Below are 57671 nucleotides of genomic sequence, written 5' to 3' on the forward strand. Positions count from 1 at the left end.
TACTGTCAAAGTTGCTACGTTTAAAAAAGTCTACAAGGTATAAAAAGCGATCGTATTCACTTTTATGTGGACGCTGAGAAGAATCTACATGACTTGTATCACGGCGCGTATATTCCCAATCCACACACGGCACAGCATGAAGAGCGTCATCCCATGATGGGCTGTTATCCATGCCCGACTCCCACGGGTGGTAGGTCACTACTAAACCTGTTTTTTCAGGATCTCGGTCGTTGTACCACCATAAATGATAATCAACTACTTGTGAAAATAATACTTTAATCTTTTGTTCTGCAAGTGTTTTATCTTTCGCGCTGGCAAGCATTTCCTTCATTACAGTAGCAACTACTGGCGGCTGTGAAATAGAGGTACTTTTAATTTTTTTATCTGATCCCCATACGTCAGGACCAGGAAAATAAGTATCAGAATCTTTATGAAACAAGATGTGCGGCACCATGCCATCATCCCATTGGCCTGAAAATAACACATCAATTTCTTGCCATGCGCGGCTTTCGTCTGATTTCATCCAGCCTAGCGCTGTAATGGCTGAATCCCAGTTCCACTGAAACGGGTATAGGCCATGTGTTGGTACTGTATAGCCACCTAAGTCGTTTGCTATAAGTGTTTTAGTAGCAAGGTCTGCAAGCGATGAAGCCGTTGCTGAGTCAATTTTACCGCTGTTTATAGTAGTCATATTGGGTGCTCTTTGTGTGTTATTTCCGATTTGGATAATATTAAAGCACTCATTATGGGTTGTAAATGTTTTTTTTCTATGCTTAAATCCTGTTCGAAGTAACAAAAAACTAACATGTTTACTTGATTATTTCGGCTTTGCTTAGCCACACTCTAAGTAAATACACACAGACAACTAGCACAATTGGAGAATACCCGTGAATAAAACAACGATCGCCTCTATTGTATCTTTATGCCTTGCACAGGGCGCTTATGCAGCAGAAGAAGCTGCACCAGATACAGCAAAAAAAGCTAACAACGTTGAGCGTATTATCGTCTCTGGTACCAGTAAAGGGCGTGTTATTTCAGACACTCCTCAATCAGTAACATCTATTAGCGAAGACGAGCTGGTAAAGCTGTCTTCAAGTAGCCAAGCGGATGTGCTTCGCTATATTCCGGGTATTAAAGTAGAAGGCGGTGGCGGTGAAGTCGCTACTAACCTACAAGTTAGAGGACTACCTTCATCGGGTCAGTTTCAGTTTACGCCGCTGTCTTATGATGGTTCACCTAGTTTGAGTGTTTTTGGTTTGAACTCATCAGCGTTTGATGTGTATTACCGTAATGATTTGGGTATTGAGCGCGTAGAGTTTGTGCGTGGTGGGGTATCTAATTTATTTGGTCAAGGTTCTGTGGCCGGCATTATTAACTATATTTCTAAAACGGGCAGTGACGATCCGCAAAGTACCGTACAAATGGAGCTTTCTGATCAAGGACGTACTCGCTTAGATTTTGCAACGAGCGGTCCACTTAACGAAGATGGCTTATATTACGCGCTTTCTGGTTTTTACCGCTACGACGAGGGTCCTTTAGATACAGGCCTTGAGACGAAAGGTACACAGTTGCGTGGTAATATTCGTAAAGAATTTGATGATGGCTCTGGCTCATTTACTGTTTACGGACAGTACATTGACGACCAAGCGCAGTTTTACTTACCTATTCCACTTGATGGCGACAGCCGCGAGCGCTTAATTGGTAACGATGGTCGTGAAGTTGAGTCACTGCAAACGGCGCAAGTATCTAACTTAACGTACGATACAGCAAATGGTCGTTACGAATCGCCAATCAGCGATGGTGTCGTTACTAAAGGTGGCTCTATTTCAGTGGTGTTTGAAAAAGAACTCGCTAACGATTTTGCCATTAATATGCGCAGTAAATACGCTAAGTACCAACACGAATTTAATCTATTTTTAGACGGCGACGGTATTATTAATGTACCTGAAAGCCAAGACGACTTTTTAGCTAACCGGGGGCTAGGTGATGCAAGCGGTGCTGAGTTTTCTTATGTTAATTCAGGTGTCGCACTTGCAAGTGATGACTTACTATTTGCTAACCGCATTTTAGACCGCGACCGCCCAGCTGAAGACTTTTCTGCAGAATTTAATATCATCAAAAGTATTTTTGTAGGTGATTTTAGCCATGATATTACAGTCGGCACATTTTTCTCTCACAGTGAAGCCGACGACGACAACGTTATCACAACTTACTTAGGTGAGTTTAATAACAACCCTCGCTTAATCGACTTAACGTATACCGATGTTAATGGCGACGAGGTTCAGTACACTCAAAATGGTATTAGTGGCCCAGGTATTTCTTATACTAACCAAACCATTAGCGCTACCCGCCGAGCACTGTACGTAGCGGATCAAATGGAAAGTGACGATTGGATTTTTGACTTTGGTGTTCGCTACGAAGAAATTGAAGGCAAAATTAGCCGCGAAGGCAGCCAAGTTGTACAAATAAATAACTACCCATCACTTGCATCTAACTTACAAGTAAACACTACGGGCAGTGGTGTAATGACTTACGGCGAAGTCGACACGTCTGAATTTGCTGTATCGGGGGCGGCGTTATATCGCTTAACAGATAATTTAAATGTATATGCTAATGCATCGCGCGGGTTTTTCTTCCCTGAAATTAGGGGGATTCAGTTTAATGATTTAGGCGAACCAGCTAGTTACGAGGCTGAAATTGTAGAGCAGGGCGAATTAGGTGTTAAGTTTTTTGATAACGACTTTAGCGGTAGTGTTGCTTTATTTAGAACAGACTTAAAAGATAGACGCAGCGTAGACTTTGTAAACGATGGTAACGGTGGCGTACTAGAGCTGCCAGTAATGCAGTCAACTAAAGCAACGGGTGTTGAGCTTACAGGTCGTTACGATATTACCGATGAGTGGGCTGTTGATGCCAACATGACCTATACCGATCACGAATTTACAGAATTTGATTCAGACCCCTCTATTATTGGTAACGAGTTACGTCGTAAACCAAAAATACTATTCAATACATCTATAAGCTATACCACAGATGACTGGGATGCTTCTATCTATCATAACTTTACAGGTAAAAACTTTGCTAACGATGCAAACTCTGTAGAGCTCGATTCATTCCACTTATTTAGATTTGATGCAGGTTATAACTGGCAAGTTGCACCAGAGCAAACAGTACGCTTAAGCGTTGGGGTATTTAACCTGTTTGATTCTGACGGTGTTACTGAAGGTTCGCCACGTTTAGGTAATAGCCAAACGGCAGATAATCCATACTTTGTAGGTCGCCCGATTCTCCCACGACGCGTTACTTTAAGAGTTAAATACGACTTTTAAATAAATGCTTTATGCCTATTAACTCACTTTTGGGTTAATAGGCTTTTTGCATTGTGATGCATTTTTCAGCTAAGTTAGTTACAGGTTTACCTTTTTGACTAGGCTCGTTTATTAAAAAGGTAAGGGCAGGTAGCCGTTTAGTATTTTAATTTTGAAAAGGCGCAGTGTTTTCATATTGTGAATACGCGAATTAATTATGAATATATTAGATTTTTCAATAGTTGCTCTTTATCTTGGTGCCTTATTGGTAATGGGATTTATGCTACGCGAACAAACCAATAAAAATGATTACTTTTTAGGGGGTAAAAGCTTAGGTTGGAAGCCTTTAGCTTTGTCGGTAATGGCCACTCAACTTTCGGCTATTAGCTTTATTTCGGCTCCTGCATTTGTTGGTTTGCGTGAAGGTGGTGGTATGCAATGGCTCTCGTATGAGCTGGGTGTTCCGCTGGCGATGATTTTAATTTTAGCGACTATTTTACCCAAGCTTTATAAAAGCGGCATTGTCAGTATTTACGATTATTTAGAAATGCGCTTTGGGCGCTCGACCCGTGTACTTATTAGCGTGGTGTTTCAATTTAGCCGTGCGTTTGCCACCGGCATTATGATTTACGCGGTATCGCTTATTCTACAAGGCACCATGGGAATAGAAGCATGGCAGGCCATTGTACTAACGGGTGTTATAACCGTTTTATATTCACTACAAGGTGGGATGAAAGCGGTAGTGTACGGTGATGCGATTCAAATGATCATCATTGTACTAGGTACTATTGCTTGTATCGGATTTGGGCTTTATCACTTAGGTGGCGTTGATACCTTTATTGCCAATGTTGATTCGAGCCGATTAGAAGCGATTAAGTTTGATTCATTTGGTTTTAGCGGTGATGGCTTTGGCTTTTTACCGATGATTTTTGGTGGTGTGGTACTTTACGCCTCTTACTACGGGTGTGACCAAACTCAAGCGCAACGTGCGCTCAGTGCAAAGAATCCTAAAAATCTACGCTACATGATTTTAGCCAACGGCGTAGTGCGTTTTCCTATTACTATTTTATATTGCGTGTCGGGTTTAATTGTTGGCACACTGGCAATGAGTAACCCTGAATTTTTAGCAAAAATTCCAGCAGATAACCCCGATTGGATGATGCCTATATTTATTTTAGATTACTTGCCGCACGGCTTAATTGGTTTGTTAGTTGTCGCTATTTTGTCGGCAGCGATGTCATCACTTAGCTCTGCAATTAATTCACTTTCGGCCGTAAGTATTGAAGACTACAGGCGTATTTCTAATAAAGAGTTAGACCAACCAGCGTATTTAAAACTGGCTAAATACTTAGGCTTAGCATGGGGCGCAATTACCTTAGTGTTATCACTTTTTGCCGGTGACATAGCCCCAACTATTATTGAAGCTATTAACAAAGTCGGCTCGTTATTTTATGGCCCAATACTCGCCGTATTTTTAATTGCTGTGCTAAGTAAACGCAGTGCTGCACTACATGCCAATATTGGCTTAATTAGTGGTGTATTAATTAACCTGTTGGTGTCGGTATTTGCACCTGATATTTTCTGGTTCTGGTGGAACTTTATAGGCTTTGTCAGCGCCGCTGTGATTATTTATGTCACGAGTCGTTTAATCCCACGAGAAGTGAACGAAGTCACAAAAGTACAAAATGCCGAGACAATATCAAACTCAATTTTAACTGGCAAAGATATTGTTATGCTACTTAGCATGTTTATTGTGATGATATTAATTTGTTTAGCTATTCCTTCAATTTTTTCGTGAGCTGTGACTAATGGATTCTAAAAAATCGTTTTTAATTGATTTATTTACCACTGCGGTAAATGCCTGTAAACCCAGCGCTTGCATGAGTAAGTATTTAGAAAACATAGATGCAAGCAAAGGCTTGTGTGTAGTAGGGGCGGGTAAAGCCGCCGCTGAAATGGCCGCCGAAGTTAATCGCTTTTATGGTGATAAATGCTTTGGCGCAGTGGTAACGCGTTATGGCTACGAAAGTAGCGGCGATACTGGGCGAATTAAAGTGCTTAGTGCGAACCACCCAACACCAGATGATAATAGCTTGGCTGCTGGCAAAGAGTTATTGGAGCTTGTAAAAAATAATCCGGCTGATATTCCTATTTTGTTTATTATTTCGGGGGGCGGTTCGTCGTTGATGTGCCTACCTGTTGATGATGTGCCTTTTTCACAAAAGCAAAAGCTTAATCAGTTTTTACTTAGAAGTGGTGCAAGCGTTGATGAAATAAATGTAGTACGTAAGCAGTTGTCACTTGTTAAAGGCGGTAAGCTAGCGCAGGCTGCTAAGTCGGATTACGTTACGCTTATTATTTCAGATGTAGTAGGGGATAAACCAAGTGATATAGCGTCTGGTCCTACTATTAGCGATGGCAGTACTAAAGCTGATGCACTGGCTATTTTACAAAAGTACAATTGGCCGGTAATTGCAGAGGTTGAAGCACATTTATTAAAACCTGAGCAAGAACGAGCTGCCGATACCATAGGTGGGCACTTTATTGTTGCAAACGCGCAGCATGCTATTGATAGCGCTATAAGTATTGCACAGCATGAAGGCTGGGAAACCCAGGTACTAGGGTATGATATTCAAGGCGAGGCTAAAGAAGTTGCAAAGCAACATGCGGCTATCGCTCTTGAGCAAAAAGCCCAAGGCAAGCGCATTATGTTGTTCTCAGGCGGCGAGCTTACAGTAACCGTTGCTGATGTTTATGGCGATGGCGGGCCCAATCAAGAATACTTAATGGCGTTGGCTGAGGCGCTTAATGGCGAAGCGGGTATTTACGCACTTGCTTGTGATACCGATGGTGTAGATGGTAGTAAAGATGTAGCGGGTGCTTACATAAATAGCACAACGGTTACACGGGCACAAAGCGCAGGAGAGAGCCTTCAAGCGCAATTAGAAGGACATAATAGCCATCAGTTTTTTAAAGCAATTGATGATTTAATTATTACTGGGCCAACTAACACAAATGTGAATGATTTTAGAGTGATAGTGATTGAGTAGGCGCAGTTTGCCCACTTGTTCTTTATAATGGTTTCACGTAATCTTGTGCTCCAATTTTGTTAGGGTTAATACCTATGTTTTCGTTAAACAACAGTAACTTATTACGCTCTGGTTTTGAGCTTGGAAAAGGCGAAAAGCTTTTTCAAGATATTGAGCGCGATATTATAAAAGTGGTGTTTTGGGAAAAGTGCGTAACTCAAAGTCATATTGTGAGCGCAACTCGTATTCCACAGCAAACTGTGTCGCGTTTACTTAAGTCGTTAACCCAGCACGGTGTAATTGTACAAAGCGATACGCTTATTCCTAATAAAAAAGGTAAGCCGGGGTTTGGCATTGCCCTTAACCCCGATTACGGATTTACCTTTGGCTTAGCTATTTTGCTTGATGCCATTTCGATTGCTGTAATGGATTTTACGGGAAAGGTTGTGTACACCCATATGCAGCTAATGTCGGATATGAGCATTAATAATGTGCTTAAGTGTGCACAAAAGCTGGTGGAAGAAATAAGCGCTGAGCGTGACATTCCAAGTGAAAAAGTACTAGGAATGGGCGTGGGTATCTCTGGCTTTTTTAGCTCAATGGATGGGAAAATGAATACCCACCATATGCTAGAAGAGTGGTCGCAGGTTGATATTATCGATATTGTGTCGCAGCATTTTCAGCTCCCTACTTGGGTTGTTAACGATGCTACAGGCGCAGCTGCAGGCGAGGGTGTTGCAGGTATTGGTCGTGAGTACAAAAACTTTGTTTATATGTTTGTATCGGCCGCATTTGGTGGCGGTATTGTAAATAATGGCGACGTACTGCGCGGTACATACGGAAACGCAGGTGAGCTTGGCGACATGCTACCGCCTAAATTATATGCGCACCCTAATCTTGAATTACTAAAACGTATTTTGAAAAAAAATGGCGTAGCGGTTACTTCTATTTACGACCTGCATGACAACTTTGACCCCGATTGGCCTGGCGTTGAAGAGTGGCTGTTTAAAGTTCAAGACTCATTTGATTTAGTGGCAACCTGTTGCTCTGCATTATTAGATGCTGAAGCGATTATTATTGGTGGCCATATTCCAAAAGAGTTGGCTGAAAAAGTTATTGCACGAACTGAGGTTTATGCACAATTTAGACGTGGCGCTAAACGCCCTATGCCAAAGCTGGTGGTTTCTAATATTGATAATTTTCCGGTATCAATTGGCGCAGCCACATTGCCATTTAGAGAATTGTGTTTGTAGCTTAATACCAATCCGCAATAATACTTAATCATTTTGCGGGGCTAAACGTGTCGTTACCTGCGTTAAAAAAATCTCATTTAGAACAACTGAATAGCGAGTTTTTTGCCTAGCTATCAACACGTTTTTCCAGCCTCAAAATAGCTCACTTAATTAAACGAATTGGTATAAGTAATAGAAACTTTAAAATAAAAAAGCCGATATTGTTTATGCTATATCGGCTTTTTTAGTGTTGTTTATACCAATTACATTAGTATCATTCCTTTAGAAATGCCTCGCCTTGTGTCATCCACTTTGCAGCTGGTTTGCCTTTTAAGTAATGATCAAAGTACTGCATCATACGCACTGAAAAATCGACCTGATTAGGAAACTTTTTCAAGTGGTGTGGTTCACCTTCGTATTGTAAAAATGTAGCGTCTTTTCCTGCACGGCGTAGTGCTAAATAATACTGCACGCTTTCATGCCAAGGCACTGCATCATCTTTGTCGCCAGACATTATTAAGATAGGCGTATTAACTTTGTCTGCAAAAAATACTGGTGAGTTTTCTATGTACAGCTCTGGTGCTTCAAATAAGTTTTTGCCAATACGGCTTTGCCCTGTTTCGTATTGAAACTGACGAGCAAGGCCCGATTTTAAACGTATGCCACTGTAAGCACTTGTCATGTTTGATACTGGCGCGCCAGATACAACCGCTTTAAACATATCTGTTTGGGTTATCATAAACGCACTTTGATAACCTGCCCAAGAGTGACCTTGTAAACCTATTTTATCTGGGTCGGCTATGCCTAAATCTATTAATTTTTGGGTGGCGTTTATCATGGTTTGCGTTGACGATTTACCAGGGTGACCTATTTCAAAGCGAATATCAGGTAAAAATACCGCATAGCCGTTTGAGGTAAACATAGGAAAGTTAGGGCGATGGTTTAATTCCATTTTTGGAAAATCAAACATACGCTGGCTCATGTAACGATAAAAATACACAACCACAGGTACTTTATCGCCTTTTTTATAGCCCGCTGGTTTTATTAGTACGCCTTGTAAATCTTCGCCATCAAAGCCTTTATAGCTTATTAGTTCTGGCTTTTCTCCCCAGGAAAAATTACTAATTTGTGGGTTTAGGGTGGTCACTTGTTTTGGTGCGCTAAAGCTAAAATCAGTTTGGTAGTAATCAGGAAATTGGCTATAAGTTTGCGAGGTGAACAAGTACTTGTCAGCCTTTTTGGCTTTTTTAACTACATCAAAGCGTTTATTACCGCTAAGCACGTTAGTTATTGTGTTTGTAGCTAAGTCGAGCTTTGCAACTTCGCTTTGTTTAGTTTGCAAGTTAATAGCAGAGACAAGTAATGTATCGCCTTTTTTAAACCCCACTTGGGTTTTATTAAGCTTAATAACACGGTACTGCGTATTGCTTTGCTTACCATTAGTTAGGCGTTTAGCTTGCTGCGTTTTTACGTCAAATGCCCAAATATCGTATTTACTATAAGCAAGCACTTGGCTGCTGTCGGTCATCCAACCAGCAAAACCATAACCAGGTTGAGTAGATGGGTAGTCGTGTTTATCATCAGCAAAGGTTGCCTGAATCGCTTTTGTAAGCGGTGTTACTTTATTGTTTTTTAAATCTTTTAGCTGTATTTGGCTGTCGCTAAAATAAGCCGCAAACTCACCACTAGGGGCAAGGCTCGGTCTAAACGGATAGTTACTAATAATTGGAGTTTGTTTACCGGTGTTTATATTTACTGCAAAGTAATCAGCAAAAAAACCGCCGTACATTATTTTTTCTAGGTAGGGGATGTTAGATGAACCAAGTAAAGATACATCTCGCTGAGGGTTTAGTGCAACCTCAGGCATATTAGTGGTACTTAGCTGTACCACTTTTTGCGAGTTAACGTGATACACCGCACTGTAATGGCGATTTTTATTAACTTCGTTCCATTGCTGCTCTTCACGCGGTTTTATTTGCGCATCGTTGTTGTGCCATACATCTAAACCTTTATGTTCACGTATGGTATCAAAGTCGTACAATGAGGCTTCATCAGTATATTCTTTAGCCTTAACTTTAGCAGCAAGCTTTGGATGGTTTTCAAAATATAAACGCTCGCCATTTTCTGACCATTCAAGGGTGGCTGTTTTCCCTAACGTCCATGCTTTATTCGGTGAATCTATAGTTGCAAGCTTCTCGTTTTTATATAGCTGTAAAGTGTAGCTACGACGGCGCGTGTCATCATTTACATAGTTACCCAATGTAAACGCTGCAATATTGTCAGTTGGGTGCCACGCTATTTTATTTGCGATTACGCCTGGTTCATCAATTAATACACTGTTATTAAAGTCACTTAGCTCAATTAACGCTATTTGGTTGTTATTGCCATCGCTGTAACTTTGGCTCACTAATAGTTGGCTGCTAGCTGAGTTAATAGCGTAGCTAAATACGTTTTCTATTGTATGGGTGCGTTTATCAGATAAATTTACGATAACAAGCGCATAGCTCTTATCTTTTTTATCGGGCGTGATAGCGTTATCTTCTTCGTTTTTAGTGCTATCGGTTTTATCTTCTACTTTTACGTCATCGTCTTTTTTATTTAAACGATAAGCAAGCCACATACCGTCATCAGATAATCTGTATTCTTTTACATCAGCAAAGCTTTGTTGGGCACCTGATTGTGTGTTTACGAGTATCAAGTTATTTTTAAGGGTGTCTTTTTTCTTAGTTGTTTCTTTTTCAAGTAAGGTAGGTACTTGTGTAAAAGCGACCCAGTTAGCGGTTTTGTTAATATGAGGCTTAATGCCGCGCTCTACTTCTGCGATGAGTGTATTGCTTTGTAGTGAGTAAACTTGGCCCGTTGCATTTCCACGATACGGCGTTGCACTAAAAGAGAGTACTTGACCATTGTCAGATAGTTGCGTGCTTTTAGCTGATTTAAAACTAAATATGTCTTTAAATTGTAGTGATTCTTTGGCGTGTATGCCGGTGCTAGTTAAGCTGGCAACGAGTGCCGTGCTTAATAAGGTGAGTTTTGTTTTCATTATTGATTCTCGTATTATGACATTGTTTCATTGTAGCGAGTTTGGTTCATAATTCGAGCGGATCAGATAAATGGCAGCTACATACGACAAAACGACCCGTAGGTCGTTTTTTAGTATTCAATTTATTAATTTAGCAAAAAATTACAGCCAAATTTTTTGTAGCTCAAACCACTGTTTTTCAAATTGAACACTTGGTTTTGCTTTAAAGTCGCTACGTACAAACTGATTCATTTTGCCTTCAACGTAGGCGAGTAAAAAGTTTGCAAGTGTAAGCTCATCACTTTGAAAGTTTTTACCTTCACGTAATTTACGCTCACGAAGTACTTGTTTAAACTGAGTTTCTAGTTTTTCAAACAAGGTTTGTACACGTTCTCGCAAACGTTCTTGCTCACCTTGCAGAGCATCACCCGTTAAAATACGAGTAATACCTGGGTTTTTTTCAGCAAAGGTTAGAAGTAATAATAGAATGTTATAAATGCGCGTTTGGCTTTCTTTTTCGTTTTCAATAATAATATTTATACGAGATAAAAGGGTATCTTCAATAAACTCAATTAAGCCCTCAAACATACGCGCTTTGCTCGGAAAGTGACGGTATAGCGCGGCTTCAGACACACCCACCTCAGCAGCTAGTTTTGCTGTAGTGATGCGTTGGCCTAAATTAGTTTCTAACATTTGTGCGAGTGCTTGCAGTATTTGCTCTTTGCGATTACTTCTTTTTGTCGCAGGCATGAACATTCCTTTTTATTAGTTATTCTTAGTGGCGCAGTTAAGAACCCTAGTCATTTTTTGTTCAAATGAATGGCGTATGTTAATGTTTTATTCAGTTTGTTTCCAGCCTTTTATAGATGTTTGGCCAGCTGTTCGATCACCTTGCGAGCTATTTCTATTTTACTTGTTGTTGGTAATTCAAGTTGTTCGTTATGCCAGTATAGTGTTAAAGCATTATGATCGGAATTAAACCCTAAGCCACTTTTTGATACGTCATTAGCGCAAATCATATCTAGATTTTTATTTTTTAGTTTACCTTTCGCATAGCTTTCTACATTTTGAGTTTCGGCGGCAAACCCCACAGTATAAGGACGGTTTTGTTTAAGGTTGGCAATAGCTGCAATTACGTCAGGGTTTTTAGTTAAAGTAAGAGTGAGTTCGTCGCCTTGCTTTTTCATTTTTTGAGTCGCAATTTCTGCCGCTCGATAATCTGCTACAGCGGCGCAGCCAATAAATGCATCTGACTGTGGTGCATAAATTAATGATTCATTTAGTAACTGCTCAGCGCTTTCAATATTTATTAAATTTACGCCAAGAGGCGCTTTAATCGTAACAGGACCCGAAATTAAATTAACCGTAGCACCGAGTTGCAAAGCGGCCTCTGCCAGTGCATAACCCATTTTTCCTGAACTGTGATTTGATATAAAACGTACCGGATCGAGAGGCTCACGCGTTGGGCCTGCTGTTATTGTAATTGTTTTTCCTGCAAGTAATTGCGGTTGCTCTTTTGCTGTACATAGCGCAACTAGCTCATGTGGCTCTAACATGCGCCCAGCGCCTACATCGCCACATGCTTGCTCACCTTTACCAGGGCCCCAAATAAGTACGTTGCGAGCTTTTAATGTGGTCAAATTGGCTTGTGTCGCTGAGTGTGCATACATTTGCTGGTTCATGGCAGGTGCAACTGCGACTTTTGCAGGTGTTGCTAGTAGTAACGTTGTTAGTAAGTCGTCAGCAATGCCGGCTGCCATTTTAGCAATAATATTACACGTTGCTGGGGCGACTAAAATTAAGTCAGCCCATTTTGCAAATTCAATATGTCCCATTGAAGCTTCAGCAGAAGGGTCAAGTAACGAGTCTGAGACAGTTTCGCCACTAACGGCTTGCATAGTTAAAGGGGTAATAAAGTGCTTAGCTGATTCAGTCATAACTACTTTTACTTCACAACCAGCGTCTTTTAATCGCCTAACGAGCTCTGCACATTTATAAGCTGCAATGCCGCCGGTAATACCTAGTACAATTTTTTTGTTTGTTAAGTTAGTCATGGTTATTCATCAGTCTTATTAAATATTGCGCTTAAAATAACAAATCTTTACCCGTACAGCGAAGTTTTTTAATTCGAAATAACAGGCTAAATTTTAAATTTGCATTACATTTATAAGACACTTTCGCCTCTCAAGGATGAACAATGCAACTTACTTCACTACCAAACTCACTTCGACCTCGTGAAAAGCTCATCGCGAAAGGGGCTAAAGCGCTCAGTGACGCAGAGCTTCTTGCTATATTTTTACGAACAGGGTTGCCAGGAATGAATGTAATTGAGTTGGCTCAGCATTTATTAAACGAAAATAAAACACTGCATAATTTGTTTAATGCCAGTATAGAAGAGTTTTGCTCTCAAAAGGGGTTAGGAACTGCTAAATATGTACAGTTACAAGCGGTGTTAGAGCTAAGCCAACGTTATATGCAGGAGCGTTGCCAACGAGATGCGGTGTTTAATTCGCCAAACTCAGTTTACGATTACCTGACCATTCAAATGCGAGGCTTGCAGCAAGAAGTATTTATGGTGTTATACCTAGATAGTCAAAATAGATTAGTAAAAGACGAAATACTTTTTTATGGCACAATTAATTCTGCCAGTGTTTATCCGCGTGAAGTGGTAAAGGCTGCCCTTAAAAATAATGCAGCAGCTGTTATTTTTGCGCATAATCACCCAAGTGGTATTGCAGAACCGAGCCAAGCAGACAAACTTATTACTAATAAATTGCAGCAAGCACTGCAATTGGTCGACATAAGTGTGCTCGATCACATCATTGTTGGTGGAGAAACGTGTGTTTCGTTTGCTGAGCGAGGCCTGATTTAGCTTTGTTAGATACAGAAGTGTGTTAAAAATGAGCTGTTTAACGTGTTTTGGCAAATTAGTTTAATTTAAATGCAGTTTTTACTTTCCCTAAGGGCATTCGATCTTTATAATTAGCCGCTATCAAATTTACATATATGAGCTGATTGGATAGATCAGTGTTTGATCTTTGCCTGTAAAAGCTGTATAAAGAGCGCCCTTCGATTTATCTCTAGGGCGGAAATACACGGCCTTAGATTAAATTAAGCTCGAGCGAAGTTATTGGAGATATATAGACATGTCTAAAGTATGTCAAGTTACAGGTAAGCGTCCTGCGGTTGGTAATCACCGTTCACACGCGAGAAACGCGACTAGACGTCGTTTCCTACCTAACCTACAAACACACCGTTTTTGGGTTGAAAGTGAAAAACGTTTTGTAACATTACGCACTACTACTAAAGGTATGCGTATTATCGATAAAAAAGGCATCGACACGGTTCTTACAGAAATCCGTGCTCGCGGCGTTAAAGTTTAAGGATCTGAATCATGCGCGATAAAATCCGTTTAGTTTCAACTGCCGGTACTGGTTTTTTCTACACTACTGACAAAAACAAACGTAACATGCCTGAGAAGATGGAAATCAAAAAGTTTGATCCAAAGATTCGTAAACATGTTCTTTTTAAAGAAGCTAAAATTAAGTAATTTTAGTTCTTTTAGAATTTAAAAACCCAGCTTAGGCTGGGTTTTTTGTTTTTTAAAATATGATTAGTGAATTGATATAAAAAAACCTCGTTGGCATAACCAACAAGGCTTTTAAATCAATAAATGAAAGCACTATTAGATTTTTGTGAATGCATCTTGTAGTGGTGGTACTACTTGCTTTTTACGGCTCAGTACACCATCTAACCATACTTTATCATTTTCTGGTTTTACACCGTAAGCCTGCTCAACTAAGTTTGCATCGTCAGATACAATTAGCATTTCTGAGCCTTCTTTCATTATATCGGTAAGCAGTAAAAATACAGAGTGGCGGTTGCCCTCAACTTTTAGCTTAGCAATATCGGCTGCAAGGTCTGCTTTAATATCGTCAAAAACAGCAAGGTCGATTACTTCTAGTTGGCCAATGCCTACTAGGTTACCGTTCATGTTGAAATCTTTAAAGTCACGCATTACTAGATCACGTGCAGGTGTGTCTTCAACCGCAGATTTAACGCGGAACATATCCATACCTAGTTCTTTAAAGTCATCGATACCTGCAATTTCAGCTAGCGCTTCAACACATTTAATATCGGCAGTGGTACATGTTGGTGATTTAAATATGACTGTGTCGCTTAAAATTGCACACATCATAATACCCGCGATATCCTTAGGGATTTCTACGCTGTAGAAGTCGTACATCATTTTAATAATGGTGTTTGAACAACCAACAGGACGAATCCAACATTCAAGCGGAGTAGATGATGTTAAGTCACCTAATTTATGGTGATCTACCACGCCAACAACGCGAGCTTGGTCGATATCATCAGGTGCTTGTGTTTTTTCTGTGTGATCTACAATATACACATCTTCACCCGCGTAGCTTAATTTAAGCTCTGGTGCTTCGAAGCCAAATTTATCAAGGATAAATTGAGTTTCAGGTGAAATTTCACCAAGACGAGTTGGAATTGCAGGCTCATCAATTTGGTTTTTTAAATAAGCCAGTGCAATTGCACCACAAATAGAATCTGAATCTGGGATTTTATGGCCCACTACATACATAGACATTGACGGAACTCCTTTAAATTTGCCGATATTCTAACAAAGTCTGCGGCCTTTAACATATAGACAGCGCAATTAAGTTTTAGTTACACTTTAAAATCTTGAATTTACTAGGTGTATTTATATGCGACTGGGCCGTAAAGGTTGGAACAACGTTATAATATTTTCGATGTTGATTATGATCTTCTTTTTGAATGGCTGGCATAAGCAATTTTTGGGAGGTGATGATAAGCCAGCGTTACAAGCTGTACTCCCCGAACAAAGTTTTGTACTCACACTGCAATTTGTTGATCAAAAAATTGAGCGAATAGGAACAAGCTGGCGTACAACCCCACTACAAAAAGACATACCGCTTGTGTGGCAAGCATCTGAGCAGCAGCTTAGTGATTTAATTAATCAGTGGCAAAGCGCGCAGTTAATGGGTGTTAACGAATCGGTTGTTTTTAATCCTAATGCACCTTTATATGTTGCTACATTTGAGCTGGCTGGCGAGAGTTTACCTTGGGTTTATTTGCTTTATAAAGGCGATGGGCAATATTACTTACTCGAAAAGAGTAGCCAACGAATACTCGCACTCGATTTAAAAACTGCACAGCAGTTATTTCCTAGTTTTAATTTTTCACAAAGTGAGTCTAATTAATGCCTGAATTACCAGAGGTAGAAGTGAGCCGAATGGGCATCACTCCCCACGTACAAAACCAAGTTGTTACAAAGGTAAATATTTACAATGCCAGTATGCGCTGGCCAGTGCCAGATGACGTGTATCAACTTGAAGGGCTAATTGTTACTAGTATTGAACGACGAGCTAAATACTTACTTTTACACTGTGAGCTTGGAAGCACTATTTTACATTTGGGTATGTCAGGTAATTTACGTGTTGTAGATAAAAGTGAGCCGCTTAAAAAGCATGACCATGTAGAGTTTATTTTTGGCAACGGTAAAGCACTGCGCTTAAACGATCCTCGTCGCTTTGGTTGCTGCTTATGGCAAGAGCCTGGTGAAGTGCATAAGCTACTCTCTAAGCTTGGTCCTGAGCCGCTTACTGATGACTTTTTTGCTAAACGCGTGTACGAACAATCGCGCAATAAAAAAGTACCCGTAAAGCAATTTATTATGGATAACGCAGTGGTGGTTGGTGTTGGTAATATTTACGCGAATGAATCGTTATTTAAAGCGGGTATACATCCCAAGCGAGAAGCGGGAAAAGTATCGCTCAAACGTTATCAAGCACTTATCCCTATTATAAAAGACACGCTTGCTGCGGCCATTATGCAAGGTGGTACAACGCTTAAAGACTTTGCACAAAGCGATGGTAAGCCAGGGTATTTTGCTCAAGAGTTATTAGTATATGGGCGCAAAGGCAAGCCATGTATGACGTGTGAAAACGAATTGGAAGAAATTAGATTAGGGCAACGCAGTACTATTTTTTGCTCAAATTGCCAAAAGTAGTTATCTAGTTATCTAGTTATTTGAGTATTCAGTTATTTGAATTTTATCGATTCTAAATTTAATGAGATTTAAGGGCCAGCTTTAAAAGCAGGCCCTTTATTTTAAAGCTCAAACGGTGCTACACCGACCGCTTTCATTTTATATCCTACCTGCGCGATTTCGCCCGACCATGTTTCTGTACTTATTATTCCGGTTACAACGATTGCGTCGTACAAGCTATCTATAGGCACGCCACCTTTAATCGTTACATGGACTATTTGATTTGGCGGTGGTGGTGGTACGTGTATACAGGCACCAAAGTAAGGCACGAGTAAAAACTCAGTAATGACTTCGCTATCGCCTTCTAATGGCACAACAAAACCTGGCAAACTCACCGATTGGCCATCAAGTGCCTTTACCACAGGAGCATCTAAATCGGGTTGCACCCAATTTTGATCGCTACCTTCGTGATTAGCTTGTGCTTGAGTGTCTATTTGCACGTGGTTTTTAGGGATTAAGTCTTCCCAAAAAATTTCTTTTGGTGGATTGGCATAGCTCGCTACGCTTATAAATAATAAGTTAATAGCAGCAATGTACTGAAAAACTGTTTTAAAAAATGTCATAAAATACCTAAAAATTATGCTTTTATACTCATACCATCGCTGAGTGAATAAAAATAAGCGCGAGTAGCGGGTATTAAGCCAATAATAAAACCTGCGGCCATAATAACCCCGATTAAGCCCAGTTCATAGTAAGAGAGCATTGTGATATTTACGCTTATACCTGCATGACTTTGTAAGTAACCGCCGGCTGAAAAAATAGCTAAATAGTAAAGCGCACTACCTACTAGGCAACCAAGTAAAGTTGTCAGTAATGACTCAATACTTATAAGTGTAAATAAATGCCAAGGGCGAGCACCTACCGAACGTAATATAGCAAGTTCTCGACGTCGCTGACTCAGGTTTGCAAGCAATGTCGTTAGCATGCCAAGTAGGCTAATTAACACGACAACAGCTGAAAATAGCAAAAGTATTTTTTCTACTATGGCGAGCATTTCCCATAACTCTTTAAGTGTTACGGTTGGCATAATCCCAAGCAAGGCTTCTGGCTTATATTGATTTATATTGCGCCTAATTTGTAGTGTGTACAAAGGCGAATTAAATCCCATTAAAAATGCTGTAATTTGCTTTGGATGCCCAACTAGGTTGTTATGTTCGTCATGCTCATGCTCATGCACAAGGCTAGCTTTACCGCCGTGAATTAAATCGATTGCAGCCAAAGGAATATGCAACGTTTTATCAACAGGCGTGCCTGTAGGGTTTAAAACACCGACGACTTTAAATGGGTTATCGTCATGATGATGAAAGCTTGTGTTCCCCATGCCGTGCGATATAACAATAGAGTCGTTAAGTTTATAACCTAATTTATTTGCGACTTCACTACCTAGCACCACTTCGTTAATTGCGGCAAAAGGACGGCCTTTGTTAAAGGTTAAATTTTGTTTTTTCGCAAAGCGATAATGGCTAAAGTAATCAAGTGTTGTGCCTAGTACCGCTTGGCCTTTATGGCTGTCGCCTAGGCTTATAGGTATACTCCATTTTACGCCTCGCTGACTTGTTATGTATTCGTAACTTTTCCAACTTACGCCGTTATTAGTATGGCCAATTCTAAATACTGACGAAAGCAGCAACTGTATATCGCCGGTACGCGCACCAACAATTAAATCAGTGCCCGAAATAGTATTACTAAAACTACTTTTAGCATCAATTCGTACACGCTCAATACTTAAAAGTAGCATTACACTAATTGCGATAGTGAATAATGTAAGCAGTACACTTGCGCGGCGATTTAATAAGCTTTTGTAAGCAAGTTTAGCGATGATCATACCTGCTCCTGCAAATTTATAAGGTCAATGGAGCGGTCAAATAAAGGCTTAAGTGTTTCATCGTGGCTCACAAACACCAATGTACTATTAGATAACTTTGCTTGCTCAAACAGTAACTTTATAAAGCTCTCACGATTGTTAGTGTCCAGTGCGGATGTGGGTTCATCAGCAATTATTAGTTCAGGGCTGCCTATGAATGCGCGAGCGGCTGCAACTCGCTGTTGTTGTCCAATACTAAGCTCTGCTACGTTTTTATTGTGGTACTGCGCAGTAAGCCCTAAAGCATTTAATAACCGTATCGCTTCATTTTGTAAGGCAGCGCTTTTATTTGATGATTGCTTTAATATTTTTTGTTTTCGGATTTTTGAAAACTCACACCCAAGCGTTATATTTTCAATAGGTGATAAATAAGGGAGCAAGTTAAAATTTTGAAAAATATAGCCAATGTGATCCGCTCTAAACGCATCACGGGTAGTATTGCTTAGCGTACTGAGGTTTTTATTTAAAATTAACACTTCACCGCTAGTGACAGTGTTAATACCAGCAAGAATCGCTAATAGTGTAGATTTACCAGAGCCACTAGGGCCATACAAAAAAATACGCTCGCCTTTTTCAATAACTAGCTCTTTTATGTTGAGCGTGGGAGAGCTATCGCTTTTATGCCACTTAAAAGTAACATTTTTTAGGTTTATCATTATTTGGTTACCAACCCCAATAGTTTAGATCTTTACGCATTTTTAGTTGTCTTATTATATTTAGTGGTTTGGATTTTAGTTTATCGCTACTTTGTAAAAATTCATTAGCTGCATTTAATACGCGCTGGCTAGATTGACCATCGGTATATGGATGAAGTTCCTGGCAATAGCTTTCAATACTTTGCATTAAATCACTAGGTTTAGTAAGCGCATGTTCAATAGCTGCTTCTACTTCATCAGCATCGGTAATATCAAGTAAATGAGGAAGTGGTTTTTGATTGCAAAATGTTACTACCGGTTTACGTAGTAGTAAAAACATTAAAAGAACTGACGAAGTATCGCACAGCATAACATCGGCAGCTTGCAGTAACGGCAAGACGTTATCGGTTTCAATAAATGTTAGGTTTTCGCTACTCAACGCTTTGTATTTATTAACCCATTCGGTAGGCATTTTAGGATGAAATTGCATCAAAATACGCCACTTACCTTGTTTACTAAAATGTTTTATTTGCTCATATAATTTAGGAGCAAGTGACAGCTTTCGTGAGAAAGTAGAGCATATAAGTAAAGTAGGGCGAGAGTCGTCACTTACATAAGGATTATTTGAAGTATTGCTAAAAAGTGGATCGAGCGTTGGCCAGCCAGTTTCAGTTACTTTAAAGAAACCATGCTGCTTAGCTAGCTCTTTAAATCGGGTTGTTGTATTTGGACCTTGCGTACAATATAAATCGTAACAACCACGAATAGTAAAATGCCCACGATTACCTTCAGAGCTGCGCTTTTCAGAGTTAAAACCATGAAATACAGCTACTTTTTTACCCGGAATAAAGCTCGGTACTATATTGCCCGGTATAAATGTAATGTTTGGAGACCAGCTCTTAACATCTTTTATGGTATGTAAACGCTGCTCGTTTGTGGTTAAAAAATCGGGGTTTACTTCGCTACCAGCTAAAAACCAGCGTACTTCACCACCATATGCCAATATTTGCGCCTGCAAAGGTCTCAAGATAGCGTATGAATAATTTTGAGAGATATACATCAAGTATTTTTTATTTTTAGTGGCAGTTAAGTAGTTCAAGCTATCTCCTCAGGCTGGTTAGCACATTAAGTTTACCCCATTGCGACTTGCTTATAAATATATGCCTTTATTTGTTTTAAGCATCCGATTGAGCTTTGAGGTTGGCTAGATTATTATACAGCCCATATAACCCCATATCATAAGCATCCCTAACCCCGGAGATAGCATGACTAGCTATAAAGTTTTAGACGTAAACGATGATTTACCCATTCGTACCAAAGGTGAAGTACACAGCGGTAAAGTTCGTTCAGTTTATTGGTTAACTGATGAAGACAGCGCACGATTAATTAAAGACAAAGGCTACCAAGTACCGACAGGTACTGAGCTTGCGATTATGGTTATTTCAGACCGAATTTCTGCATTTGATTGCATTTGGCAAGGCGAAAATGGTTTAAATGGCGTACCAGGTAAAGGTATAGCGTTAAACTCAGTGGCAGCCCATTGGTTTAAGTTATTTGATAAAGCAGGCCTTGCGGGTAATCATATTGTTGATATTCCACATCCGTATGTGTGGATTGTACGCAAAGCTAGTACAGTAAAAGTAGAGGCAATTGCTCGCCAATATATTACGGGTAGCATGTGGCGTGACTACGCTAAAGGCATACGTAACTTTTGTGGTATTGACTTGCCTGAAGGCTTAAAAGCGAACCAAAAGCTTGATAACGTTTTAATTACGCCATCAACAAAAGGTATTATTAAAGGTGTTGCTGATATTCCGCCAGTTGATGATGTAAATATTACTCGCGCTAACATTACTAATAACTTAGACGTATTTAACTTTAAATCGGCAGATGATGTAACCAAATACGAAAAGCTGTTAGTGGAAGGTTTTAAATTAATTAGTGATGAACTAGCGAAGCTTGGCCAAATTTTTGTAGATACTAAATTTGAGTTTGGTTATGTAGAGGATTTAAATGGCGCGCAACAACTTATATATATTGATGAAGTAGGCACGCCTGACTCGTCACGCATTTGGGATGAAGCTGCATACAAAAACGGTAAAATTGTTGAAAATTCTAAAGAGGGTTTTCGACAATTGCTTATTAATAATGTGCCAGAGAGTGACGTATTATTAAATAAAGATCGCATGAGTGAGCGTGAGCAATTAGCTAAAGATTATATTTTACCAGAATCAGTAATGCTTGAAGTGTCAAACACCTATGTTGGTATAGCGAGCAAAATTGTAGGCAGAGATATTGTGATCCCTAAAGATCCTCGCCAAGAAGTAATTACTATTTTAGATAACGATTACGGATTAATTGTTAAATAGCAGCACTTAAGTGCTAACAAAGCCAGTAACTAAGTCTTTATTTTTAGTTACTGGGCTATAATTCTTGCAATTAGTGCTCGTCTCTAATTAACTTAACCTAACATTAATATTTAGGTGTTGTTATGTTTGAGCGGGCATTGCAAAAGTTTGCTAAAAGTCATTACTTTTTAGCTATAGGTTTGTTTTTTAGTCAGTTTGCTTTAAGTGCGAATATTGAATTAGTAATAGAGGATCAACACGGCCAAAAGTTATCAGGTGCAGTGGTTGAGCTTAATATTGCTGACAAACAAGCCACACCATCAAATTTGCCCATTGCTATAATGGATCAAGTCCATAAGCAGTTTTTACCCGAATTATTAGTTGTACAACAGGGTCAAAAAGTTAACTTTCCTAACAGCGATAATATTCGCCATCATGTTTATTCTTTTTCACAAGCTAAGCCTTTTCAACTAAGATTATATTCAGGGCAACCAAAAGAGCCCATTACGTTTGAGCAACAAGGGGTTGTTGTTTTAGGGTGTAATATTCATGACTCTATGGTTGGCTATATCTATGTAGCGAGTAGTGAATCCGTATATAAAACAGATAAAAAAGGCTATGTTAGTTTGCCTATTAATACGCTGCCTGCACAAGTGAGTGTGTGGCACCCTTTACAAACAGCGCCATTGGAGAATAAAAAAATGATAACAATTAATTCTCAAAAACAGTTACAGATAACAGTAAACACATCGACCCCAGCACCTAGAAATACCTTTGGTAGTAAGTTTAAGGCTGGTAATGACTAATAGTTTACGAAATCGCATAACCATTTTATGTGTTGGCTTAGTGTTATTAACCACTATGGTCAGCTTGTTTAGTTTTTGGTGGTCTACGAGTAAGTTTCAAGAAGAAAAAGTAAATCAAGACATTACCGTAGCGCAAAATGTTTATAAGCAATATTTAAAATCAAAAGAAAGCCTACTACTAACCGCAGCAAAAGTACTCACCTCCGACTTTGGTTTTAAGCAAGCTGTAGCAACGCGGGATGCCGGGACAATAAGCAGTGTGTTGTTTAATCATAGTCAGCGTATTGATGCCGAATTAATGCTGTTACTTGATTTATCGGGTAGGCTAATTTCCGCCAATACTGACGAAGACGCTTTTGCACATAACTTAAAGCCGTTAATGGAAGAGCTTTTAAGTGCGCCAGAAGAGTCTAGTTTTGTGGTGCTAAATAACGAGCTTTACCAAATTATTTTATTACCCGTAAGAGCGCCACGTACAGTGGCCTATAGTTTGGTGGGCTTTAAAATTGACGACAATGTAGCGAATGAACTAAAAAGCTTAACGGGCATGGATGTAAGTTTTATAGGCAGTGCTGATGATATTGTTATTAGCTCATTAGCTAATCGCCCAGAGCCATTTGAACCCGTTAATTACTTTAATACAGTGACTACATCACGCTTTTTGGGGGAGTATTTAGTGTATCGTAATCGCGATATAAATTTACCATCCCTGCTAACTCACCCCATTATTATTTTACTAAGTGCCGATTTAACTCAAAGCTATAGCGACTTCGAAAAACTTCTTTTTACACTCATTATATTAGCTATTTTAACTATGTTTGTAGGTGTTATTACTAGCAGTTTATTTGCTAATAACTTAACGACACCGCTAACCCAGCTCGCTGTTATTGCAAGGCAATTTGCCCAAGGTAATTATACTTTTGAATTTAAAGGGCAAAAGCAAAGTACAGAAATAGCCACCTTAGTTGCCGCTTTCGATAGCATGGGTAACGATATCAATCAGCGTGAACAGCAAATTAGTTTTCAAGCCAGACACGATTCCCTAACAGGCTTTTATAATCGCTCGGCAATGCTTGAGGTGCTTGATGATGAGTTAGATTCATCAGCCGAGTACACGCTCGTTGCAATAGACATAAAAGGGCTTCGCCATATAAACGATAAGCTAGGTCCGCGTATTGGTGATGACTGCCTAAAGGCGGTTGCTTGCAGAATAAGTGAGTTTTCGGATGAGTTAGGGGGCTTCCATGCTCGTATTGGCGGCGATGAGTTTTTAACTGTGTTTCCGACTGCGGCAGCGCGCGAGCAAAAAAGCGGTATTGTAGGATTAATGGCTCAATTACAAGCTTGTTATACCATTCAAACACTCAAAATTAATTTACGTTTTAGTGCGGGTATTGTGCAGTATCCCACACAAGGTATTGCGAGTGATGACTTAATGCGCCGTGTACTGATTGCTGTTGAAAGTGCAGCCAACACACAAGAGAGCATACATTACTATCAAAACGGTGAAGACGAGGCGCACTTAGATCGCTTAATAATGCTTGATGAGCTAAAGCAGGCTATTTGTGATGACGACGGTCAACTATTTATGACCTACCAGCCTAAATTACATATAAAAACGCAAAAAATAGATAAAGTTGAGTCGCTTATTCGCTGGCAGCGAAAAGATGGTAGCTGGGTGAACCCAGAGCTGTTTATTGACTTAGCTGAGCAGTCGGGTCTTATTGTTGAACTTACTGGGTGGGTAGTTAATACGGTTGTAGCACAAGTAGCTGATTGGCAGTCTAAAAATATAAACTTACAGGCTGCAATAAATGTATCTGCACAAGATATAGCATTTGCGGGCTTTCATGCTGCATTAGTTCGTACGCTTAAAAAACACAAAGTAGATCCTAAGCTGATCACTATTGAGCTTACTGAGCGCGATATGATCGAAAACGAAGAGAAAGGCATTAAAGCGCTCGAAAACCTTAAGGCAATTGGCGTTAAAATATCATTAGATGATTATGGTGTAGGGCAAACATCACTTGGCCGATTAAAAATGCTGCCAATTGATGAGCTTAAGCTAGATAAGTGCTTTATTTTAAAGCTTGATGAATCGCAAAAAGATCAATTTATAGTGCAATCATCAATTACGTTGGGGCATCAGCTAGGTTTCTCGGTTGTAGCTGAGGGAGTTGAAACCCTCGGCTCATTAAATTTACTTAGAGGTATGCAGTGCGACCATGCACAAGGTTATTATTTAAGTAGGCCTTTAAAAGCAGAACTATTAGAAGAGTGGCTGGAGGAATACTATGAAAAAAATTAAATGCTTATTAGCAAGTTTGTTTTTAATAAGTAGTTTACCTAGCATTGCAAGTAATGGAAAACTGCTAGCTACGCCGGGTGTCTCTCAAATAGAGGGTAGCGGTGGCGGCGGCATTGTGCCTTGGGCGCAGCTTGCCGGATATGCCAGCGAGGATGAATTTTCTGTAAATGGTTTTTGTAGCCGTGCAGATGTAACTGATTACACACTCGATGTATGCGGTGCACAACTTAATTTATTTAATAGAATAGAGCTTAGCTATGCTCAGCAACGATTTGATGTACCCGCGCTTGATACCGAAATAGAGCAATCTATCACGGGTGCTAAAATTCGTTTATACGGTGATATAGTTTACAGCGATTGGCCACAATTAAGCTTAGGGATTCAGCATAAATCACTGGATGATGGCAGTGTTGCAACACTTGTAGGTGCACAAGACACTAGCGGCACTGACTACTACCTCGCTGCTAGTAAATTACATTTAGGGGCTATTGCTGGTTATAACTGGTTTTGGAACGTAACTACACGATACAGCGAAGCTAATCAACTTGGTTTACTTGGCTACGGTGGAGAAAATGGTAGCAGTAAAGTGCTATTTGAAGGCAGTACAGCTATATTTTTCAGTCGTGAAGTAGCCGTAGGTGTTGAGTATCGTCAAAAATCAAATAACTTAAACTTAGGCGAACAAGATTGGAAAGACTTATTTGTAGCATGGATGCCTAATAAGCACGTAAGTGTGACAGCGGCTTACCTTGATTTAGGAAGCATTGCAGGGACTGACGATCAAACAGGTTGGTATTTATCGGTAACAGGGTATTGGTAATGAAAAGCGTTGGTATTTTTATAGTATGCGTAGGATTGCTTTGTAGTTGTGCTAGCTCAACACAATTATCGCTTTATCAAAAGCTCGATGGTAAAGCGGGGATAGGCAGAATTGTTGATAGCTTTATCTATCAAATAGGTAATGACGAGCAGATAATTCATTACTTTGAACACAGCAATATAGCGTACTTTCGCCAAGGGTTTATTACTCATATGTGTATGTTAGTAGAAGGCCCATGTACATACGATGGCGACTCTATGGTAGCAATCCATACAGGTATGCATATTACAGAGAAAGACTTTAATCATGTGGTTGATTTACTTATAAATGCAATGAATGAGCAGAACATTAGCCATAGTTTGCAAAACGATATTCTCTCTAGAATGGCACCATTTCGTGGTGAAATTATAAAAATGTAGCCATAAAGGCTTTAAAGTAATTATTAAGTAAAGGGAACCTTGCTTTGATGTCATTGTCCACTTAGAATTATTTCATAAAAACAATAATTGGCAAATATAGCTTGTATGGCTTATCTATTCATCTCTCGCAAAAATGTACACGCAAAATACTATAAAAAAATAATCAAAAAATTGTCGATGGATTGCCAATTACATATCATGGGAGCCCCTAAGCTTTCTGCTGTTAAGTATTTAAAAGATGCGTTTCAAGTTAATTTTACTGATGTAGTTAACTCTCAGCTAAAACGCAAAAGAGCACGTAATGCTATCTGGAATAGTCCTATTATTGCTGCTGTTTACAGTGCTGGGTTAGTTTTATTTGAACGATTACGATACGCTAAGTATTTAGCCTTATTAACCGAGACTAATCCTGAGTGCATTGTTATTTGGAACGGTAATAAACTTCCAAATACGACCGTTGCTATGGCTGCAAAAGCATCAGGTGTTAAGCAGTTTTATTATGAAAATGGTTTACTACCCGGTACAAGTAGTTTAGACCCTAGCGGTATTAACTATAATGCGTCGTTAAGCCGTGACCCTTCTTTTTACCTAAATTTTGACCCACAAAATAAGTTAAACTTTTGTGCGCCAGATTTAATTCCAAGAGCTGATCATAAAAAGCGCTGTGAATTTGAGTGCGCCGATGTGCCAGAACGCTATATATTTGCGCCTTTTCAAGTACCACACGATACTCAATTAGCTAGCTTTTCTCCGTGGATAAATTCTATGGACATGTTTTACGACGAGGTGATTAAAGCCGTCAAAAGCTTAAACGATCCAAGTTTAAAAGTGGTTTTTAAAGAGCATCCGTCATGGCATAAACATTACGCTCACCTTTATGAAAAAGATCCGATTGCAATCTTTGCTAATGGAAATCAAACGAGTGATTTGATTAAGTGCGCTGAAGCCGTATTAACGATTAATTCAACGGTCGGCTTAGAAGCATTACAGCTAAATAAACGTGTTTTAACTCTTGGCCAAGCCTGTTACAACATTGAGGGTTTGGTAAAGCATGCAAGCACTGCTGAGCAGCTAGCAGCAAATATGAACGAAGTAATGCAGGGCTGGCAACCAAATGCATTATTAAAGGATAAGTTTTTTAGCTTTATTGAACACGTATATTGTATTCCTGGCGTATGGAAACATACTGAAGATAAGCATATTAAAGCGATTGAAGCGCGTTTTACGGGTAATGACGAGTTTGCTAAGTATCATGGTAATAAGGAGCCGTAGTGAAAAACCTAATTAGCTGTCAGCAATTACACGAGCAACTTAATAATCCTGTATTAGTGATATTTGATGCAGGTATGCTGCGCCCAGGGGTTTTGGGTACTTATTCGCCGCAAGCAATGCTGCCTAACGCTAAACGTTTTGACATAAAAAACGAATTGGCCGATAGATCAAATCCCTTACCGAGTACGATATGCAGTGAGCAGCAGTTTGCCCACGTGATGCAAAATGCAGGTGTAAATAACGACTCGTTTATAGTTGTATACGAAGATGGCGGTTTATTTAGCGCTGCAAGAGCGTGGTGGATGTTTAAAGCTATGGGACATCACAATGTTAAAGTACTCAGCGGTGGCCTTAAAAAGTGGTTAGAGTGCGGTTACGCCATACAACAAGGTTATAGCGAAGTATTAGGTAAAGGTGATTTTACAGCAAACTATAATTCTGAGTATTTTATTAATAGCCAACAAGTGGTTGACGTAATCGATGAGCCTAACACTGTATTGCTAGATGCACGTGCTTATAAACGTTTTACAGGCGAAGAAAGTGAACCCCGAAAAGGTATGCGCAGCGGGCATATCCCAAATAGTCGCTCGTTACCTTTTATGGATTTACTTAATAAAGGTGAAGCCAAACCACTTACTGAAATTAAAGCGATGTTTAGTGATGTGGTCGATGATGCGCAGCAGTTACAATTTAGCTGTGGCTCAGGTATCACAGCCTGTGTTTTAGCGTTATTTGCTACTGAATGTGGTTACAGTAATTTAAGCGTTTATGATGGCTCCTGGAGTGAGTGGGGCGCGAGTGATTCATTGCCCATCGCCACGGGAGAAAAGTAGACGTGTTGGATATGTAAAGCTTGCTCACGTTAAAAGCACAGCGCCTCTAAACCTCTTTGTGAATAACAGTACTTAAAAATATTATTCACAAGGAGAAGTGAAAGAGAAGAAAATGAGAAGGTAAAAACCAGTGCTTACTCGTATTTGAATACTATTTTTATACAATCACTTACTCTAAAAGCGCAGCGTCTCTAAACCTCTTTGTGAATAACAGTACTTAAAAATATTATTCACAAGGAGAAGTGAAAGAGAAGAAGATGAGAAGGTAAAAACCAATGTTTGCTCGTATTTGTATTAAATAGTTTTTACTTTCTAAAACCATAAGGGCAGTTTTTACAGCCATTTTTACAACAGGTTCCTCGCTTTAAAAAAAACCACTTACTAAATACCATGTAATCATTTTGCATGGTGTAGTCGAGCCCTTCGATTAAATTGTCGTTACCTCTAAATTGTTTTGCAAAGTCTATTTGGGTTTTAATAGACTGTGTATAAACACCCTCTAAAAAAGTATTTATTTTATTCAGCGTGCACTTGCTGCATAAACAACTTGTTGCTGTGGTATCTAGCGGTAAAATAGCAGGCAGCTCGTTGCACCAACACGCTGATATATCGTCTACATTACACGTTAGAGTGTTGTCGCATTGAGTGCAGTTAAGTTGAGTCATTATAATTCTTTTTAGTAACAGTGAGCCAAGAATAACAAATATTATGAATACACAAAAAGCATTAGCTGAATTTATTACGTTTGGTGAACAAAGAGATGAGGCTATATCGGTTATTGTTTCAAGCCCTGCTGATAGTAATAAAATTCATTATACTCTCTCAGCTGAGGTTTTAATTGATGTACTTAAGCGCTGTTTAAGTAACGAAATAGACTTAGATGATTTGGAACTTTGGGCAAACGTAATTGAATCGCGAGATGACATTGATTGTGCTGAGCACGAAGGTTTTATTTATGCGCTCAGTAATAGTGAGCAAATGGGAGTGCTTAATCATCAAAAGCTTGCTCAAATAGTTGCGTTAGTAAAAATTTGATTTGTTTAAAAAGCGAGATGTAAAACCTCACCTACAAAAAAACCGCACTTCAATTGAATGCGGTTTTTTAAATTGAAGACAATCGTTTTAAGCGATTATTTATGATATCCCAAGCACGTTTCTACTTCGTTTTTAGAACCTAAAATAACGGCTACTCGCTGGTGGATTGCATCAGGCTGAATATCCATAATGCGCTCGGTACCGGTTGAAGCGATACCGCCAGCTTGTTCTACTAGCATGGCCATTGGGTTTGCTTCGTAAAGTAGGCGTAATTTATTTGGCTTTTTAGGATCTTTAGTGTCGGTAGGGTAAGTAAATAAACCACCACGGCTAAGTACACGATGCACATCGCCCACCATTGCTGCAATCCAGCGCATATTAAAGTTTTTAGCGCGCGGGCCCATATCGCCAGCTACCAAATCATTGATGTAGTCTTGCATAGCTGGTTGCCAATGACGTTGGTTAGACGTATTAATTGCAAATTCGTTTGTGTCAGTAGGGATTTCGGCAAAGTCTTGGGTAAGTAAAAAGCTGCCTTGTGTTTTATCAAGGGTAAACATACGGGTGCCTTTACCTGTAGTCAGCGCAAGCATTGTTGACGGGCCGTAAAGTACGTAACCTGCTGCAACTTGCTTGTGGCCTGGCTGCATAAAAATGCTTTCATCAGCAGCGTCAGAGCCTTCAGGTGCTTCCATAATCGAGAAGATAGTACCCACAAGTGAGTTTATGTCGGTGTTTGATGAGCCATCAAGTGGGTCAAATGCCACTATAAATTTAGCGTCTGGGTTACCGGCTACTGTGTAGTCTTCTTCCTCAGAAGCGATTGCTTTAACTGTACCTGATTCCAGTAAAATATCTTTTAACAGCTGATTAGATAATACATCGAGCTTTTTTTGAGTTTCACCTTGAATGTTTTCATCAAGGGTTGAGCCTAATACGCCAGAAAGCGCGCCTTGGCCAACGCGAAACGAAATTTCTTTACATGCCGCTAAAATTGTTCGAATTAATGATAAAAGTTCTCTTGGGCAACCGTCTTCTAGTAATACTGGAGGGAGTCTACGCATTTTATTTTCCTGGTAACGTGTTAAAACCAATCATAATGTGAGAGAGATTAGCTTAGTGCGCTGAAATTCGTCTTAAATAACTGTATTGTTTAAATAGCACCCTATAATGGTGTCACCTAATCGTACTTAAAACACAAACAACAAAGATAAGATTATGAAAAAAATACCACTACTAAGTTACATATTCTTTACTGTGCTGTGCACTATCATAACTCAAGCGCACGCAGCAATTAAGTCAATTGATGAATTTACTACGCAAATGAATCATTTTCCGGGCTACTATTCGTTTTTTTACGATACCCAAAACGGCAAAGTTTATTTAAAAGTAGATAAGTTTGAACAGCAATTTTTACTGCAACAAAGTTTACCTTACGGTATTGGCTCTAACGACATAGGCCTTGATAGAGGTCAGCTGGGTAATACTCACCTTGTGCAGTTTGAGCGTTTTGGTGAAAAAGTAATGCTACGTGCTGTAAATACTTACTATCGTGCTAATACAAGTAATAAGGCTGAGCAGCAAAGCATTAAAGAAGCGTTTGCATCAAGTATACTTGCAGGTTTTAAAGTGGTCGCAGAAGATAAAACCACAGCACTTATTGATTACACTCCTTATTTATTAAGTGATGTACATGGCGTAAGCCGGACGCTTGCTGCACGTAAGCAAGGTAGCTTTAGCCTTGATGAATCACGTAGCGCCGTTTATATGAATCGCTCAAAAGCATTTGTAAAAAACACCGAGCTTGAAGCCGTGCTTACATTTAAAGGCACAAAACCAGGTGAGTTTGTTCGCCAAGTAAGTGCCGACCCATACGCACTTACTGTGCATATGCATCATTCGCTTATTCAATTACCAGATGATAACTACACGCCGCGCAAGTTTAACCCGCAATCTGGCTTTTGGAGTATTGAGCATAAAGACTACGCAGCCCCGCTTGGCGAGTCTATGTTTGTGCGCTATATACCGCGCCATCGTTTAGTGAAAAAGGACTCAAGCTTACCAATTAGTGAGCCAGTTGAACCTATTGTTTATTATTTAGATCCCGGCGTGCCGGAGCCAGTTAAAAGCGCTTTACTTGAAGGTGGGAAGTGGTGGAACGACGCATTTACTGCTGCAGGGTACAAAAACGCATTTGTAGTAAAAGTACTGCCAAGTAGTGCCGATCCTATGGATATTCGTTACAACGTAATTCAATGGGTACATCGTGCAACGCGTGGTTGGTCATACGGAAGCTCTGTAATTGACCCTCGCACAGGTGAAATACTTAAAGGGCATGTAACACTTGGCTCATTGCGTGTTCGCCAAGATATTTTAATAGCTGAAGCACTCGCTGCACCTTATTTAAAAGGTAATGAAGTTGCTAAAAACTTGCAAGCAATGGCGCTTGATCGTATTCGCCAATTAAGCGCGCATGAAATTGGCCATACGTTAGGTATTTCTCATAACTTTGCTGCATCGGTAGGGGATAGAGCCTCAGTAATGGATTACCCACATCCGCTACTTAGTTTTAATGAACAAGGTAAGCTTGATGTAACGCGCGGCTATGCAACAGGCATGGGCGTGTGGGATACCCAAGTAATTAAATATGGCTATAGCGATTTTACTAACCAAGATGAAAGCGCAGAACTCGCCGCTATTTTAAAGGAGAACAAAGCCAAAGGCCTTGAGTTTATATCAGATAGTGACGCTCGTGCTAAAGGTGGCGCGCATCCAACAGCTCATTTATGGGATAACGGCACTAATCCCTCTCAGGAGCTTTTACGCGTACTCGACGTACGTAAAAAAGCGCTTTCGCAGTTTGGTATTAATAATATTAAAACGGGCGATTCACTATCGCAATTAGAGGAAAAACTAGTTCCACTTTATCTGTTCCACCGTTTTCAGGTTGAGGCGGCAGTTAAGCTTATAGGCGGTGTTGATTACGAATACGAAACACGTGGTGACTCACCCGTAAAAGGCGCACAAGTCGTTAATAAAAAAATGCAGCAAGAAGCGGTAAGTGCTATTTTTGCAACGCTTAAGCCAAATAACTTATTACTTCCTGAATCTGTATTATCGCTAATTCCGCCAAAAGCCTATGGCGAGTCTAAATCGCGCGAGAGCATAGTTGGGCGCACAGGGTTAACGCTCGATGCAATGGCATTACCCGAAGTTGCAGTGCAGCATAGTTTATCGCTTTTATTAAATGCACAGCGTTTAAATCGCCTAGCGCAGCAGCAAGCACGCAGTAATGACTTTTATAGTCTAGATGAACTACTTGAGGCGCTATATAACCAAGTGTTTAACGTGTCGTCGCCTAATACAATGACAGGTAAAATTACTCAGCGCGTGCAATTTTTAGCAGCAAAAACTATGGCTGATTTAGTAGCAAGCGATAGTGTAAGCCCTGAAGTGCAGGCGCAGTTGCGTTACTACTTAGTTAAGTTGAGTGAAGACTTTAACCAAAACTCAATGTTGAGCCATACAAGTATTGGCGAGAGTGCATTTAAGCAATATTTAGCAGAGCAAGTAAATCAGTTTTTAATTAAAGGGCAATGGCCAAATAACTTTAAAGTACTTCCAATCCCTCCGGGCTCACCAATTTAGAATAAAAATTGAAGCGCTTAGTTTTAGCACTCAATATTAGTAAGTTAAAAAGCAAAACCCCGAGTATATTTATACTCGGGGTTATTTGATTCTAAAAGTGGATGAGTACTTTAAGACTTTATTTGCACTAAATCATAATCGGCCATACCAGGTACTATTGCTTGTAAGCGAGATTCGGTTACATCGAGTGCATTCAAACATTCGCAATATTCAGAAGCTTTAAGCTCTAATTGATGCGCCTTTTTTTGTAGCGACTTATCAATTTCTCTTGAGATAATATCCATACGTTGTCCCATGTCGTTAATACGATCTTCTATATTGCCTTCACGCGATTTAAACGCATCTCCGAGTGATACCAAAATAGCACCTAACGATCCATGCACTGCAGAGTGAATTTGCTGGCTGATCTCTTTAGTAAAAAAATCATCTATTTGCGAAAGTGATTGAGGGGCTATAAAAAAGAAGTCATCGCCGCGCTTAAACTTATCCATTAGCGCACGCTCTACATACTGCAGTTGTGTTTTAAGTACTTCAGGTTCTTTGTCAGACATACCTTCAACTACGTGTTCAATAGCGCTTAAACCTAAGTTAACACCATCTGTAGCAAGATTTACTAATTCGGGGACTGTGTGGCGAATACCATTACTAAACTGTTCGAGTACTTTGCTTTCGTCATCGCTTAAATCAACCCAATAACCGCGAATAAACAGTTGGTTATTGTTATTAATTTGTACACGAGTCTGGCCTTTATCTAATATGCGAATCGCATCGTCAGTAATAATTAAACCATGACGTAATTCAACATCGCATTGGGCTTGTGCAAAGACATTACTGCTTGAGAGCGCTATGGACAACGCCAATATCGAACGAGATAGAAACGCCATAAACACCTCAAAAAGACTAAAATGGAAGGCGAGTAGGTTAACAAAAAAACAACTTTATGCAAGGGAAAATAAACCTATCAGCTCTCTCTCACAATAGCTGTATAGAGCGCAGCTTAAGTTTTTGGATACGGTTATGCTTAGCAAAATCGACAGTCCAACAAAGGACTCAGTACGAGGCTAAAGAGGTGGAATTAGCTCAGATGTAAATAAGAACACGTGGTTTTTAAAATGAAGTTTAAAAAAGATACAGCTATTTAGTTAATTAAGCTTTTAATAGCCAACTCCACATTTACTTTGGAGTTGGCTTAAAAGGCTAAAAACTAAATATTTAGTGTGAAACCACTATTAGTCGAATTGCGTCAAGTTGTAACTGCGTTTTTTCAATATACGTAGTTAGGTCGTTGCGTTGCTTATCGTAGAAGGTAATTTCTTCTTGGCGAATATTCGGGTTAATTTGCTTAAGGGCAACCAGTCGCTCTTGCTCTTCACTGAGTGACGTTTGCATTTTAACAAGCGACGCTGCACGAATAACCTCAAGTTTTTCTTGTGCCATATCTTTAGCGGTAGTGATCATCGGGTGGACAGCGCTTTGTAGTGCACCTGCAAGTTTACTTGCTGTTTGACGGCCAACTGCAGATAACTGCTGGTTAAAACCTTCAAAAGCCACATTCTCACCTAAGTTATTACCTGCTTTATCAAGCAATATACGAATTGGTGTAGGCGGTAAAAAGCGACCAACCTGTAATACTTTTGGTGCCATTGCTTCTGCAACAAAAATAAGCTCAACAAAAAAGGTGCCTGGTGGTAACTTTTTGTTTTTAAGCAATGCTACCGATGCGCTACCAAAGTCGTCGTCACAAATCATATCCATGGTGCCTTGCACCATTGGGTGATCCCAACTAACAAAGTGCACGTCTTCTTGCGAAAGAGCCGTGTCACGATCAAAGGTCACGGTCATGCCATCTTCTTTAAGCGATGGGAATGATGGGTTTAACATATGTTCAGTTGGTTTTAAGATAATGGTATTTTCACCTTTATCTTCTTGGCTTACGCCAAATGTATCGAACACGTTGATCATGTAGCTTGGTAGTTCAAACTGATTGTCGAGTTTTTCGATTTCAGCTACAAGCGAATCTGCAGCACCTTGACCCGATGAATGTAGCTCTAGTAAACGATCTCGTCCGCTTTCCATTTTTTTACGCAGTACGGCATTTTGCTGTGCTACTTGCTCAAGTAATGGATCTAGGTCGTCTTCATCGCAGTTATGCGCAGCAATATACTCAAGTAAGTCATCGCGAAACTCTTTGTAAAGCATTTGCCCCGTTGACGAGGTAGATTCGAATGCGTCTAGACCTTCGTTGTACCAACGTAGCAATACTTCTTGAGCGGTGTTTTCAAAATATGGCACATGAATGTTCACATCTTGTGTTTGACCTATACGGTCTAATCGACCAATACGCTGCTCTAGTAAATCTGGATTCAGTGGTAAATCAAACAACACTAAGTGATGTGAAAACTGGAAGTTACGACCTTCTGAGCCAATTTCTGAACACAGTAATATTTGTGCATTATCGTACTCATCTGCAAAAAATGCAGCAGCGCGGTCACGCTCAATAATAGACATGCCTTCGTGGAATACCGATGCTTTAATTGCTTCGCGTTCACGCAGTATTTGCTCAAGGCTGATAGCTGTTTCAGCTTTAGCACATATAAGTAGTACTTTTTCGCGCTTAAGCGTTTTAAGAGTGTCGATTAACCAATCTACACGTGGATCGAATAGACCCCAGCTTGCGCTTTCGCCTTCAAACTCTTGAAATATTTTTTCAGGGAAAAGAGCACGGTGTGCACTTAGTTCAGGGTTTTGAATGCCGCCCATATTACCGAGAACCGACATAGCCGTTTTATACTGCTTTGGCAGTGCCATTGGATAGGCGTGTAATTTACGACTTGGGTAGCCATCAATACCGCTGCGGCTGTTTCTGAATAATATGCGACCCGTGCCGTGGCGATCGAGCAGCATGTTAAGTATTTCTTTACGTGCTGGTAAATCACCTTGCTGTGCTTTTTCAAGAATATCAGTAATGTCGGTTTCTTTTAATAGCTCAATTAGCGTGGCTTTGGCTGTGTCGTCTAGCCCTTGCTCTTGCAGTAATTGATTTGCAGCTTCAGCTACGTCTTTATAATTTGCTTCTTCTTCTTTAAACACATCGTAGTCGTAAAAACGATCAGGGTCGAGTAACTGCAAACGTGCAAAGTGGCTGCTGTGACCAAGTTGATCAGGCGTTGCTGTAAGTAGAATAAGGCCCGGAATATCTTGGCTAAGCTCTGCCATACGTTGGTACTCTGAGCTTGGCTTGCCGTTATTTATACTTAGGTGATGAGCTTCATCGATTACTAGTAAATCCCAATCAGCAAGCGTTGCTTGTTCAAACCAGCGTTTTTTCTTGGTTAAAAACTCAAGGCTGGTAAGTACTAATTGCTCTGTATCAAACACGTTTGGTGAATCTGCAAACGCTTCGTCGCAGCGTTCTTCATCAAAAATAGAAAAATGTAAGTTAAAGCGGCGTAGCATTTCTACTAACCATTGGTGTTGTAGATTTTCTGGTACAACAATAAGTACGCGGCTCGCACGGCCACTAATAATTTGTTGATGTAAAATCATGCCCGCTTCAATTGTTTTACCAAGGCCTACTTCGTCTGATAAAAGTACGCGAGGTGCAAAACGTTTACCCACTTCTTGGGCAATATAAAGCTGGTGCGGAATAAGATTAGCACGCTGACCAATTAAGCCTTTAATAGGCGATTGTTCACGTTCAAATTTATGCAACCACGTTTGGTAGCGAAGTGTATAGCGATCAAAACGGTCGACTTGACCTGCAAATAAACGATCTTGTGGTTTATTAAACTTAATAAAATGATCTAAAAAGGTTTCTTTAAGCTTGGCAGTTTCGCCGTTATCAACACGGGTGCCGTGATAACACAGTAACTCGCCTTGTACTTCAATAGACTCTACTTCTAATTCCCATTCTTCAACGCTTTTGATCACATCGCCAGGATTAAATGCCACACGGGTAACAGGTGCTTCTGCACAAGAGTAAACACGGCTCTCACCACTGGCAGGAAATAATATGCTGACCTGACGGCCTTCAATGGCAACAACGGTGCCTAATCCTAAATCTGACTCTGTATCACTGATCCAACGCTGACCTAAGGAAAAATTCATGTATGTCTCGTCTATGATGAAAAAGGCGGCTATGTTACCTGTAAGCTAACACCACTGCAAGGCGCTATTTGGCTCACTTTTAATTAATTTTGTAAGTGTTAATTATTACTATTAAAACAGCTTGTTTATGACTCTTTTTTAGGTAAATCAAAACTAATTACAGTTTGTAATAAAACGGACTTTTATGACAAATAGACTAAACTTACATTATGCCTTGGCAATTAAGTATTGCAGGTTTAAGTTTTGCCCGTTTTACTTAGTTATTTTGGTATAGCATAAAAATCATAAAACGTAAGGAAAGTGCTATGGAAAAAGCTTCGAACCTTGAAAGTAAAATGTATGTGCTAGATACCAACGTACTACTTCACGAACCTCTCGCTTATTTGTCTTTTCAAGAGCATGACGTTGTAATTCCGATGACGGTGCTTGAAGAGCTTGACCACATAAAAGACAGAAAACACGACGTAAGTCGTGATGCGCGCGTCGCTATTCGTGGATTAGATGAAGTACTTAAAAATGCAACGCCCGAACAAATGCTACAAGGCGTGGCGCTACCGAGTAACAAAAAGGCAAAAGCGAGCTCTGCAGGTACCCTCATAATTGTAAACGACCATTTATTTACCGACTCCATTTCTGGTTTGCCTGGTAATGAAAACGACCATCGTATTATTAATTGCGCCGTGTACTTACAAAAGCAGCACAGTGATTCAAAAGTTATATTAGTAACAAAAGATATCAACATGCGCTTAAAAGCCAAAGGCGCAGGGCTTAAATATGTTGAGGACTATCGCACTGATCAACTTATTGATGACATAAGCCTGCTCACTAGTGGTTATAAAAAAATCGAAGGTGATTTTTGGGATCATGTTGGGGAGTGTAATACCGAGCAACACGGGCGTGATACGTTTCATCATGTGCCTAAAAACTTAATACCAGATGTATTTTGTAATGAATATTTACTTGATGGTGGGGATCAGTTTGCGGCACGTGTTAAATCGTACGATGACGAGCACATAACGCTCAAAGATATTGGTGTTGAGCGTTTAATGCACCAACAAGCATGGGGCGTTAAGCCAAAAAATATTTATCAGGGAATGGCGCTTGATGCGCTGCTCGATACAAGTATTGAACTTGTTATTTTAACAGGGCCAGCAGGGTGCGGTAAAACCTTGTTAGCACTTGCCAGCGCCCTTGAAATGGTCATCGAAAAAGGTATTTACGATAAAGTAATAGTCACTCGTAATACGCCAGAAATAGCAGAGTCCATTGGCTTTTTACCAGGTACTGAAGAGGAAAAAATGGCACCATGGCTTGCAGCCATTACCGATACGCTAGAGGTATTGCACAAAGGCGACGAAAATCCGATATCGAGTCGAAATTACATTATGGAGAAGGCTAATGTACAGTTTAAATCGGTTAATTTTATGCGCGGGCGTAGCATTCAAAATGCGGTAGTGATTTTAGATGAGAGCCAAAATTTAACGGCATCTCAACTCAAAACTATTATTACCCGCTGCGGCGAAGGTACTAAATTAATTTGTACGGGTAACTTGGCGCAAATAGATAGTAACTATTTAACGCCAGTAACATCGGGCTTAACGTACATAGTAGAGCGCTTTAAAAACTTTGAAGGCAGCGCAACTATAAACCTTAACGGTGTTGTACGTAGCCGCTTAGCGTCATTTGCAGAAGAAAATTTATAACTTGCGCTTAACAAATTGGCTCGATAGTCTATCGATTGATTTTCGAGCCAAATGGCAGGCAGTACATTGAATTTTTTACCTCTGAAACATTATTATCGTTCGTTGTTTATTGCGCTTTTAGTGCCATTGATTGTCGCTTTTTTACTGTGCTTGCACTTATATAATATAAAGCTTGAGCGGGCGGTTGAAAAACGTGAAGCCGATTTTACGAATGTTTCAGCGCAGGTTACTCACGGGATGGAATCAGTGAGTAATCTACTTACCACAATGTTTAGCTTATACGAGCAAACGACCGTTCCACAAATAAACCAAAGCCTACTTGAAGGTATAAATCAATATGATGGTTACTATTACCGTCACTTTAGTGAGCAAGGTACTGAAATTGTAGGTAAGGGCGAGTTTGCGTTATCTACAAAGGCACTTATACAGTGGCAACAGGCGATTGCATTAGGGCCTTCGTTTAATACAACGCTTGCATTAATGCAGTCGTTATCGGCTGTAGCATATGTTGATGATAATGGTTTTGCTTATGTCAGCAGGCGCAACAAAAGCCAAAGTTCAATGCTTACTGAAATTCTAAATGAGAAGTTTAAGCCAAAGTTTTTACCAAATAAGCTTACCTCAAGTCCTATTGTTAAAGTTAATGACAAATCGTATTTTGCTATTGGCCGACAACGAAGCACTGGCTCAGCCGATTACATTATTTTAATTTATGATGTTCAGGCAATTTCTGGATGGCTAAAAAAGGTTTCACCGAGTAGTGGTGAATACGTTTTTATGAATCAATCACATCAAATTATCGCCAGCTCTAAACAGTTAATAGAGCAAGCGACAGCGTTAAAAAGCTATTGGCCTAACTTGGCCCAGCACCATAGTAAAAAAACAGTATTAACTAGTGATAGTAATTACTTTATGCAACCTTTGGATGAGTTGCCTATTCACGCGGCATTTTACGAGCACAAACCCCAATTAATAAGCTTAATTAAGTATGAAATATTATTAGAGTTTGCATTTTTAACGCTGTTTTTAAGCATTATGTTTGGCGTGTTTTTTTGGTTAAGTCAGCGTATTTTTATAAAGCCAATGACTCACTTAATGTCGTATTTGGAGAGTAACGGTACGCAATTCGAAGAGCAGCTAAATTACAAAATACCGCTGAGCTGGCAACCTTGGTTTTCTAAGGTGAAGAGGGTATTTATTAAAAATAAAGAGTTGGTTGATTCATTACAAGATGCGAATAAAGCGCTAGATGACCAAGTTCAGCTGCAATCAGAAAAACTAAGTCGCAGTTACGAAGCTAAAGAGCGCCACTTGGCTTTGCTCAACACTATGCTAAACAGTGTGCCAGATCTAATTTATTTTAAAAATATTGATGGCTCTTTTTTAGGGTGTAATAAAGCATTTGAAGCTTATATTGGTAAAGATCAAACTGCATTAGTAGGTAAATATGTAGATGATTTAGGTGACAACGATCAGCAAATAAATGCGCTTGAAAAACAAGTTTTACAAAATAGAAATAGTGTTGAGAGGCGCATCGAAACTGATACAAAATCATATCAACTTACTATTGCACCTTTTTATAATGAACATCAACACTTATTAGGAACAATGGGTATTGGCCGTGACATTACCGAGCAGCAACAAGCATTATTGGCCTTAAAAGCATCTGAATCTAAATTTAGAAGCGCGATTGAATTTGCCGCTAACTGCGTGGTTTTACTTTCGCTTGAACATACTATATTACAAGTAAATAAAGCAGCTAGGAAGCAATTCTCTGAACAGCAAGTACTGGTTGGCGAGCAGTTGAAAGCATTGTTTGATGACTCTCAATGGCAGCAAATAAAAACCACCTTAGCGCAATTGTTAGATGACAAAAAACGTGTATATCACTTAACACTGTCGCAGGGGCGACTAACAAGTTGGTTGCAACTGAGTGTGTCTCTCGTATGGGATGAAAACCGTGACCCAGCTTATTATGTTATTCACATTCAGGATGTGAGCGCATTAACTAAATCGAAACTTGATGCCGAACGGGCAACCCTTGCTAAAAGTCGCTTTATAGCCAACTTAAGTCATGAAATACGCACTCCTCTTAACGCTGTTTTAGGGCTGCTCGATATGCTTATTGAGCAAGGCTTAACACAAAAACAATTACAACAAACTGACCAAGCTAAGCATGCAGCACAAAGCTTGTTGCTAATGCTCAATAGAATGCTTGATTTTGCACGTATAGAAAGTTCGCAAACTGATTTAAAACAAGCATCTTTTAGCATGGTTGAGCTGGTGGATATTTGCGAAAGTTTAACGGCTCCATTGTGCGAAGGAAAAGGTATTGAATTTGTTATTGATATTGACCCTTTAATAGCGCCTGATTTGATATGCGACAGCATTCGCTTGCAGCAAATATTAGGTAACTTATTAACAAATGCTGTTAAGTTTACAAAAACAGGTTCTATTACTTTAAAAATGGAACTGATTGAAAGCAATAGCCTAGAGCAACAGCATATTTGCTTTAAAGTAATCGATACCGGTATGGGTATAGATGAAGCCGATCAAAGGCGTTTATTTGACGCCTTTACGCAAGGTGATGAGTCTTCAACACGCATACATCATGGTGTTGGGTTAGGTTTAGCTATTGTTAAACATGCGGTGTCATTAATGGGGGGAGAGATTGCTTTAAAGAGTAAAAAAGGCCATGGCTGTGAGTTTTACTTCAGCGTTAGCTTTTTGGTTGATACCACTAAAAATACGATGTTACCGACTAATACATTAGCTATTTTATCGGATCAAAGTAAAGAGCTTAAGCAAGTAACAAATGCTTATACAGAGCTTGCTAATATTAATTTAGATGAAGTACTCAAATACCCAATTAAGCTCTCCAATATTCAAAAAATAATAATAGATGCAGCCGACTTGCCCGCACTTTTAAATATTGAAGCAATTAATGATTCGTTATCAGCTAAAGAAACATCGGTAATTATTATTAATCATCAGCACACGCTTAATTTACCAACAAGTGAGCATTTAGCTGCGCACCACGTTAAAGCATCGGCATTGGGACAAAGGCTATTTAGCTTGAACTCTCAGCAAAAGCCTAAAGCGAGTACCAATGCGGTAATACACAACGTTGCTGAAATTAAAGCTGATATATCGGGTCTACTTGTATTAGCTATTGATGATAATCAACTTAATTTAGAAATAATTAGCAGTGTACTTCGCCAAGCAAACGTAAATGTAGTGACTGCTTTAAGCGCATCTATTGGCATGGAATTGTTGCAAATTTTAAGGCCCGACTTAATATTGATGGATGTGCAAATGCCGCAAATAGATGGCTGCCAAGCAACAGCCTTAATTCGCCAACAGTTTGACGCAAAGCAGCTGCCTATTTTTGCCTTAACGGCTCATTGTGAGCCTGCTGATATTGAACGTTCTTTAAAGTGCGGTATGAATAAGCATTTAACTAAACCGGTTGTTGCTAAAGTGCTTATTGATGCAATTGCCGATTTAAACTTAGTGAAACCAAGCTTTTTCGAAAAATCATTCGCTTTAACGCAGTTTAGTATGGATGAAAAGCTCCTCAATACAATGATTGATAAGTTTGCTAATTTATGTGAAACCCAGCTATCGCAAATAGAAGAAACAACCAATAAGGATGATTTGGTACGCTTAGTGCATAGTATAAAAGGTGTAGCAGGGAATTTAGGTTTTATACGATTGTCTCACTGCGCTTTATTGTGTGAAAGAACACTTAAAACAACTAACAAGCCTGTTGAAATAACACTGAAAGAGCTTATTATGCAGTTAGAACAGGTAATTGTTTTTATAAAAGGGGTAGGGGCTAGGGATGTCGAAAAGAGCTAAAGTACTTATTGTAGATGATGATCCAATCAACCGATTAGTACTTGAAAAAACACTTAAAGTAGAACACGACGTATTCTTAGTTGAAAGTGGTGAAAAAGCACTGACCTTTGTAAAAACTGCGCAAGTTGATTTAATTATTCTTGATGTGATTATGCCAGGAATTGACGGCTATGAAGTGCTTGTACAACTTAAAGAAAATCCGATAACTCAATCGATCCCTGTTATATTTATATCAGCTAATCGTAGCCACGACGACGAAGCTAAGGGCCTAGAGCTCGGTGCTATGGACTATATAACTAAGCCATTTAGCCCTTCTATTGTGCGCGTTAGAGTACGTAACCAATTACTTATAAAGCAAAAAAATGATCTGCTAGAGATGCTAGCCTCGATTGACGGCTTAACTGAAATCCCAAATAGACGCTACCTAGACGAAAACTTAGCTCGAGAATGGCGCCGCAGTAAACGAAGCGGAACACCACTATCTGTGTTGCTTATGGATATAGACCATTTTAAACGTTACAACGATTGCTACGGACATCGTGCTGGTGATGAATGCTTAAAGGATGTTGCGCAAGCACTCGCAGCTCAGTGTGAACGTGGTAGTGACTTCATAGCTCGTTATGGTGGTGAAGAATTTGCAGCCGTCTTACCGGGAATTGATAAGCATGAAGCCTTGGAGTTTGCTAATAAATTACGCAACGCTGTAAATGCTTTAAATATAGAACACAAAGCCTCATTAAATGCAGACCACATCACTATTAGTATAGGTATCGCCACCACGCAAAGTGGTAAAGTGTATGCTGAGCAAGCATTATTAGAAGAGGCGGATTTAGGCTTATATGCTGCTAAAGATGCAGGGCGAGATAGAATAGTCGCACGGTAAAAATTTAATATAAAAAACGCCAACATTTATATTGGCGTTTTTAATATCAAACTACTTTTATTGTTACTGCGTGATCATACCTAAAGCGGTGTCACCAATGCCCACTAACTTATCATTTTTAAATACAAGTGGCGTACATTCATCTTTCGTTGTTTTAGAATCTGAATGCTTGCTATGAGTTACATAAAAAAGTACTTGGTATATATCGTCATCTTTTTTTAATAGCTCTGTGAAATTAGGTGTTTTTAATTGCGTTAAAACAGATTGATAGCTGCTATCCATTTTTAGCTCTGATATAGCTTCACGATTATTTTTATGTTGTGCTTGCCAGCTTGATGAGTTTTTCCCTGCCCAATGAGTCTCAGCTTCACCATCAGATACGGCAATAACACAGCCAGTTAAAAATGGTGCAATAAGGGCTGCTGCTAATAGAGATTTTTTCATTGTGATATTCCTTAAATGAGTTTTTAATATTTTGATCATATAAGGCAAGTAGTAGGCCAAGTTTAAAATCTTTTTAATTCAGTTGGTTAGGTTTTAAGGGCTATGTTTTACTAATCATTTGCAAAAATAATTAGTAAAAACAGCCACATTTTAGTTTTTTTAACTATTTTCCCGCAGTGCAGTTACACCAAGCGGTTGCGTGATTCGCCTTTATTAAATGCCGCAATGTTTAAACTTACCTCATTAATTAAACGCACGATAGATTCAGTACTTGCCCATGCAATATGTGGAGTAAGTAATAAGTTATTGCCTTTGTAATTAGCAAGTGGGTTTGAAAGCTCAGCAGGCTCTTTAGTTAGTACATCAACCCCGGCTCCAGCAATTAGGTTTTGCTCAAGTGCTGTAGCTAAGTCGGCTTCGTTAATAATGCCACCACGAGCAGTGTTAATAATAATGCTACTTGGCTTCATCATTTTAAGCTCATTAAGTGCAATTAAATCACGTGTTTCATCGGTAAGTGGGCAGTGAACACTGATTATATCGGCTGTTTTAATAACGTCCTCAAAAGGCGTACGACCATCGCGGTATGCAGCCCCTTTGCGCTCTGCAACAATAATATTTGCGCCAAATGCCTCAGCCACTTTAGCAACGCCTTTACCTAGCGTACCACCGCCTATAATGGCAAATGTTTTGCCTTGTAAGTCGTTAAAGCTGTAATCGAGTATGCAAAACATTTCACTTTTTTGCCAAGCGCCTTGCTGGCAATCCGCCTGATAGCGATGTGTGTTACCCAGTAAGTTAGTAATTAAAGAAAATGTATGTTGAACAACAGAAGGGGTTGAATAGCCAGCTACATTAGTTACGGCAATACCAAATTCTTTAGCGGCTTCTAAATCAACATTATTAGTACCGGTTGCACTTACGCAAATCAATTTAAGCTGTGTTAGCTGACTAATCGTATCGCGATTTAAAACCGCTTTATTAGTGATCAATACATCAGCGCCTTGGCAATGTTCAATAACTTGCTCTGGGCTAGTAAGTTCATAAGTCGTTAATTTACCAAGTTGTTCAATACAAGTAAGAGATGTTTTAGCTAACGTAGCGTTATCAAGAATGGTGATGTTCATGCTTTTCCTAAAAATAAATGAAACCCTTGACCTTAGTCTTAACTCTAGGGTTTATAGTCTGTTTAAAATAAATCGGAGAGAGAAATATGAGAATAGGTGAACTATCACACCAACTAGGTATCTCTAACGATACTTTAAGGTACTACGAAAAGCAGGGATTGTTAACGCCTAACAGGCGAAATTCTGCTGGATATAGACTATATGATAATAACGATTTAAAAGTGATGCATTTTATCATTAGAGCTAAAAATATAGGTTTTAGCTTGGCAGAGATAAAAGATCTCTTACTTATTAAATTTGAAAAATCATCACATTCCTGCTCTGAAGTTAAAAAAATTACACTTGAAAAAAGAGATTTGGTCGCACAGCGTATAAAAGAACTCCAACAATTTCATCAATCATTAACCACATTGGCAGATAAGTGTTGTGGCTCGCAGCATATAGCAGAAAATTGTTCAATTTTAAGTGTTTTGGAGGATATAGATGACGTTACTTAATAATTTTTGGCAGTTATTTTTATTATCAGCACCTTGGCTAATGTTAGGGCTTTTGATTGCAGGTTTATTGAATGTATATTTACCTGAAAACTTATTGAGTAAACATTTAGGTAAAGAAGGATTTTGGACTACCGTTAAAGCCGCATTAATAGGCGCTCCTTTGCCCTTATGCTCTTGTGGAGTTATCCCTGCAGCTATTGGTTTGAGGCGAGCGGGTGCTTCTAAAAGTGCGACCACTGCATTTTTAGTTTCGACACCTGAAACGGGGGTTGATTCTGTATCGGTGTCTTATATTTTACTCGGTCCATTTATGGCGGTTATTCGCCCGATAGCAGCTATTTGTAGTGCTATTGTGGCAGGGGTATTAGTTGGGCGCGAAAGTAAAAATGATAAAAAAGGGTCTTTTAATAATAGTCGTAAAAATGAGAGCGATAGCTGTAGTGCGAGTGATGTAAAAACGGCGCCTTCCTTATGTTGTGATACGCAATCAAAAGTGCCTCAACAATCAACTCATAGTACAAATAATGAAAACGAAAAACCTCTGAGCGATTCATGTTGTTCCAGTAATATTGAAAAAGAAGAGCCCCTCGGATGCTCAGTAAACTCAATTAAACACACTGGGCAATGGCTTAAATTAAAAGCTGCAATCAGTTTCAGTTGTAATAAGCTTTTAGAAGATACGATGAAGTGGTTATTGATTGGCTTGTTTTTTGCCGCATTAGTACAAACTTATGTTCCTGAGAGTTTTTTATCCCAGTGGGGAAGTGGCGTTTTGGCTATGCTCGTTGTGATATTAGTCAGTATCCCTATGTATATTTGCGCGACAGCTTCAACGCCTATTGCAGCAGGCTTATTAATGAGCGGGCTTTCGCCAGGCTCTATTTTAGTTTTTATGTTGGCGGGGCCTGCAACAAATATTGCGACACTTGGTGTTGTAGCCAATGAGCTTGGAAAGCGTGCCCTTGCAGCTTATTTAATTGGTGTAATAGGCGTTGCAGTAGTATTTGGCTTTTTAACCGATTTTTTAGTTGAAAAATATGGCTTTGTGGTCAGCCCTCTTATAGGAGAAGAATATGATATCCTGCCTAACTGGCTTACTTTATTATGTAGCATCGTTTTAATTGCACTTATGCTGCGTTTAATGGTCAATTGGTATATGAAGAAAATAAAACACTAACTAATACCAACTTTATTAAAAACATGATCATTCTATCGCATTAAATAACTCACTAACTGTGTTGAAAATTATTTATATAGAACAACTATATGTCACAATTTTCGCCTTGTTAGTGTGTTATTTTCTTCGCGATATAATAATCACTTATTTAATGCAATTGGTATAAATTGAGCTATTTCGCATTTGATATTGGCTGAGTTATAATCAGTTAGAGAATAATAATCCCAAAATACGGCGCTTCCGTGTGCCGTTTTTTAACATTATAGATGTAGTAATGAGTGAATTAGAAGATAAGTACGCTGATATAAGACCTTATAACGATGATGAAGTTACGGCTTCGCTTTCGCGTTTAATGAACGATAATGCGTTTATTGATGTGATCGCAAAATATAATCTACCACGCTTTTTATCGTCTGTGCCATTTATAGCTCGTCCATTGGTTAGAAGCCAATTGCGCAAAAAATGGGGTAAAGTAAGCACCGTCGAAGACGTGCAAAACGAAGTTGCGCAATACTTAGATAAATTAGTAAAGCGCACCACGTCAAAAGTAACCTTTTCTGGGTTAGATCAGTTAGATGCTAACCAGGCCTATTTATTTATTTCAAACCACAGAGACATAGTGCTTGATCCTGCATTAGTAAACTGGGGTTTATATCAACATAAAATGAAAACAGTGCGTATTGCTATTGGCGATAATTTATTGCAAATACCTTACATTACTGAGCTTATGCGTCTAAATAAAAGCTTTATCGTTAAGCGCTCTGCTAAAGCACCAAAAGAGATGTTAAAAGCACTGACTCAATTATCGTCATACATTTACGATTCTATAGTGGGTGGAAATTCTATTTGGATTGCGCAAAAAGAAGGGCGTGCAAAAGACGGTTTTGATCAAACTGATCCTGCGCTTCTAAAAATGTTGCAATTAAACGGGCGTAAACAAAAGAAAGAGTTTGGCGATTATATTAAAGAGTTAAAAATAGTGCCGGTTTCTATTTCTTATCAATATGAGCCGTGTGCAATTGCTAAAGCCAAAGAGCTTTACCATAAACAACACCATGGTGAGTACGTTAAATCGGCTGGTGAAGATATTGCGAGCATTGTTGAAGGCTTTAGTACAGCTAAAGGGCATGTGCATTTAGCATTTGGGCAACCAATTGAATCTAAATGTGATAGTGCTGAAGAGCTTGCTAAAACGATTGATAGGCAAATTGTTGATTCGTTTTATTTACACCCAGGCAATTACATTGCTGGTGGCTGTAAAGAGGCGGTAATAGACTCTCCTGATACAGCGACATTTGAACAACGTTTAGCCTGTGTGCCTGAAGAGTTAAAACCATTAGTGCTAGCTATGTATGCTAAGCCGTTTCATCGTAAAGCAGAGATAAACACAAATAGCTGCGAGCATTAATGTTCATAGCTTAATAAAAGTAAGCAGTAATTTAAGTGCTGCTTTTTTTTTGCTCAAAAATGACGCTATACTAAGTACCTCTAATTAAACGGTGCGAATGCTATGCAACAAATTGAAATATTTGATATTCCAAGCCCTTGCAAAAGTATTTGCTTAGTTAATAACAGAGGGTATTGTAAGGGGTGTTATCGTAGTCGCGATGAACGCTTTTCGTGGAATACCTTAACTAACGACCAAAAAAAGAAGGTGCTTAGTTTGTGCCAGCAGCGCTACAAACGCTATCTTCAAAAAAAGCAGCAAAATGCAGTGCCAAGTACACAGGCAGAGCAACAAGGGTTCGATTTTTAAAAGCTTAATCCATATTTGGCTCTTAGCGCGTACACAGTGCCATTGTTAGTTAAGTTAATTAATGACATTTTAAGTTTTTCTACTAGGTTTTTATTACGCTTATTTAAATAATGATAAAGCGGATACGTATTCAACACTTCTTTTTCAAAGCAACCTTGCGGTGTAGGGAGATCGTTGTTTTGCATTATAAAGTTAATCATTAAAGCCCCTTGTACTTTTTGCTGAGCTAGTAAATTAAGCTGGGCATTCATACTTTTAACTTTAATAATATTTCCTGCAAATTGAGTGTTTGCTAGATAATGTTCTTGGACAGGGTAGCCATCAACAATTGCGACGCTATCTAGTTGCTCTAAACTGCTAGGTAAACAGTTTTTATATAACACTAAGTCAAACTTAAATAGCTCATAATCGACCCTAATTAAGTTTTCGTAATTTTCTTCAACGCTTACATCTCTTCCTAACTGTCCATCAAGTACGCCATTATTTGCAGCTAGCAAAGCATTTTGGTGGCTAAAATCGATGATATATATTTTAAAACCTATATCTGCGTATGCTAACTTTAATAGCTCTAAGGCATAATCAGCCTGTGGTGTACTTTGCGGACGATTAAAAGTGAGGTTGTATTGATGACTAAAACAAGAGGCACTAAAAGATAAATTTACCAATAATAACAAGATACTAAAATGTCTATTCATTATCAGTTCCAATTACTACAGAAATAAATAAAATAAGACGCGTATAATAACAAGGAGATTACCTCTTGCCCAGTTTCGGGGTTAATCAAATAATTTTAAAAGCGAATGAGGAAGTATTGTGAGTTTTAATTTATGCCTATTGCCACGTGAAGAAAAATACCAAATTCAGTTAGATTATGAAGCGTCTTTTTGGGCGTATCAAATTAAGCGAAACAAAAAAACGCGAGAGCAAGTTTATAATACAATTCATAGCCGCCCAATGGCAGAGCAAATGGTGTTAAAGCAAAAGTTTGAGCAATATTTAGCCTTGATGCTTAGCTAAGTGTTGATATAAATATGCATATAGTTGAATTGTTGGATGAGCTAAAAATTCCACTCGTTAATAAATTTTATAAAAAACATAATGTAAGAGGACGGGCTAATAAACAAGATAAAGTATGGGTTACTTACTATAATAATGAAATAGTTGCAGCATGTAGGTTACAAGATAAAACAGATTTTTTATTTTTATCTACCGTGTTTGTTGCGCTGGAGCATCGCGGTAAAGGTGTTGCTAAGCAGCTATTATCAACACTCTTAAAGTCGCAAGATAAGAAGATTAATACCTTCGCATATAAAAACGTAGTTGATTTATATTGTGCTATTGGTTTTAACCAGGTGTTAACATATACTCTTGCTTTACAAGTACTTTTTGATACTTACAAACATCGAAATATAGTCGCTCTAGAGTACCCATAATAATAAATAATAATATGGAATAAGCATGAGTAAATGCGTTAACGGGATCATTAGTTGCTTTGTAGTTTTAATCGCTATCCTAAGTTGCCAAGTAGGCGCACAAGTAAAACGTTTATCTCCAAGCGAAGGCTTATCGCAAAGCTACGTTAATACAATGCTCATCGACACTAATGGTTACCTTTGGCTTTCTACTGAGGCTGGGCTTAATCGTTATGATGGCTATCAAGTTATTCCAATAAACGGCCCTAATGGTGAATTAGAGGAAGCGATCATTGATCGTATTTACCAAGATACCCAAGGGCACATTTGGATAGCTTCTTTACTTGCAGGCCTATTTAGATACGACCCCGTAACAGATTCATATCAGCAGTTTTTAGAAAAACCCACCAGTGAAGAAGAAATTATCAATCAATCTGTTTTTAGTATGGTGGCCGTTGATAAAAAAACACTTTGGATTGGGCGAGGCCGCGATTTTGCAAAGCTTGATATTGCGACCGGAGAAATTACAACTATCTTTGAGCTACCCGCTAAATATAAAAATACCCTTGTGAGAAAGCTGTTTGCCTACAATGGTTATATATTTATTGGTACAAGCCATGGTGCATATGTATTTGATATTGCAACAGAGCAGGTTAGGCCACTACAACACTTAAAAGGTGAAGCTGAGCATATTTATCAAAATAATGTTAAGTCGTTCGCATTAGGTGAAAATAAACAGTTGTTAGTAGGGGCGGTAAAAGGCTTATACGAAGTTGATATTAGTAACTTATCAAAAATGTTTGAACGTCCAGATTTACCGTTTAAAAGTAAGGTATTACTAACTGATTTAAATGTGTGGAGCATAGTAAACGAACACGGAAAAATAGATTTAGCTACTGATAAAGGCTTGTTTAAATTTGATTTAAGTACTGGGGAAATGATTAAAAACACCCGAATAGCCCAAAGTAAGTACACGCTTGCTGATACCAGTATTATTGATATGGCTAAAGATAAATCGGGTGGTACTTGGGTTGCGACTAAAACCGATGGGGCATTTTATTTATCTCATGACAGTTATCATTTTAATAATATCGATGGCACTTTACTCGGGGGCGATGGTTTATCACATCACTCTATTTGGGGTATTACTGAATATAAAGATAAACTCTGGCTTGCAACGCACAATGGTATTACTGAAGTTGATTTAAAAACAAATATTGGCAAAGTTTATTTAAAAGACTACAAAGTCGACTTACTCACCACTGAGTTTACCGTATACGAAATAACACCTTATAAAGACAATTTATGGCTTTATACAAACCGTGGTTTGTTTATTTTTGATCCTGTAACGCATCAAGTTAGCGAACCTAAAGTGCATGACCCTGCTAATCAAGAGCTAATTACCGGTAGGGTGCATGGCGTTACATTAATGCCAAATGGCGACTTATACTTTGTGCACTCAGATCATGGGGTATTTATATACAATATAGACTCTCAAGTAATAACGCGTTTGGGTGGCCAATTTGATCAATTTGAACCCTTTTTAGCTCATGGCTTTTTACCTGCGCTGAGCAATAAACCAGACTCACCATTGTTTTTTAATGCCGGTATTTTATACCAAGTAAACCCAAGTGATTTAGCACTTAAAATGATTTACAAAGTGCCAAAACAGCATGAAAACGTAGCCATTAGTGTGCTTTCTTACTTAATTGATAACAACAATATATTGTGGATATCACTTTCTAATTTTGGCTTGATAGGCCTTGACGCATCTACCTACCAATTAGTCCATACAATCGATTTAGAGAAAAATAAGTTAGGCACACTGCTCTACGATATGGTGCTAGATGATGATGGCATGATCTGGATGAGCAGCCATAAAGGTATTTGGCGATTAAACCCAGAAACACTTCATTTTCAGCAATTTTCTACATCAGAGGGGCTACTTTCAGCTGAGTTTAATAGTAACGCCATGGCACAGCTCAAAGATGGCCATATTGCGTATGGTAGCTTAAAAGGATTTACTTATTTTCATCCAATGGAAAACCAAAATTACCAGTCGCTTATTGATCACGTAAATATTACGCGAGTTGATTTAATGTCTCGAGATTTATCGCTTGATTTAAAACAGCCGCTCAACGAGGTTGTGTTAAATCATGATGATATAGGGCTTGAAGTGGCATTTTCGGCCATGGCATTCAGTAATCAAGAACGCATCATTTATGAGTATCAACTCGATAACGGGCAAAAAAGTTATACTCGAAATAACAACCGTGTACTGTTTCCAAAATTAAATCCAGGTAATTATCAATTAAAAGTTTGGGCTAAAGATCCGCTAACTGGCGAATATACTTCGCCCGCTATTTTAAAAATAAAAGTAAAGTATCCGCTTTGGCGTGCACCTTATTTTATGGTGCTTTATGGCATGTTGTTTATTGGCTTTGTTGCTATGTGGGTTATGCGCCGTAATAAAATCCAGCGTATTTTATTAGCAGCAAATAAAGAAAGTAAAGAAAGCGAAGCGCGTTTAAAGCTAGCTCTTGAAGGCAGCGAGTCGGGTGTTTGGGATTGGGAATCAAGTAATCCAAGTATTTATCAACCTCGCTTAGCGAGTGAATTAGGCTACGAAAATGAAACCGTGAGCCTAGATGAATATTTATCTAAAATTCATCCGCAAGACAAACAACTATTTCGCTTAGAGTGGCTTGAATTTTTATCTACCGATAAAGGTTATTTTAATTGCACCTACCGCCTGCGCCATGCAAAAGGCTATTGGCGCTGGTATAAGGATTTTGGGAAAGTAGTTGAGTGGGATGATAAAACGCCACAAAAAGTAGCGGGTACCTACACAAATATGACCCGTGAGATGGTGTTTGAAGAACATGCATTATTATTTACCGCAGCGTTTGAACAAACACGTGATTGGGTGTTTATTCTCGATAAAAATTTAAATATTAGGGCCTCCAATAAATCTCTGCAGACCGCCTTTAGCTTCTCTGCTGAGTCGTTATCTAGTCGAGCATTAAATTTAGGTATATCGCGCAGCAATCGTTTTGATTATTTACGCATAATGCAAAAGCTATCTGTTGGGGAGCACTTTTCGTGTGAAGACAGTGTGGTTTTAGCAAATGGTGAGCCACGCCATGTACTTGTGAAAATAAGTGCAGTAGCCGATAACGAACAGCGTCTTAATAGCTATGTCATTATTTTAACCGATATAAACGCACAAAAATCAGCTGAAAACGAGCTGCACTTATTAGCCAATTACGATGCTTTAACTGGGCTGCCAAATCGTACGTTATTTAACGACCGCGTTGAACACGCCCTTGAGCAAGCAAAATTTCACGAATGTAAAGTTGCTTTATTACATATAAATATTAAGCGTTTTAAATACTTTAATGATTCTTTAGGGCATGCAGTTGCTGATGAGCTAATTAAAGAGGTCGCTGAGCGTTTAAAATGCTCCTTGCGTCCATCGGATAGTGTTGCTCGATTTGGTGGCGATGAATTTGTTGTACTGGTAGAAGACATTCATCAAATAGAACAAGTACTCATTATATGTACTAAGTTGATGGATTGTGTGAATCAAAATATTACGATTAATGGTCAAGTCGTAAACGTTAATTTAAGTATTGGCGTGTCTATATCACCAGATGATGCGCAGCAAGGATCAGCGCTTTTAAAAGCTGCGAGCATAGCGTTATATCATGCAAAAGACTCTTTAGAGGGACGTTATCAGTTTTATAAGCAAGAGATGAATCAGCATGTTCAAAGAGCGCTGCATCTTGAATCTCAGCTTACAAGAGCGTATCAAGAAGAAGAGTTCTGTAATTACTACCAGCCTATCATTAACGCTGAAAGTCAAAAAACAGAAGGTTTTGAAGTACTGCTGCGTTGGCCTGAAAATAAGCTTGTGCAAACCCAAGAGTTTTCGGTGGCAGCAGAAGGTATAGGCCTGATTACAAAAATTATGCTGCAGACTTTTGCGCGCGCTTTACTCGAGCTAAAAGAGTGGCGAAAAGCCTCACCTAGCCTGTATTTATCTATTAATTTATCGGCACTTGATTTTGAGTTTAAAGACCTTGTTCCAGAAATAAAAAAAGCGTTAAGTAACGCAGGGGTATCGTCTGAGGCAATTGTTTTTGAAATAACTGAATCAATATTAATGCGTGATTCCAAAGAAGCGTTACATAGTATGGAACAACTTAAAAAGTTGGGCTGTAGATTGTATATGGATGATTTTGGTACGGGTTACGCATCGCTTACTTATTTAAAGCGCTTTCCTATTGATGTATTAAAAATAGATAGAAGCTTTGTGCAAGACATAGGCATAGATTCTGACGATGAAGCTATTATTCAATCAATACTCGCGCTTGCTGATAGTTTAGGTAAAGAATGTGTAGCTGAAGGCGTAGAAAGCTCGCACCAACTCGCCTTTTTAAAGGCGCGAGGGTGCATGCATTTCCAAGGGTACTTATTTAGTAAACCAGTACCAAATAACGAAGTACTACCGCTTATTAATCGCAATTGGAGTGATATATTTAATTGATAATGGCAGTACTCATTTAAGGCCTTTTACCGCAGTGCCTACAAAATAAATGGCTATTATGCTCATTTAACTGCGTTTTAATGGCCTTATTAGCTTCTAGTTTACTCAAGCCTAGTTTATAGCGTAGTTCTTCTAGGTGTTCTTGTTGAGTATCATTAAGAGTGCCGTCTTGAATTTGTTCATGTACAGCATCTTCAAAAAATTGGCGGCGTTTACGTATTTGTTCTGAAAAACTAGACGCGAGTAAACCGGTAGGTATCGCAACCATTCCCATGCTTAGTAGTGTAATTACGCCGCCGAAAAATTTACCCAATGGCGTTATAGGTACTACATCACCATAACCAACAGTCGTTAGTGTTGCCATTGCCCACCACATAGCCGCGGGAATAGAGCCAAATTTATCGGGTTGTATGTCATGCTCAATTAAATAAATTCCGCATGAAGCTAAAATAAGCACGACGGCCATAATAAAAAAAGCAGCCATTAATGAACTACCTTCATCGTTAAAGGCTTTTAAAAGTAGCTGCATGGCGCGTGAGTAGCGAGTGAGTTTAAATACCCTTAATAGTCGAAGCACACGTAAAAAACGTAAATCGAGAGGAAATAAAAACATCATTAAGCTTGGTAAAATCGCAATTAAATCAACAATTGCCAAAGGGGAGAAAAAGTAGCTAAGCCGACGTTTGGTATGAGACCCCTCCATTGCTGCATATTGTGTTTTATCTACGCAAGCCCAAAGTCTGGCTAAGTACTCAATAGCAAAAATAGCGACCGAGACAATTTCTAAAACTAAGAATTCGTTGTAATACTGCTCTGCCACACTTGGGATTGATTCAATAACAATGGCTACAACGTTAATCATTATTAAGCTAATGAGCGCGATATCAAGAATATGTCCTGCTCGATGGTATTGACCTGTGCCTTCAAAGAGGCAGGCCATTTTTTGTCTTAAAGTATGTGGTTCATTCATTATTTAAGTTTAAGTACCATATTAATACTGCCTTCTTCAAAGTCGCGACTAATTTTAAAACCTAACTTTCGGGCTAGCTCAATCATCCCCGTATTCTCTGGTAAGGTTATGCCTTCAATCGACTCCACACCTTGGCGTTTACAGTGGTTGATTGCAGCACTCATTAGTATGCGACCAAGCCCTAAACCTTGGCAGTCTGAGCGTACTACAATAGCAAATTCAGCATGTAGGTTATCGGGATCCATAATGACGCGAGACACACCTAGTGTGCGGGTTTTACCTTCAAAGCGTTGGCAAACAATAAAGGCCATTTCACGGTCGTAATCAATTTGCGTCATTTTAGCGAGTTGATCGTGGTTAAATTGTGGTAGTTCGCCAAAAAAGCGTTTATATCTGTCTTCTTTATTAAGTGACTCGTCAAATGCTTTATGAGCTTGTTCATCTTCTGGCTTTATAGGCCTGAGCGTAGCTTGGGTGTTATTTTTAAGTGTTACTACTTCAACAAGCTCAATAGGGTAGGGACGAATAGATAAGCGCTTACGATTGCTCTGAGTTTGATAGCGGTTAAGGGTCATAGTGGCATCGAGTACTAAAAACTGCCCGTTGCTGGCAAGGATAGGATTTAGTTCCATAGAGCTTATGTCAGGTTGGTCAATAATTAACTGAGAAATACGTGTTAGCAGTGCACATAAACGATACTTATCAACCTTTTCGGGTAATATGCGCTCCTTTAGTACGCCTTTATCGTGCGCTGCGGCAATTAAATACTTTGCTAAGTTCATATTCAGTGGAGGCAGAGCAACAGCGGCTTGTGCATATTCAAGGCCGGTTCCTGCTTCACCTAATAATATAACAGGGCCAAAATTGGGCTCGGTTTTAATCGCAATTCGCAGCTCATTTGCGCCTGCTCGCGGCGCCATTTTTTGTAATGAGAACCCTTCAATAATCGCATCCGGATACGTGTTTTTAATACGTATAAGCATTGCAAAAGCGGTTTGTTCAACCTCGTTGGCGTCGTTTAAATTAAGCACCACACCACCTACTTCAGACTTTGAGGCAATACTTGGGCTAATGAGCTTTAACGCGACCGGAAAACCCAGCTCTATGGCTTGCTCTCTCGCTTCTGTTGGTGTGTAGGCAACCTCAGTTTGAATGCATTTAATACCGTAATGGTTTAATACTTGGCTTGCCTGATGGGTAGGTAAGTAGCTTTGTCCTTCATCTAAAAATTCATTAATAAGTGCTTTAGCAGGCACTTTATTTATTTTTGCGTCATCAGTGTTCGACTCAGGTGTTTGCGTTAAATGCTTTTGGTTACGACGATACGTTACCAAGTGCATAAATGCGCCAACAGCGCCTTCGGGCGTACGGTAAGTAGGTATAGCATTATTAGAGCATACTTTTCTTGCAGCATAAGATGCATCCTCCCCCATAAAGTTAGTTATAACGTAAGGGCGCGCCATTTTGGGTAATGTTTGCAAGGTTTCTACAATAACGTTGGCGTAGTCTTCGCTGAGTGCAAGTGCTGATGGGGTATGAATTATGAGTAAATTTTTAACTTCTTTAGCGTGTAATAAAATCTCCAGTGCTTGTTTGTACCGAGCAGGAGCTGAGTCGCCAAAAATATCCACAGGGTTTGAGGTGGTTTCTGATTGTGGAATTACTTTATTTAGCGCATTTCGAGTTTCAATGCTTAGCTCTGCTAACTTTCCTGAATTTTGAATAAGCTCATCAACGGCCATAACTCCCGGCCCGCCACCATTAGTTAAGATAGTCAGCTGCTCTACTTTTAATAATTTTGGATGCATGGCAAGTGTTTGTGTCGCTGCAAATAGCTCCCGTAAATCATTTACGCGCAGCATACCTGCACGTTGAAATAACGCATCGTAAACAGCATCAGAGCTTTGCTTACCGCCGGTGTGAATTTCGGCTGCAAGTGCACCCGCACTTGTTTTACCTGTTTTAATCGCAATTACAGGCTTACTAAAAGCCGCAGCTCTTGCTGCTGATATAAAACCACGAATATCCTCAATGTTATCAATGTAGAGTAAAATAGCTTTGGTTTTAGCATCACGACCTAAAAAGTCGAGTAGTTCATTAAAGTTAATATCAAGGCAGTCACCTACCGATACAAAATATGAAAAGCCAATTTCTTTGTTTTTAGCCCAATCTAAAATGGTTGAGCATACTGCTGCTGATTGCGATACAAATGCAATTTTACCTGGGCTTGCCACAGTATGTGAAAAGCTCGCATTTAAACCAATATGAGGGATCAGCAAGCCTAAACAATTTGGCCCAAGCAAAGTAACTTGCTTGGCTTGAGCGCATGCTTTGAGCGCACTTTTTTGCTCTCCAGAAAGCCCATCTGCAATAACAATCGCCGTTTTGCAGCCAAGTTCTCCAAGCTGCTCAATAATATCAATTAAGGTGTTTTTGTTAGTACAAATAACAGCAAGGTCGGGTACTTTTGGTAAGTCAGCAATAGTGGGGTAAGCAAGCACGCCATGTACTG

The 57671-nt window shown here is 39.3% G+C and carries 46 protein-coding genes (2 of these 46 cut by a window edge); 28 read left to right on the forward strand and 18 right to left on the reverse strand.

What is annotated here, in order from left to right:
* Positions 1 to 691: the 5' portion of a trehalase family glycosidase gene (locus WNY98_RS07000; RefSeq protein WP_342877490.1), read on the reverse strand. 611 nt of this gene lie to the left of the window's left edge; 691 of the gene's 1302 nt are visible here — the first part of the coding sequence; it begins with the start codon at positions 689 to 691; its stop codon lies off the left edge, out of view.
* 196 nt (positions 692 to 887) lie between these two features.
* Between WNY98_RS07000 and WNY98_RS07005 the strand changes: the two genes are divergently transcribed.
* From WNY98_RS07005 to WNY98_RS07020, 4 genes are all read left to right on the forward strand, one after another.
* Complete coding sequence (locus WNY98_RS07005) at positions 888 to 3329, forward strand: TonB-dependent receptor (protein WP_342877491.1); 2442 nt, start codon at positions 888 to 890, stop codon at positions 3327 to 3329.
* A gap of 196 nt (positions 3330 to 3525) precedes the next feature.
* Positions 3526 to 5106 carry a sodium:solute symporter gene (locus tag WNY98_RS07010; RefSeq protein ID WP_342877492.1) on the forward strand — a complete coding sequence of 527 codons (1581 nt, stop codon included), beginning with the start codon at positions 3526 to 3528 and terminating at the stop codon, positions 5104 to 5106.
* Between the two features lie 10 nt (positions 5107 to 5116).
* Positions 5117 to 6358, forward strand: a complete 1242-nt coding sequence (locus WNY98_RS07015) for a DUF4147 domain-containing protein (protein ID WP_342877493.1) — start codon at positions 5117 to 5119, stop codon at positions 6356 to 6358.
* A gap of 74 nt (positions 6359 to 6432) precedes the next feature.
* Positions 6433 to 7590, forward strand: coding sequence for an ROK family transcriptional regulator (locus WNY98_RS07020; protein WP_024597710.1), 1158 nt, complete (start codon positions 6433 to 6435; stop codon positions 7588 to 7590).
* Positions 7591 to 7843: 253 nt separating this feature from the next.
* On the opposite strand, the gene WNY98_RS07025 is transcribed toward WNY98_RS07020, so the two are convergent.
* The 3 genes from WNY98_RS07025 to coaBC all read right to left on the reverse strand — a co-directional run bounded on the left by WNY98_RS07025 (position 7844) and on the right by coaBC (position 12645).
* Positions 7844 to 10612, reverse strand: coding sequence for a prolyl oligopeptidase family serine peptidase (locus WNY98_RS07025; protein ID WP_342877494.1), 2769 nt, complete (start codon positions 10610 to 10612; stop codon positions 7844 to 7846).
* Positions 10613 to 10753: 141 nt separating this feature from the next.
* Complete coding sequence (gene slmA / locus WNY98_RS07030) at positions 10754 to 11341, reverse strand: nucleoid occlusion factor SlmA (protein ID WP_342877495.1); 588 nt, start codon at positions 11339 to 11341, stop codon at positions 10754 to 10756.
* A gap of 110 nt (positions 11342 to 11451) precedes the next feature.
* On the reverse strand, positions 11452 to 12645 hold the full coding sequence (gene coaBC, locus WNY98_RS07035; protein WP_342877496.1) for a bifunctional phosphopantothenoylcysteine decarboxylase/phosphopantothenate--cysteine ligase CoaBC: 1194 nt from the start codon (positions 12643 to 12645) through the stop codon (positions 11452 to 11454).
* A gap of 143 nt (positions 12646 to 12788) precedes the next feature.
* On the opposite strand from coaBC, the gene radC reads away from it, so the two are divergent.
* From radC to rpmG, 3 genes are all read left to right on the forward strand, one after another.
* Positions 12789 to 13463 carry a DNA repair protein RadC gene (gene radC / locus WNY98_RS07040; protein ID WP_024598926.1) on the forward strand — a complete coding sequence of 225 codons (675 nt, stop codon included), beginning with the start codon at positions 12789 to 12791 and terminating at the stop codon, positions 13461 to 13463.
* A 274-nt stretch (positions 13464 to 13737) separates the two neighbouring features.
* Positions 13738 to 13974 (forward strand): 50S ribosomal protein L28, encoded by a 237-nt coding sequence (rpmB, locus tag WNY98_RS07045; protein ID WP_004335549.1) that lies wholly within the window; start codon positions 13738 to 13740, stop codon positions 13972 to 13974.
* Positions 13975 to 13985: 11 nt separating this feature from the next.
* Positions 13986 to 14141 carry a 50S ribosomal protein L33 gene (gene rpmG / locus WNY98_RS07050; protein WP_004335545.1) on the forward strand — a complete coding sequence of 52 codons (156 nt, stop codon included), beginning with the start codon at positions 13986 to 13988 and terminating at the stop codon, positions 14139 to 14141.
* Between the two features lie 135 nt (positions 14142 to 14276).
* Here rpmG and WNY98_RS07055 read toward each other — a convergent pair whose 3' ends face one another.
* The gene (locus WNY98_RS07055) at positions 14277 to 15203 is read right to left on the reverse strand and encodes a manganese-dependent inorganic pyrophosphatase (protein WP_010553321.1); all 927 of its coding nucleotides are present in this window, start codon (positions 15201 to 15203) and stop codon (positions 14277 to 14279) included.
* 118 nt (positions 15204 to 15321) lie between these two features.
* Here WNY98_RS07055 and WNY98_RS07060 point away from each other — a divergent pair, with 118 nt between their 5' ends.
* Positions 15322 to 15837, forward strand: a complete 516-nt coding sequence (locus WNY98_RS07060; RefSeq protein ID WP_342877497.1) for a hypothetical protein — start codon at positions 15322 to 15324, stop codon at positions 15835 to 15837.
* Positions 15837 to 16646, forward strand: a complete 810-nt coding sequence (mutM, locus tag WNY98_RS07065) for a bifunctional DNA-formamidopyrimidine glycosylase/DNA-(apurinic or apyrimidinic site) lyase (protein WP_007581941.1) — start codon at positions 15837 to 15839, stop codon at positions 16644 to 16646. The genes WNY98_RS07060 and mutM overlap by 1 nt, the downstream gene beginning before the upstream one ends.
* A 101-nt stretch (positions 16647 to 16747) precedes the next feature.
* On the opposite strand, the gene WNY98_RS07070 is transcribed toward mutM, so the two are convergent.
* From WNY98_RS07070 to WNY98_RS07085, 4 genes are read right to left on the reverse strand one after another with little or no spacing between them, the layout of a single operon-like run.
* A complete protein-coding gene (locus WNY98_RS07070) occupies positions 16748 to 17248 on the reverse strand; it encodes a DUF3299 domain-containing protein (protein WP_294123520.1) in 501 nt (166 codons plus the stop codon).
* Positions 17249 to 17262: 14 nt separating this feature from the next.
* Complete coding sequence (locus WNY98_RS07075; protein WP_342877498.1) at positions 17263 to 18510, reverse strand: ABC transporter permease; 1248 nt, start codon at positions 18508 to 18510, stop codon at positions 17263 to 17265.
* Positions 18507 to 19205 (reverse strand): ABC transporter ATP-binding protein, encoded by a 699-nt coding sequence (locus tag WNY98_RS07080; protein WP_342877499.1) that lies wholly within the window; start codon positions 19203 to 19205, stop codon positions 18507 to 18509. Before WNY98_RS07080 ends, WNY98_RS07075 begins: the two co-directional genes overlap by 4 nt.
* Positions 19206 to 19212: 7 nt before the next feature.
* Positions 19213 to 20283, reverse strand: coding sequence for a CDP-glycerol glycerophosphotransferase family protein (locus tag WNY98_RS07085; RefSeq protein ID WP_083707583.1), 1071 nt, complete (start codon positions 20281 to 20283; stop codon positions 19213 to 19215).
* 166 nt (positions 20284 to 20449) lie between these two features.
* Here WNY98_RS07085 and WNY98_RS07090 point away from each other — a divergent pair, with 166 nt between their 5' ends.
* The 7 genes from WNY98_RS07090 (at position 20450) to WNY98_RS07120 (ending at position 27990) form a co-directional block, all read left to right on the forward strand.
* Entirely contained in the window at positions 20450 to 21553 is a 1104-nt protein-coding gene (locus tag WNY98_RS07090) for a phosphoribosylaminoimidazolesuccinocarboxamide synthase (RefSeq protein ID WP_170072412.1), read from the forward strand.
* Positions 21554 to 21675: 122 nt separating this feature from the next.
* Positions 21676 to 22338, forward strand: a complete 663-nt coding sequence (locus WNY98_RS07095) for a methylamine utilization protein (protein ID WP_007581955.1) — start codon at positions 21676 to 21678, stop codon at positions 22336 to 22338.
* Positions 22331 to 24646 carry an EAL domain-containing protein gene (locus tag WNY98_RS07100; protein ID WP_342877500.1) on the forward strand — a complete coding sequence of 772 codons (2316 nt, stop codon included), beginning with the start codon at positions 22331 to 22333 and terminating at the stop codon, positions 24644 to 24646. Before WNY98_RS07095 ends, WNY98_RS07100 begins: the two co-directional genes overlap by 8 nt.
* Positions 24633 to 25466, forward strand: a complete 834-nt coding sequence (locus tag WNY98_RS07105; RefSeq protein WP_342877501.1) for a DUF3034 family protein — start codon at positions 24633 to 24635, stop codon at positions 25464 to 25466. Before WNY98_RS07100 ends, WNY98_RS07105 begins: the two co-directional genes overlap by 14 nt.
* Positions 25466 to 25885, forward strand: coding sequence for a group 1 truncated hemoglobin (locus WNY98_RS07110; protein WP_342877502.1), 420 nt, complete (start codon positions 25466 to 25468; stop codon positions 25883 to 25885). Before WNY98_RS07105 ends, WNY98_RS07110 begins: the two co-directional genes overlap by 1 nt.
* 177 nt (positions 25886 to 26062) lie before the next feature.
* Positions 26063 to 27157 carry a capsular biosynthesis protein gene (locus WNY98_RS07115; RefSeq protein WP_342877503.1) on the forward strand — a complete coding sequence of 365 codons (1095 nt, stop codon included), beginning with the start codon at positions 26063 to 26065 and terminating at the stop codon, positions 27155 to 27157.
* Positions 27157 to 27990 (forward strand): sulfurtransferase, encoded by an 834-nt coding sequence (locus WNY98_RS07120; RefSeq protein ID WP_342877504.1) that lies wholly within the window; start codon positions 27157 to 27159, stop codon positions 27988 to 27990. Before WNY98_RS07115 ends, WNY98_RS07120 begins: the two co-directional genes overlap by 1 nt.
* Positions 27991 to 28295: 305 nt before the next feature.
* Here WNY98_RS07120 and WNY98_RS07125 read toward each other — a convergent pair whose 3' ends face one another.
* Positions 28296 to 28655, reverse strand: coding sequence for a DUF5522 domain-containing protein (locus tag WNY98_RS07125; protein ID WP_342877505.1), 360 nt, complete (start codon positions 28653 to 28655; stop codon positions 28296 to 28298).
* 43 nt (positions 28656 to 28698) lie between these two features.
* Between WNY98_RS07125 and WNY98_RS07130 the strand changes: the two genes are divergently transcribed.
* The gene (locus WNY98_RS07130; protein ID WP_342877506.1) at positions 28699 to 29025 is read left to right on the forward strand and encodes a hypothetical protein; all 327 of its coding nucleotides are present in this window, start codon (positions 28699 to 28701) and stop codon (positions 29023 to 29025) included.
* 95 nt (positions 29026 to 29120) lie between these two features.
* Here WNY98_RS07130 and WNY98_RS07135 read toward each other — a convergent pair whose 3' ends face one another.
* The gene (locus WNY98_RS07135; RefSeq protein WP_342877507.1) at positions 29121 to 30089 is read right to left on the reverse strand and encodes a class 1 fructose-bisphosphatase; all 969 of its coding nucleotides are present in this window, start codon (positions 30087 to 30089) and stop codon (positions 29121 to 29123) included.
* 154 nt (positions 30090 to 30243) lie between these two features.
* Here WNY98_RS07135 and WNY98_RS07140 point away from each other — a divergent pair, with 154 nt between their 5' ends.
* Positions 30244 to 32673: a zinc-dependent metalloprotease gene (locus WNY98_RS07140; RefSeq protein ID WP_342877508.1), complete on the forward strand. Its 2430-nt coding sequence runs from the start codon at positions 30244 to 30246 to the stop codon at positions 32671 to 32673.
* A gap of 110 nt (positions 32674 to 32783) precedes the next feature.
* Here WNY98_RS07140 and WNY98_RS07145 read toward each other — a convergent pair whose 3' ends face one another.
* Together WNY98_RS07145 and rapA are read right to left on the reverse strand one after the other, a co-directional pair.
* The gene (locus WNY98_RS07145) at positions 32784 to 33557 is read right to left on the reverse strand and encodes a YggN family protein (RefSeq protein WP_004335480.1); all 774 of its coding nucleotides are present in this window, start codon (positions 33555 to 33557) and stop codon (positions 32784 to 32786) included.
* 328 nt (positions 33558 to 33885) lie between these two features.
* Positions 33886 to 36780 carry an RNA polymerase-associated protein RapA gene (gene rapA / locus WNY98_RS07150; protein WP_294119455.1) on the reverse strand — a complete coding sequence of 965 codons (2895 nt, stop codon included), beginning with the start codon at positions 36778 to 36780 and terminating at the stop codon, positions 33886 to 33888.
* A 305-nt stretch (positions 36781 to 37085) separates the two neighbouring features.
* Between rapA and WNY98_RS07155 the strand changes: the two genes are divergently transcribed.
* From WNY98_RS07155 to WNY98_RS07165, 3 genes are read left to right on the forward strand one after another with little or no spacing between them, the layout of a single operon-like run.
* Positions 37086 to 38483: a PhoH family protein gene (locus WNY98_RS07155; protein ID WP_342877509.1), complete on the forward strand. Its 1398-nt coding sequence runs from the start codon at positions 37086 to 37088 to the stop codon at positions 38481 to 38483.
* A 51-nt stretch (positions 38484 to 38534) separates the two neighbouring features.
* A complete protein-coding gene (locus tag WNY98_RS07160; protein ID WP_342877510.1) occupies positions 38535 to 42344 on the forward strand; it encodes an ATP-binding protein in 3810 nt (1269 codons plus the stop codon).
* On the forward strand, positions 42328 to 43227 hold the full coding sequence (locus tag WNY98_RS07165) for a diguanylate cyclase (RefSeq protein ID WP_004335468.1): 900 nt from the start codon (positions 42328 to 42330) through the stop codon (positions 43225 to 43227). Before WNY98_RS07160 ends, WNY98_RS07165 begins: the two co-directional genes overlap by 17 nt.
* 63 nt (positions 43228 to 43290) lie before the next feature.
* Here the strand turns inward: WNY98_RS07165 and WNY98_RS07170 are convergent, their stop codons facing one another.
* Positions 43291 to 43671 (reverse strand): DUF3192 domain-containing protein, encoded by a 381-nt coding sequence (locus tag WNY98_RS07170; protein ID WP_024598908.1) that lies wholly within the window; start codon positions 43669 to 43671, stop codon positions 43291 to 43293.
* Positions 43672 to 43853: 182 nt separating this feature from the next.
* Positions 43854 to 44798: a D-2-hydroxyacid dehydrogenase gene (locus tag WNY98_RS07175; protein WP_342877511.1), complete on the reverse strand. Its 945-nt coding sequence runs from the start codon at positions 44796 to 44798 to the stop codon at positions 43854 to 43856.
* Between the two features lie 86 nt (positions 44799 to 44884).
* Here WNY98_RS07175 and zntR point away from each other — a divergent pair, with 86 nt between their 5' ends.
* The 4 genes from zntR (at position 44885) to WNY98_RS07195 (ending at position 48228) form a co-directional block, all read left to right on the forward strand.
* Complete coding sequence (gene zntR, locus WNY98_RS07180; RefSeq protein WP_004335460.1) at positions 44885 to 45295, forward strand: Zn(2+)-responsive transcriptional regulator; 411 nt, start codon at positions 44885 to 44887, stop codon at positions 45293 to 45295.
* Positions 45282 to 46472 (forward strand): SO_0444 family Cu/Zn efflux transporter, encoded by a 1191-nt coding sequence (locus tag WNY98_RS07185; protein ID WP_197185508.1) that lies wholly within the window; start codon positions 45282 to 45284, stop codon positions 46470 to 46472. The genes zntR and WNY98_RS07185 overlap by 14 nt, the downstream gene beginning before the upstream one ends.
* 274 nt (positions 46473 to 46746) lie before the next feature.
* Positions 46747 to 47880, forward strand: a complete 1134-nt coding sequence (locus WNY98_RS07190; protein ID WP_342877532.1) for a 1-acyl-sn-glycerol-3-phosphate acyltransferase — start codon at positions 46747 to 46749, stop codon at positions 47878 to 47880.
* Between the two features lie 102 nt (positions 47881 to 47982).
* On the forward strand, positions 47983 to 48228 hold the full coding sequence (locus tag WNY98_RS07195; RefSeq protein WP_076925067.1) for a DUF1289 domain-containing protein: 246 nt from the start codon (positions 47983 to 47985) through the stop codon (positions 48226 to 48228).
* Here the strand turns inward: WNY98_RS07195 and WNY98_RS07200 are convergent.
* Positions 48225 to 48923: a transporter substrate-binding domain-containing protein gene (locus WNY98_RS07200; RefSeq protein ID WP_076925068.1), complete on the reverse strand. Its 699-nt coding sequence runs from the start codon at positions 48921 to 48923 to the stop codon at positions 48225 to 48227. The two genes, WNY98_RS07195 and WNY98_RS07200, sit on opposite strands and share 4 nt — an antisense overlap.
* Positions 48924 to 49041: 118 nt before the next feature.
* Between WNY98_RS07200 and WNY98_RS07205 the strand changes: the two genes are divergently transcribed.
* Genes WNY98_RS07205 through WNY98_RS07215 form a run of 3 tightly spaced genes read left to right on the forward strand, consistent with a single transcriptional unit; the run spans position 49042 to position 54189 of the window.
* Entirely contained in the window at positions 49042 to 49245 is a 204-nt protein-coding gene (locus tag WNY98_RS07205; RefSeq protein ID WP_002962585.1) for a DUF3283 family protein, read from the forward strand.
* A 14-nt stretch (positions 49246 to 49259) separates the two neighbouring features.
* Positions 49260 to 49661, forward strand: a complete 402-nt coding sequence (locus WNY98_RS07210; RefSeq protein WP_197185507.1) for a GNAT family N-acetyltransferase — start codon at positions 49260 to 49262, stop codon at positions 49659 to 49661.
* Between the two features lie 25 nt (positions 49662 to 49686).
* Complete coding sequence (locus WNY98_RS07215) at positions 49687 to 54189, forward strand: EAL domain-containing protein (protein ID WP_342877512.1); 4503 nt, start codon at positions 49687 to 49689, stop codon at positions 54187 to 54189.
* Between the two features lie 16 nt (positions 54190 to 54205).
* On the opposite strand, the gene WNY98_RS07220 is transcribed toward WNY98_RS07215, so the two are convergent.
* Positions 54206 to 55159, reverse strand: coding sequence for an ion transporter (locus WNY98_RS07220; protein WP_024590672.1), 954 nt, complete (start codon positions 55157 to 55159; stop codon positions 54206 to 54208).
* On the reverse strand, positions 55159 to 57671 hold the 3' portion of the coding sequence (locus tag WNY98_RS07225) for a bifunctional acetate--CoA ligase family protein/GNAT family N-acetyltransferase (RefSeq protein WP_342875333.1). The gene runs 157 nt beyond the window's last position; 2513 of the gene's 2670 nt are visible here — the last part of the coding sequence; its start codon lies beyond the right edge, outside the window; it ends in the stop codon at positions 55159 to 55161. Before WNY98_RS07225 ends, WNY98_RS07220 begins: the two co-directional genes overlap by 1 nt.

The organism is Pseudoalteromonas sp. AS71, assembly GCF_038900275.1.
Taxonomy (GTDB): Bacteria; Pseudomonadota; Gammaproteobacteria; order Enterobacterales; family Alteromonadaceae; genus Pseudoalteromonas.

Excerpts from the sequence above, each read along its gene's own strand:
- WNY98_RS07010 (WP_342877492.1), top strand. The coding sequence starts at position 3,526 with ATGAATATATTAGATTTTTCAATAGTTGCTCTTTATCTTGGTGCCTTA.
- WNY98_RS07015 (WP_342877493.1), top strand. The coding sequence starts at position 5,117 with ATGGATTCTAAAAAATCGTTTTTAATTGATTTATTTACCACTGCGGTA.
- WNY98_RS07020 (WP_024597710.1), top strand. The coding sequence starts at position 6,433 with ATGTTTTCGTTAAACAACAGTAACTTATTACGCTCTGGTTTTGAGCTT.
- WNY98_RS07025 (WP_342877494.1), bottom strand. The coding sequence starts at position 10,612 with ATGAAAACAAAACTCACCTTATTAAGCACGGCACTCGTTGCCAGCTTA.
- slmA (WP_342877495.1), bottom strand. The coding sequence starts at position 11,341 with ATGCCTGCGACAAAAAGAAGTAATCGCAAAGAGCAAATACTGCAAGCA.
- coaBC (WP_342877496.1), bottom strand. The coding sequence starts at position 12,645 with ATGACTAACTTAACAAACAAAAAAATTGTACTAGGTATTACCGGCGGC.
- radC (WP_024598926.1), top strand. The coding sequence starts at position 12,789 with ATGCAACTTACTTCACTACCAAACTCACTTCGACCTCGTGAAAAGCTC.
- rpmB (WP_004335549.1), top strand. The coding sequence starts at position 13,738 with ATGTCTAAAGTATGTCAAGTTACAGGTAAGCGTCCTGCGGTTGGTAAT.
- rpmG (WP_004335545.1), top strand. The coding sequence starts at position 13,986 with ATGCGCGATAAAATCCGTTTAGTTTCAACTGCCGGTACTGGTTTTTTC.
- WNY98_RS07055 (WP_010553321.1), bottom strand. The coding sequence starts at position 15,203 with ATGTCTATGTATGTAGTGGGCCATAAAATCCCAGATTCAGATTCTATT.
- WNY98_RS07060 (WP_342877497.1), top strand. The coding sequence starts at position 15,322 with ATGCGACTGGGCCGTAAAGGTTGGAACAACGTTATAATATTTTCGATG.
- mutM (WP_007581941.1), top strand. The coding sequence starts at position 15,837 with ATGCCTGAATTACCAGAGGTAGAAGTGAGCCGAATGGGCATCACTCCC.
- WNY98_RS07070 (WP_294123520.1), bottom strand. The coding sequence starts at position 17,248 with ATGACATTTTTTAAAACAGTTTTTCAGTACATTGCTGCTATTAACTTA.
- WNY98_RS07075 (WP_342877498.1), bottom strand. The coding sequence starts at position 18,510 with ATGATCATCGCTAAACTTGCTTACAAAAGCTTATTAAATCGCCGCGCA.
- WNY98_RS07080 (WP_342877499.1), bottom strand. The coding sequence starts at position 19,205 with ATGATAAACCTAAAAAATGTTACTTTTAAGTGGCATAAAAGCGATAGC.
- WNY98_RS07090 (WP_170072412.1), top strand. The coding sequence starts at position 20,450 with ATGACTAGCTATAAAGTTTTAGACGTAAACGATGATTTACCCATTCGT.
- WNY98_RS07095 (WP_007581955.1), top strand. The coding sequence starts at position 21,676 with ATGTTTGAGCGGGCATTGCAAAAGTTTGCTAAAAGTCATTACTTTTTA.
- WNY98_RS07100 (WP_342877500.1), top strand. The coding sequence starts at position 22,331 with ATGACTAATAGTTTACGAAATCGCATAACCATTTTATGTGTTGGCTTA.
- WNY98_RS07105 (WP_342877501.1), top strand. The coding sequence starts at position 24,633 with ATGAAAAAAATTAAATGCTTATTAGCAAGTTTGTTTTTAATAAGTAGT.
- WNY98_RS07110 (WP_342877502.1), top strand. The coding sequence starts at position 25,466 with ATGAAAAGCGTTGGTATTTTTATAGTATGCGTAGGATTGCTTTGTAGT.
- WNY98_RS07115 (WP_342877503.1), top strand. The coding sequence starts at position 26,063 with ATGGATTGCCAATTACATATCATGGGAGCCCCTAAGCTTTCTGCTGTT.
- WNY98_RS07125 (WP_342877505.1), bottom strand. The coding sequence starts at position 28,655 with ATGACTCAACTTAACTGCACTCAATGCGACAACACTCTAACGTGTAAT.
- WNY98_RS07130 (WP_342877506.1), top strand. The coding sequence starts at position 28,699 with ATGAATACACAAAAAGCATTAGCTGAATTTATTACGTTTGGTGAACAA.
- WNY98_RS07135 (WP_342877507.1), bottom strand. The coding sequence starts at position 30,089 with ATGCGTAGACTCCCTCCAGTATTACTAGAAGACGGTTGCCCAAGAGAA.
- WNY98_RS07140 (WP_342877508.1), top strand. The coding sequence starts at position 30,244 with ATGAAAAAAATACCACTACTAAGTTACATATTCTTTACTGTGCTGTGC.
- WNY98_RS07145 (WP_004335480.1), bottom strand. The coding sequence starts at position 33,557 with ATGGCGTTTCTATCTCGTTCGATATTGGCGTTGTCCATAGCGCTCTCA.
- rapA (WP_294119455.1), bottom strand. The coding sequence starts at position 36,780 with ATGAATTTTTCCTTAGGTCAGCGTTGGATCAGTGATACAGAGTCAGAT.
- WNY98_RS07155 (WP_342877509.1), top strand. The coding sequence starts at position 37,086 with ATGGAAAAAGCTTCGAACCTTGAAAGTAAAATGTATGTGCTAGATACC.
- WNY98_RS07160 (WP_342877510.1), top strand. The coding sequence starts at position 38,535 with ATGGCAGGCAGTACATTGAATTTTTTACCTCTGAAACATTATTATCGT.
- WNY98_RS07165 (WP_004335468.1), top strand. The coding sequence starts at position 42,328 with ATGTCGAAAAGAGCTAAAGTACTTATTGTAGATGATGATCCAATCAAC.
- WNY98_RS07170 (WP_024598908.1), bottom strand. The coding sequence starts at position 43,671 with ATGAAAAAATCTCTATTAGCAGCAGCCCTTATTGCACCATTTTTAACT.
- WNY98_RS07175 (WP_342877511.1), bottom strand. The coding sequence starts at position 44,798 with ATGAACATCACCATTCTTGATAACGCTACGTTAGCTAAAACATCTCTT.
- zntR (WP_004335460.1), top strand. The coding sequence starts at position 44,885 with ATGAGAATAGGTGAACTATCACACCAACTAGGTATCTCTAACGATACT.
- WNY98_RS07185 (WP_197185508.1), top strand. The coding sequence starts at position 45,282 with ATGACGTTACTTAATAATTTTTGGCAGTTATTTTTATTATCAGCACCT.
- WNY98_RS07190 (WP_342877532.1), top strand. The coding sequence starts at position 46,747 with ATGAGTGAATTAGAAGATAAGTACGCTGATATAAGACCTTATAACGAT.
- WNY98_RS07195 (WP_076925067.1), top strand. The coding sequence starts at position 47,983 with ATGCAACAAATTGAAATATTTGATATTCCAAGCCCTTGCAAAAGTATT.
- WNY98_RS07200 (WP_076925068.1), bottom strand. The coding sequence starts at position 48,923 with ATGAATAGACATTTTAGTATCTTGTTATTATTGGTAAATTTATCTTTT.
- WNY98_RS07210 (WP_197185507.1), top strand. The coding sequence starts at position 49,260 with ATGCATATAGTTGAATTGTTGGATGAGCTAAAAATTCCACTCGTTAAT.
- WNY98_RS07215 (WP_342877512.1), top strand. The coding sequence starts at position 49,687 with ATGAGTAAATGCGTTAACGGGATCATTAGTTGCTTTGTAGTTTTAATC.
- WNY98_RS07220 (WP_024590672.1), bottom strand. The coding sequence starts at position 55,159 with ATGAATGAACCACATACTTTAAGACAAAAAATGGCCTGCCTCTTTGAA.